At 73.9% G+C, this 56,202-nt stretch carries 58 protein-coding genes, 1 tRNA gene and 1 pseudogene (1 of these 60 only partly in view); 19 read left to right on the top strand and 41 right to left on the bottom strand.

Translation table 11 applies throughout. From position 1 onward, the window contains the following. Positions 1–85 precede the first annotated feature (85 nt). The 6 genes from purE to mca all read right to left on the bottom strand — a co-directional run bounded on the left by purE (position 86) and on the right by mca (position 7,877). Entirely contained in the window at positions 86–577 is a 492-nt protein-coding gene (gene purE / locus ACGFZ2_RS11690; protein ID WP_363708470.1) for a 5-(carboxyamino)imidazole ribonucleotide mutase, read from the bottom strand. A 29-nt stretch (positions 578–606) separates the two neighbouring features. Further along, complete coding sequence (locus ACGFZ2_RS11695; protein WP_393452605.1) at positions 607–1,788, bottom strand: 5-(carboxyamino)imidazole ribonucleotide synthase; 1,182 nt, start codon at positions 1,786–1,788, stop codon at positions 607–609. A gap of 77 nt (positions 1,789–1,865) precedes the next feature. After that, positions 1,866–3,860 (bottom strand): thioredoxin domain-containing protein, encoded by a 1,995-nt coding sequence (locus ACGFZ2_RS11700; protein ID WP_393452608.1) that lies wholly within the window; start codon positions 3,858–3,860, stop codon positions 1,866–1,868. Between the two features lie 83 nt (positions 3,861–3,943). Beyond that, complete coding sequence (locus ACGFZ2_RS11705; RefSeq protein WP_393453637.1) at positions 3,944–6,463, bottom strand: putative bifunctional diguanylate cyclase/phosphodiesterase; 2,520 nt, start codon at positions 6,461–6,463, stop codon at positions 3,944–3,946. A 190-nt stretch (positions 6,464–6,653) separates the two neighbouring features. Next, entirely contained in the window at positions 6,654–6,947 is a 294-nt protein-coding gene (locus ACGFZ2_RS11710) for a hypothetical protein (RefSeq protein WP_393258686.1), read from the bottom strand. A gap of 48 nt (positions 6,948–6,995) precedes the next feature. Beyond that, positions 6,996–7,877, bottom strand: a complete 882-nt coding sequence (mca, locus tag ACGFZ2_RS11715) for a mycothiol conjugate amidase Mca (RefSeq protein ID WP_393258684.1) — start codon at positions 7,875–7,877, stop codon at positions 6,996–6,998. A gap of 192 nt (positions 7,878–8,069) precedes the next feature. On the opposite strand from mca, the gene ACGFZ2_RS11720 reads away from it, so the two are divergent. After that, the gene (locus tag ACGFZ2_RS11720; protein WP_393258683.1) at positions 8,070–8,504 is read left to right on the top strand and encodes a DUF4307 domain-containing protein; all 435 of its coding nucleotides are present in this window, start codon (positions 8,070–8,072) and stop codon (positions 8,502–8,504) included. A 152-nt stretch (positions 8,505–8,656) separates the two neighbouring features. Next, a complete protein-coding gene (gene greA / locus ACGFZ2_RS11725; protein WP_357462509.1) occupies positions 8,657–9,154 on the top strand; it encodes a transcription elongation factor GreA in 498 nt (165 codons plus the stop codon). Positions 9,155–9,245: 91 nt separating this feature from the next. Here the strand turns inward: greA and ilvA are convergent, their stop codons facing one another. The 3 genes from ilvA to ACGFZ2_RS11740 form a co-directional block, all read right to left on the bottom strand. Beyond that, positions 9,246–10,466: a threonine ammonia-lyase gene (gene ilvA / locus ACGFZ2_RS11730; RefSeq protein WP_363708548.1), complete on the bottom strand. Its 1,221-nt coding sequence runs from the start codon at positions 10,464–10,466 to the stop codon at positions 9,246–9,248. A gap of 166 nt (positions 10,467–10,632) precedes the next feature. Then, positions 10,633–12,030: an amidase gene (locus tag ACGFZ2_RS11735; protein WP_393258680.1), complete on the bottom strand. Its 1,398-nt coding sequence runs from the start codon at positions 12,028–12,030 to the stop codon at positions 10,633–10,635. A 15-nt stretch (positions 12,031–12,045) separates the two neighbouring features. Further along, positions 12,046–13,188 (bottom strand): cystathionine gamma-synthase, encoded by a 1,143-nt coding sequence (locus ACGFZ2_RS11740; RefSeq protein ID WP_363708544.1) that lies wholly within the window; start codon positions 13,186–13,188, stop codon positions 12,046–12,048. 112 nt (positions 13,189–13,300) lie between these two features. On the opposite strand from ACGFZ2_RS11740, the gene ACGFZ2_RS11745 reads away from it, so the two are divergent. The 8 genes from ACGFZ2_RS11745 (at position 13,301) to ACGFZ2_RS11780 (ending at position 22,366) form a co-directional block, all read left to right on the top strand. Further along, complete coding sequence (locus ACGFZ2_RS11745; protein ID WP_393258678.1) at positions 13,301–13,711, top strand: HIT family protein; 411 nt, start codon at positions 13,301–13,303, stop codon at positions 13,709–13,711. Between the two features lie 208 nt (positions 13,712–13,919). Then, the gene (locus tag ACGFZ2_RS11750; RefSeq protein WP_393258676.1) at positions 13,920–14,873 is read left to right on the top strand and encodes a Fic family protein; all 954 of its coding nucleotides are present in this window, start codon (positions 13,920–13,922) and stop codon (positions 14,871–14,873) included. Positions 14,874–14,947: 74 nt separating this feature from the next. Next, complete coding sequence (gene msrA, locus ACGFZ2_RS11755; RefSeq protein WP_393258674.1) at positions 14,948–15,610, top strand: peptide-methionine (S)-S-oxide reductase MsrA; 663 nt, start codon at positions 14,948–14,950, stop codon at positions 15,608–15,610. Positions 15,611–15,813: 203 nt separating this feature from the next. Then, on the top strand, positions 15,814–17,598 hold the full coding sequence (locus tag ACGFZ2_RS11760) for an N-acetylglutaminylglutamine amidotransferase (RefSeq protein ID WP_393452612.1): 1,785 nt from the start codon (positions 15,814–15,816) through the stop codon (positions 17,596–17,598). 2 nt (positions 17,599–17,600) lie between these two features. Next, positions 17,601–19,412, top strand: a complete 1,812-nt coding sequence (gene ngg / locus ACGFZ2_RS11765; protein WP_393258671.1) for an N-acetylglutaminylglutamine synthetase — start codon at positions 17,601–17,603, stop codon at positions 19,410–19,412. After that, entirely contained in the window at positions 19,409–20,593 is a 1,185-nt protein-coding gene (locus ACGFZ2_RS11770; RefSeq protein WP_393258669.1) for an osmoprotectant NAGGN system M42 family peptidase, read from the top strand. The genes ngg and ACGFZ2_RS11770 overlap by 4 nt, the downstream gene beginning before the upstream one ends. Positions 20,594–20,930: 337 nt before the next feature. Beyond that, entirely contained in the window at positions 20,931–21,860 is a 930-nt protein-coding gene (locus ACGFZ2_RS11775; protein ID WP_393452615.1) for a ribonuclease Z, read from the top strand. Continuing rightward, the gene (locus ACGFZ2_RS11780; protein WP_393452618.1) at positions 21,857–22,366 is read left to right on the top strand and encodes a GNAT family N-acetyltransferase; all 510 of its coding nucleotides are present in this window, start codon (positions 21,857–21,859) and stop codon (positions 22,364–22,366) included. The genes ACGFZ2_RS11775 and ACGFZ2_RS11780 overlap by 4 nt, the downstream gene beginning before the upstream one ends. 91 nt (positions 22,367–22,457) lie before the next feature. On the opposite strand, the gene ACGFZ2_RS11785 is transcribed toward ACGFZ2_RS11780, so the two are convergent. Then, positions 22,458–23,828, bottom strand: a complete 1,371-nt coding sequence (locus tag ACGFZ2_RS11785; protein ID WP_350703322.1) for a cystathionine beta-synthase — start codon at positions 23,826–23,828, stop codon at positions 22,458–22,460. A 78-nt stretch (positions 23,829–23,906) separates the two neighbouring features. Then, entirely contained in the window at positions 23,907–24,263 is a 357-nt protein-coding gene (locus ACGFZ2_RS11790) for a YkvA family protein (RefSeq protein ID WP_357692304.1), read from the bottom strand. 148 nt (positions 24,264–24,411) lie between these two features. Here ACGFZ2_RS11790 and ACGFZ2_RS11795 point away from each other — a divergent pair. From ACGFZ2_RS11795 to ACGFZ2_RS11805, 3 genes and pseudogenes are all read left to right on the top strand, one after another. After that, positions 24,412–25,472, top strand: a pseudogene (locus ACGFZ2_RS11795) (SGNH/GDSL hydrolase family protein); the annotation flags it as partial. Further along, positions 25,461–26,264 carry an SGNH/GDSL hydrolase family protein gene (locus ACGFZ2_RS11800; protein ID WP_393453640.1) on the top strand — a complete coding sequence of 268 codons (804 nt, stop codon included), beginning with the start codon at positions 25,461–25,463 and terminating at the stop codon, positions 26,262–26,264. The pseudogene ACGFZ2_RS11795 and the gene ACGFZ2_RS11800, both read left to right, overlap by 12 nt. Before the next feature lie 125 nt (positions 26,265–26,389). Beyond that, on the top strand, positions 26,390–27,652 hold the full coding sequence (locus ACGFZ2_RS11805; RefSeq protein ID WP_393452622.1) for an acetyl-CoA C-acetyltransferase: 1,263 nt from the start codon (positions 26,390–26,392) through the stop codon (positions 27,650–27,652). Positions 27,653–27,700: 48 nt separating this feature from the next. Here ACGFZ2_RS11805 and ACGFZ2_RS11810 read toward each other — a convergent pair whose 3' ends face one another. The 4 genes from ACGFZ2_RS11810 to ACGFZ2_RS11825 form a co-directional block, all read right to left on the bottom strand. Then, positions 27,701–28,021, bottom strand: coding sequence for a hypothetical protein (locus ACGFZ2_RS11810; protein WP_393452625.1), 321 nt, complete (start codon positions 28,019–28,021; stop codon positions 27,701–27,703). 55 nt (positions 28,022–28,076) lie between these two features. Continuing rightward, entirely contained in the window at positions 28,077–28,835 is a 759-nt protein-coding gene (locus ACGFZ2_RS11815; RefSeq protein WP_393452628.1) for a Bax inhibitor-1/YccA family protein, read from the bottom strand. Between the two features lie 151 nt (positions 28,836–28,986). After that, positions 28,987–29,802, bottom strand: coding sequence for a Bax inhibitor-1/YccA family protein (locus ACGFZ2_RS11820; protein ID WP_393258660.1), 816 nt, complete (start codon positions 29,800–29,802; stop codon positions 28,987–28,989). 111 nt (positions 29,803–29,913) lie between these two features. After that, a tRNA-Leu gene (locus ACGFZ2_RS11825) sits at positions 29,914–29,994 on the bottom strand. 102 nt (positions 29,995–30,096) lie between these two features. Here ACGFZ2_RS11825 and ACGFZ2_RS11830 point away from each other — a divergent pair. Further along, positions 30,097–31,935: a hypothetical protein gene (locus tag ACGFZ2_RS11830; RefSeq protein WP_393452631.1), complete on the top strand. Its 1,839-nt coding sequence runs from the start codon at positions 30,097–30,099 to the stop codon at positions 31,933–31,935. A gap of 95 nt (positions 31,936–32,030) precedes the next feature. Here ACGFZ2_RS11830 and ACGFZ2_RS11835 read toward each other — a convergent pair whose 3' ends face one another. The 12 genes from ACGFZ2_RS11835 to ACGFZ2_RS11890 form a co-directional block, all read right to left on the bottom strand. Continuing rightward, positions 32,031–33,362, bottom strand: a complete 1,332-nt coding sequence (locus ACGFZ2_RS11835) for an NAD(P)/FAD-dependent oxidoreductase (protein ID WP_393452634.1) — start codon at positions 33,360–33,362, stop codon at positions 32,031–32,033. 102 nt (positions 33,363–33,464) lie between these two features. Next, positions 33,465–34,022, bottom strand: coding sequence for a hypothetical protein (locus ACGFZ2_RS11840; protein WP_393452637.1), 558 nt, complete (start codon positions 34,020–34,022; stop codon positions 33,465–33,467). Beyond that, positions 34,019–35,434, bottom strand: a complete 1,416-nt coding sequence (locus ACGFZ2_RS11845; protein ID WP_393258655.1) for a DUF58 domain-containing protein — start codon at positions 35,432–35,434, stop codon at positions 34,019–34,021. The genes ACGFZ2_RS11840 and ACGFZ2_RS11845 overlap by 4 nt, the downstream gene beginning before the upstream one ends. Further along, the gene (locus ACGFZ2_RS11850; protein ID WP_393258654.1) at positions 35,434–36,441 is read right to left on the bottom strand and encodes an AAA family ATPase; all 1,008 of its coding nucleotides are present in this window, start codon (positions 36,439–36,441) and stop codon (positions 35,434–35,436) included. Before ACGFZ2_RS11850 ends, ACGFZ2_RS11845 begins: the two co-directional genes overlap by 1 nt. Continuing rightward, positions 36,438–37,022, bottom strand: coding sequence for a hypothetical protein (locus tag ACGFZ2_RS11855; protein ID WP_393452640.1), 585 nt, complete (start codon positions 37,020–37,022; stop codon positions 36,438–36,440). The genes ACGFZ2_RS11850 and ACGFZ2_RS11855 overlap by 4 nt, the downstream gene beginning before the upstream one ends. A gap of 43 nt (positions 37,023–37,065) precedes the next feature. Next, positions 37,066–37,809: a DUF4129 domain-containing protein gene (locus ACGFZ2_RS11860; protein WP_393452643.1), complete on the bottom strand. Its 744-nt coding sequence runs from the start codon at positions 37,807–37,809 to the stop codon at positions 37,066–37,068. A gap of 80 nt (positions 37,810–37,889) precedes the next feature. Continuing rightward, entirely contained in the window at positions 37,890–38,603 is a 714-nt protein-coding gene (locus ACGFZ2_RS11865) for a uracil-DNA glycosylase (RefSeq protein ID WP_393259211.1), read from the bottom strand. Between the two features lie 19 nt (positions 38,604–38,622). Next, positions 38,623–39,309 carry a dienelactone hydrolase family protein gene (locus tag ACGFZ2_RS11870; protein WP_350703346.1) on the bottom strand — a complete coding sequence of 229 codons (687 nt, stop codon included), beginning with the start codon at positions 39,307–39,309 and terminating at the stop codon, positions 38,623–38,625. Between the two features lie 199 nt (positions 39,310–39,508). Then, complete coding sequence (locus ACGFZ2_RS11875) at positions 39,509–39,991, bottom strand: hypothetical protein (RefSeq protein WP_393258648.1); 483 nt, start codon at positions 39,989–39,991, stop codon at positions 39,509–39,511. Between the two features lie 119 nt (positions 39,992–40,110). Further along, a complete protein-coding gene (locus ACGFZ2_RS11880; protein ID WP_393258647.1) occupies positions 40,111–41,151 on the bottom strand; it encodes an HAAS signaling domain-containing protein in 1,041 nt (346 codons plus the stop codon). Then, complete coding sequence (locus tag ACGFZ2_RS11885; RefSeq protein ID WP_350686966.1) at positions 41,148–41,480, bottom strand: PadR family transcriptional regulator; 333 nt, start codon at positions 41,478–41,480, stop codon at positions 41,148–41,150. Before ACGFZ2_RS11885 ends, ACGFZ2_RS11880 begins: the two co-directional genes overlap by 4 nt. Positions 41,481–41,538: 58 nt before the next feature. Next, positions 41,539–41,838: a hypothetical protein gene (locus tag ACGFZ2_RS11890; RefSeq protein WP_393258646.1), complete on the bottom strand. Its 300-nt coding sequence runs from the start codon at positions 41,836–41,838 to the stop codon at positions 41,539–41,541. Between the two features lie 152 nt (positions 41,839–41,990). Here ACGFZ2_RS11890 and ACGFZ2_RS11895 point away from each other — a divergent pair, with 152 nt between their 5' ends. Both ACGFZ2_RS11895 and ACGFZ2_RS11900 read left to right on the top strand, forming a co-directional pair. Continuing rightward, on the top strand, positions 41,991–42,800 hold the full coding sequence (locus tag ACGFZ2_RS11895) for a Scr1 family TA system antitoxin-like transcriptional regulator (RefSeq protein WP_393452646.1): 810 nt from the start codon (positions 41,991–41,993) through the stop codon (positions 42,798–42,800). Next, positions 42,791–42,988, top strand: a complete 198-nt coding sequence (locus tag ACGFZ2_RS11900; RefSeq protein ID WP_393452649.1) for a DUF397 domain-containing protein — start codon at positions 42,791–42,793, stop codon at positions 42,986–42,988. Before ACGFZ2_RS11895 ends, ACGFZ2_RS11900 begins: the two co-directional genes overlap by 10 nt. An 18-nt stretch (positions 42,989–43,006) precedes the next feature. On the opposite strand, the gene ACGFZ2_RS11905 is transcribed toward ACGFZ2_RS11900, so the two are convergent. The 6 genes from ACGFZ2_RS11905 to ACGFZ2_RS11930 form a co-directional block, all read right to left on the bottom strand. Continuing rightward, entirely contained in the window at positions 43,007–43,810 is an 804-nt protein-coding gene (locus ACGFZ2_RS11905; RefSeq protein WP_393452652.1) for a MerR family transcriptional regulator, read from the bottom strand. Continuing rightward, complete coding sequence (locus ACGFZ2_RS11910) at positions 43,803–44,339, bottom strand: VOC family protein (RefSeq protein ID WP_393452655.1); 537 nt, start codon at positions 44,337–44,339, stop codon at positions 43,803–43,805. Before ACGFZ2_RS11910 ends, ACGFZ2_RS11905 begins: the two co-directional genes overlap by 8 nt. Before the next feature lie 71 nt (positions 44,340–44,410). Further along, positions 44,411–44,788, bottom strand: coding sequence for a type II toxin-antitoxin system death-on-curing family toxin (locus ACGFZ2_RS11915; RefSeq protein WP_393452658.1), 378 nt, complete (start codon positions 44,786–44,788; stop codon positions 44,411–44,413). Further along, positions 44,785–44,988, bottom strand: a complete 204-nt coding sequence (locus tag ACGFZ2_RS11920; protein ID WP_350703367.1) for an Arc family DNA-binding protein — start codon at positions 44,986–44,988, stop codon at positions 44,785–44,787. The genes ACGFZ2_RS11915 and ACGFZ2_RS11920 overlap by 4 nt, the downstream gene beginning before the upstream one ends. A gap of 47 nt (positions 44,989–45,035) precedes the next feature. Further along, a complete protein-coding gene (locus ACGFZ2_RS11925; protein WP_393259210.1) occupies positions 45,036–45,965 on the bottom strand; it encodes an exopolyphosphatase in 930 nt (309 codons plus the stop codon). A 166-nt stretch (positions 45,966–46,131) separates the two neighbouring features. After that, positions 46,132–46,521, bottom strand: coding sequence for a DoxX family protein (locus ACGFZ2_RS11930; protein ID WP_393258637.1), 390 nt, complete (start codon positions 46,519–46,521; stop codon positions 46,132–46,134). 95 nt (positions 46,522–46,616) lie between these two features. Here ACGFZ2_RS11930 and ACGFZ2_RS11935 point away from each other — a divergent pair, with 95 nt between their 5' ends. Continuing rightward, positions 46,617–47,261 (top strand): TetR/AcrR family transcriptional regulator, encoded by a 645-nt coding sequence (locus ACGFZ2_RS11935; protein WP_393258635.1) that lies wholly within the window; start codon positions 46,617–46,619, stop codon positions 47,259–47,261. Between the two features lie 15 nt (positions 47,262–47,276). On the opposite strand, the gene ACGFZ2_RS11940 is transcribed toward ACGFZ2_RS11935, so the two are convergent. From ACGFZ2_RS11940 to eno, 4 genes are read right to left on the bottom strand one after another with little or no spacing between them, the layout of a single operon-like run. Further along, positions 47,277–47,792 (bottom strand): amino-acid N-acetyltransferase, encoded by a 516-nt coding sequence (locus ACGFZ2_RS11940; RefSeq protein ID WP_393452662.1) that lies wholly within the window; start codon positions 47,790–47,792, stop codon positions 47,277–47,279. 17 nt (positions 47,793–47,809) lie between these two features. Next, positions 47,810–48,367 (bottom strand): DUF501 domain-containing protein, encoded by a 558-nt coding sequence (locus ACGFZ2_RS11945; RefSeq protein ID WP_393452665.1) that lies wholly within the window; start codon positions 48,365–48,367, stop codon positions 47,810–47,812. Positions 48,368–48,401: 34 nt separating this feature from the next. Beyond that, the gene (locus ACGFZ2_RS11950) at positions 48,402–49,046 is read right to left on the bottom strand and encodes a septum formation initiator family protein (RefSeq protein WP_393453643.1); all 645 of its coding nucleotides are present in this window, start codon (positions 49,044–49,046) and stop codon (positions 48,402–48,404) included. Positions 49,047–49,077: 31 nt separating this feature from the next. Then, positions 49,078–50,361 carry a phosphopyruvate hydratase gene (gene eno / locus ACGFZ2_RS11955; RefSeq protein ID WP_350703373.1) on the bottom strand — a complete coding sequence of 428 codons (1,284 nt, stop codon included), beginning with the start codon at positions 50,359–50,361 and terminating at the stop codon, positions 49,078–49,080. A 234-nt stretch (positions 50,362–50,595) separates the two neighbouring features. Between eno and ACGFZ2_RS11960 the strand changes: the two genes are divergently transcribed. Beyond that, positions 50,596–51,288: a hypothetical protein gene (locus ACGFZ2_RS11960; protein WP_393452668.1), complete on the top strand. Its 693-nt coding sequence runs from the start codon at positions 50,596–50,598 to the stop codon at positions 51,286–51,288. Continuing rightward, positions 51,285–52,223, top strand: coding sequence for an NAD(+) diphosphatase (locus ACGFZ2_RS11965; RefSeq protein ID WP_393452671.1), 939 nt, complete (start codon positions 51,285–51,287; stop codon positions 52,221–52,223). The genes ACGFZ2_RS11960 and ACGFZ2_RS11965 overlap by 4 nt, the downstream gene beginning before the upstream one ends. 122 nt (positions 52,224–52,345) lie before the next feature. Here the strand turns inward: ACGFZ2_RS11965 and ACGFZ2_RS11970 are convergent, their stop codons facing one another. The 4 genes in view from ACGFZ2_RS11970 to mfd are tightly spaced (at most 59 nt apart) and all read right to left on the bottom strand, a layout consistent with a single transcriptional unit that may run on beyond the window. After that, entirely contained in the window at positions 52,346–53,965 is a 1,620-nt protein-coding gene (locus tag ACGFZ2_RS11970) for a DUF885 domain-containing protein (protein WP_393258625.1), read from the bottom strand. A gap of 9 nt (positions 53,966–53,974) precedes the next feature. Beyond that, positions 53,975–54,946: a nucleoside triphosphate pyrophosphohydrolase gene (locus ACGFZ2_RS11975; RefSeq protein WP_393452674.1), complete on the bottom strand. Its 972-nt coding sequence runs from the start codon at positions 54,944–54,946 to the stop codon at positions 53,975–53,977. Between the two features lie 2 nt (positions 54,947–54,948). Then, positions 54,949–55,719 carry a hypothetical protein gene (locus ACGFZ2_RS11980; RefSeq protein WP_393258621.1) on the bottom strand — a complete coding sequence of 257 codons (771 nt, stop codon included), beginning with the start codon at positions 55,717–55,719 and terminating at the stop codon, positions 54,949–54,951. 59 nt (positions 55,720–55,778) lie between these two features. Next, positions 55,779–56,202: the end of a transcription-repair coupling factor gene (mfd, locus tag ACGFZ2_RS11985; RefSeq protein ID WP_393258618.1), read on the bottom strand. The gene runs 3,266 nt beyond the window's last position; only the last 424 of its 3,690 coding nucleotides appear in the window; its start codon lies off the right edge, out of view; its stop codon occupies positions 55,779–55,781.

The following is a 56,202-nucleotide window of genomic DNA, read 5'->3' on the forward strand; positions in this document are numbered from 1 at the left end:
ACAAAGGCCAGTCAGGCGAAGGGTCACGCCCGCCACTGCCAGCTATCAGCTCACCACTGCTGAGCCGACCCCGCCATGCTCACAGTCAGGCGAGGGAGGCGCGCAGCGCGGCGTCCTTCTCGGCGACCAACTGCTCCAGGTCCGCCTGGTAGGCCGCCATCCGGTCGAGCAGGGCGGGGTCGCCGGCCGCCAGGATCCGTACGGCCAACAGCCCGGCGTTGCGGGCGTTGCCGATCGACACGGTGGCGACCGGGATGCCGGCCGGCATCTGCACGATGGAGAGCAGCGAGTCCATGCCGTCGAGGTGCTTGAGCGGCACCGGCACGCCGATCACCGGCAACGGCGTCACCGAGGCGACCATGCCGGGCAGGTGCGCGGCGCCACCGGCCCCGGCGATGATGACCTTGAGGCCCCGGTCGACGGCGGCGCGGCCGTACTCGATCATCTTGGTCGGCGTGCGGTGCGCGGAGACCACGCCGACCTCGTACGACACCTCGAACTCGGCCAGCACCTCGGCCGCGGCCTTCATGGTCGGCCAGTCCGAGTCGCTGCCCATGATCAGCCCGACGGTGCCCACAGCGGCGTCCGCACGTTCCCCGGTCACGCTCACTGGTGTCCCTCCCGCAGCCAGCGGGCGGCCCGCGCGGCCCGCGTCCGTACGTCGTCCAGGTCGTCGCCGAGCACCGTGACGTGCCCGATCTTGCGGCCGGGTCGCACCTGCTTGCCGTAGAGGTGCACCTTGGCGCCCGGCTCCGCCGCGAAGAGGTGGTGCAGCCGCTCGTCGATCGACATCCCGCCCGGCTCGCCGCCGAGCACGTTCGCCATCACCACGACGGGCGCGGTCAGCGAGGTGTCCCCCATCGGGTAGTCGAGCACCGCCCGCAGGTGCTGCTCGAACTGCGACGTGCGCGCGCCCTCGATGGTCCAGTGCCCGGAGTTGTGCGGTCGCATCGCCAGCTCGTTCACCACGATCCGGCTGCCGGTGGGCGCGGTCGGGTCGGCGACCTCGAACAGCTCCACCGCGAGCAGGCCGACCACACCGAGCGCGGTGGCCAGGTCGATGGCGAGCTGCTGGGCGGCGACCGCCAGCTCCTCCGGCAGACCCGGCGCGGGGGCGAGCACCTCGACGCAGATGCCGTCCCGCTGCACCGTCTCGACCACCGGGTACGCGGCGACCTGCCCGAACGGCGAGCGGGCCACCTGCACGGCGAGTTCCCGGCGCAGCGGCACCCGCTCCTCGACGATCAGCCGGGTGCCGCCGGCGAGCAGCGTCGCGGCCAGCTCGGCGGCCTGCGCCGCGTCGCCGACCAGCCAGACGCCCCGGCCGTCGTAGCCGCCGCGGGCCGCCTTGAGCACGACCGGCCAGCCGGTCTCGTCGCCGAAGGCCACCAGGTCGGCCGGTTCGGCGACCGGTCGCCACGCCGGGTTCGGCGCGCCCAGCTCGCCGAGCCGCTCCCGCATCACCCGCTTGTCCTGCGCGTGCAGCAGCGCGTCGGCCGGCGGGAAGAGCTTCACGCCCTCGGCGGCCAGCGCCCGAATGTGCTCGGTGGGGACGTGCTCGTGGTCGAAGGTGACCACGTCACAGCCCTTGGCGAAGGTGCGCAGCGCGGCGAGGTCGGTGTGGTCGCCGTACTGGACGTCGGCGGCGACCAGCGCGGCGCCGTCGTCGGGGGCCAGCGCGAGCACACGCAGCGACTGGCCGAGGGCGATCGCGGCCTGGTGGGTCATCCGGGCCAGCTGGCCACCACCCACCATGCCGACAACGGGCAGACCGGTACGGGAATCCATAGCGGCGCCAGCCTATCCGGGCGACCCGTCCGCCGCCCCGCCGGATGGCCGATCGCACACCGCCGCGGCCGTGGGCCTCAGCGCCGGCCGAGCTGGCCGACCAGGTCCTCCACCGTCGTCACCGGGCGCTCGCAGACGAAACCCCGACAGGCGTACGCGGTGGGCCGCCCGTCGACCATCGGCCGGTCGGCGAGCAGCGGCACCCCGGCCTGTCCCGGGCGGCCCGCCACGATCACCGCGCCGGGCGGGGCGTGCCGGTGCGCCGCCGCCACCAGCGGGTCGCCGGTCGGCTCGTCGGTGACCACCGCGATCTCGTACGGCCCGGAGAGCAGCGCCTCGCCGACGGTGGCCGCGTAGCCGGTGAACCGGGCGTGCCGGCCGACGATCGGCGCCACGGTCGACAGCGCGGCCTCGGCGGCCTCCCGGTAGCGGGTCTCACCGGTCAGGGCCGCGTACGCGACCAGCGCCGCGACGATCGCCGAACGCCCGGACGGGGTGGCGTTGTCGGTGGGGTCGGCGGGGCGGGCGACCAGCCGCTCGGCGTCGTCGGCGGTGTCGTAGAACCCGCCGCCGGGGGCGGCGAACCGCTCCAGCGCGACGTCGAGCAGCCGGCCGGCCAGCGTCAGCCAGCGCCCCTCCCCGGTGAGCTGGTGCAGCGCGCAGAACGCCTCGGCCACGCAGCCGTGGTCCTCCAGCACGCCGGCCGGCTCGCCGACCACGCCGGCCCGGGAGACCCGGCGCAGCCGCCCGTCCACGATGTGCCGCTCGGCGAGCACCTCGCCGATCCGGACCGCGGCGGCGGCGGTGACCGGATCGCCGGTGAGCGCGGTGTGCTCGACCAGCGCGGTGACCGCGAGCCCGTTCCAGGAGGCGACCACCTTGTCGTCCCGGGCCGGCTGGGGACGGGTGTCGCGGACCTCGCGCAGCCGGGCCCGGATCCGCTCCCACCGGGCGGCCACGTCCGGGGCTGCGTCGTCCACGTCCCGGGCCAGCCGCAGCACGCTCGTGCCGTGCTCGAACGATCCTTCCTCGGTGACCGCGAACAGGTCGGCGGCGAAGCGGCCGTCGTCCTCCCCCAGCGCCTCCACGAGCTGGGCCGGGGTCCAGGAGTAGGTGAGCCCCTCGACGCCCTCGGTGTCCGCGTCCAGCGCGGAGGCCAGGCCACCCTCGGGCGTGCCCAGGTCGTCGATCATGAAGGCGGCGGTCTCGGCCGCCACCCGGGCGGCGAGCGGGTCGCCGGTCAGCCGCCAGAGCTGGGTGTACGTCCGCAGCAGCAGCGCGTTGTCGTAGAGCATCTTCTCGAAGTGCGGCACGATCCAGTGCGCGTCGACCGAGTAGCGGGCGAAGCCCCCGGCGAGCTGGTCGTAGATGCCGCCGCGGGCCATCGCCTCGCAGGTGTGCCGGGCTACCTCCAGGCTCCGCGCCGAGCCGGTGCGCTGGTGGTGCCGGAGCAGGAAGAGCAGGTTCATGTGCGGCGGGAACTTCGGCGCGCCGCCGAAGCCGCCGTTCACCTCGTCGTACTCGCCGCCGAGCTGGTCGGCCGCGGCGTCGAGCAGCGCGGCGTCCAGGGGCGCGGTGGGGCCGCCGACGGCCTGGGCTCCGCCGATGGCCTCGACCACGGCGGCGCCCTGCGTGATCACGGCGTCCCGCTGGTCCCGCCAGGCGGCGGCGACCGACTGGAGCAGCCGGACGAAGTTCGGCCGGGGGAAGTAGGTGCCGCAGAAGAACGGGGTGCCGTCCGGAGTGGCGAAGACGGTCATCGGCCAGCCGCCCTGCCCGGTCATCGCCTGGGTGGCGGTCATGTAGACGGCGTCGACGTCGGGTCGCTCCTCGCGGTCCACCTTGATCGAGACGAAGTCGTCGTTCATCAGGGCGCCGACCTGCTCGTTCTCGAACGACTCGTGGGCCATCACGTGGCACCAGTGGCAGGCGGCGTAGCCGACCGAGATGATCACCGGCACGTCCCGGCGCTTCGCCTCGGCGAACGCCTCGTCGCACCACGGCCACCAGTCGACCGGGTTGTCGGCGTGCTGGAGGAGGTACGGGCTCGTGGCGTCAGCGAGTCGGTTCACCCGACGACCATAACCAGCCGGTGCCCCGCCCGCCCGCGCTCCGCGTGGGCGCCCGCCCGAGCGGTGCGGTGCGCCGGGCCGGGTCAGGAGGCGCCGTCGGCGCGCAGCGGGAAGACGTTCGGCCGGGCCTCGTCGAGCAGGGTGCCCAGCACGGCGCCGATCTTGTCGGCCGGCATCGGCTTGAAGAAGTGGTAACCCTGCGCGGCCGTGCAGCCCAGCTCGGCCAGGGCGGACCGCTGCTCGGCCGTCTCCACGCCCTCGGCGACCACCCGCAGCCCCAGCTCGTGGGCCAGGCCGACGGTCGTCCGCACGATCGCCGCCGCCTCCGGCGAGTCGGCCATCCGGATCACGAAGGAACGGTCCACCTTGAGCTCGTCCACGGCGATCCGGGTGAGGAACGTCAGCGAGGAGAAGCCGGTGCCGAAGTCGTCCACCGCGAGCTGCACGCCCATCGACCGCAGCGTGGTGAGCACCTCGTCGATCACCTCCAGCTCGCTCATCACCACCGTCTCGGTGATCTCCAGGACCAGCCGGTCCGGCGGCACCTCGTGCCGCCGCAGCGCCTCGGCGATCTCGGCGGGCAGGTGGGGGTCGAGCAGGCTGCGCGCCGACAGGTTGACCGAGATCGGCACGTCGACCCCGTCCCGGGCCCAGCCGGCGGCGACGGTGAGCGCCTTGTCCAGCACGTAGCGGGTGAAGCTGCCGAGCTGCTCGCTGTTCTCCACCGGCCGGATGAAGTCGTGCGGGGCGAGCCAGCCCCGGCGCGGGTGCCGCCAGCGGATCAGCGCCTCCACTCCGGTCGGCGCGCCGGTGGCCAGGTCGACCGCGGGCTGCAACGCCAGCACCAGCTGGTCGTCGGCCTTCAGCGCCTCGCGCAGCTCGGCCAGCAGGGCCAGCTGGTCGGTGCTGGCGGCGTCCCTGGTGGAGTCGTACGCGGCGACGCTGCCGCCGCCCTCCTTGGCCTGGTACATCGCGATGTCGGCCCGGCGCAGCAGCTCGGTCAGGTCGGCGGTGCCGGCGTCGGCGACCACCACCCCGACGGAGACCTCGACGGACATCCGGACCCCCGCCACCTCGGTCGGCGCGGCGAGCCGCTCGGCGATCTCGCGGGCCTGCCGCAGCGCGTACGCCATCGCGGCGGCCCGGTCGCCGACCACCGGGACCGACGTCAGCAGCAGGGCGAACTCGTCGCCGCCGAGCCGCGCGAGCAGGTCCCCGGGGCGGGCGAGGGTGCCCAGCCGGTTGGCGGTCAAGCGCAGCAACTGGTCGCCGGCGGCGTGCCCGAGGGTGTCGTTGACCTCCTTGAACTGGTTGATGTCGAGCAGCAGCAGCGCCACCGGATGGTCGTGGGCGAGCTGCCGCAGCGCCTGGTCGCCCTTGCTGAGCATGGCCGACCGGTTCACCAGCCCGGTGAGCTGGTCGTGCACCGCCTCGTACGACGAGCGGGCGGTCACCAGCCGCAGCTCCCGGTGGGTGGCGGCGTCGTGCAGGGCGGCGGCGAGGGCGTCGCCGAACGCGGCCACGGCGTCGCGCTCCCGGGCACTGGGCGGGGCCGAGCGCGGGAAGCGGACCCGCAGCTCGCCCACCTGGGCGGCGCCCACGGTGAGGGTGCGGACCAGCTCGTGCTCCGCCGGGTCGGTCCCGCCCGGCGGCGCGACCTCCCGGTCGACCAGGTGACCACCCGGGTCGCCCCGGTAGCGCCGCCACCGGCCGTCGCCCCGGGCGACGTCGACGTCGACGAGTTCGGCGTTGAACAGCGCCAGCGCCCCGGTCACCGCGGCGGTGGCGACCCCCCGCTCGTCGAGCTGGTTGAGCGCGGCGGTGGCCTCGGCGAAGGCGCGCCAGGTGCGGCGCTCCTGGTCGGCGCGGAGCCGGTGCCGGTAGGTCTGCTGGAGCAGCCAGAGCGGCGGCGGGAGCAGCAGCAGCCAGCGCGCGTCGAGTTCCAGCAGCGCCACCACGACCAGCCCGACGGCGACGTTGCCGACGAACATCAGCAGCTTGCCGCGGAGCGCGGCGAGCAGCGGCGGGGCGACGGGGATGCCGTGCCGGAGCGCCAGGGTGGCCCCGCCCAGCCAGGCGGTCGCGAGCAGGTAGGTGACCGACCCGGCGACCACGGCCAGGGCGAGCCCCGGCGTCGGCGCGGCCAGCAGCGGCCGGCCGAGCGCGGTGGTGACCGAGACGGCCAGCGCGGTGGCGGCGGTCAGCGAGGCCGTGATCCGGACGACCTCAAGCACCGGCCGGCGGTCGCCGAGCAGCGACATCGCCGACCAGGCGAGCCCGGCGCCGAGGAGCGTGGCGGAGGGCAGCCAGCCGGCGGGCGCGAGGTAGAGGCAGATGATCAGCGCGGCCTCGCCCCAGGTGATGCTGACCATTCCGGCGGCGGTGCGGAACCGCAGCCGGGCCAGTTGGGCGACGGCGAACACGGCGACGGCGATGCCGAACCGGGCCGGCCCGCCGAGCGCGGCGTCGGCGGGGATGCGCGTCGGCAGGGTCCACCCCACCGCGGCGGCGACCAGGGCGGTCAGCGCGACGGCGGCGGTGAGCAGGAGCAGCCGCGGCGGGGTGCCGCGGTCTTCGAGCCGGTTGGGCGGCTCGCCGGCCATGCCGGAGGTCACCGATCCCCTCCGCCCACGGGCCGATCGCCGGTACGCCGGGCGGCCGCTGCTGTGGTGGTCATCGGCGCCCCCTTCCGCGCACGGCTCGGGAACTCTTGGTCCCCCGGCGGAAGGCTAAGGCAAACCCGGTGGCCGCAACAGGGGGCGACGACCCGGTTCGACGTGAATCATGCGTGGATTACCCGTTGCGGCGCTGCTGACGCCCCTTGGGGGCGTCCGAGGATGAATCCTGCGCCGGCGTCCCGTCTGTCGGATCGACGACCGCCGCGTCCGCCCGGTGCGCGTCGACGGATGGCCCCTGCTGGGGGAACCGGTCGGGCAGCCGGCGCAGCCGGGCGTTCATGTTGCGGATCAGCAGGATGGTCGCCGTCGCCAGGACCAGGATGAGGAAGAGGCCCATCGGCCCCGCCAGGCCACCCGAACGGGTGTCCCCGAAGTTGTTCTGGGCGAGCACCTGTGCAGCGGTCAGCATGGCGTTCCTCCGGTGTGCGGTTGGTGACCAGCGTAGCCGCCCACCGGATCAGCGGGCATGGACCGTCTCGCGCACCCCGGCGAAGAGGTCGGACTCGGGCAGCGGGCTGTCGACCAGCGAGCGGACCAGCTCGAAGTCCTCCGTCGGCCAGGCGCGCCGCTGCACCTCCATCGGCACGTGGAACCAGAAGCCGTCCGGGTCGATCTGGGTGGCGTGGGCCCGCAGCGCGTCGTCGCGGACCGGGAAGTAGTCGGCGCACTCCACGCGGGTGGTGATCCGGGGGCCCTTGTCGGGCCGGTCCTCCCAGCGGGTGAGCCACTCCTCGTAGGGCGACTCCCGGCCGGTGGCGAGGATCGCCTCGTGCAGGGCCATGATCTTGCCCTTCGAGAAGCCGATGTCGTAGTAGAGCTTGAGCGGCTGCCACGGCTCGCCCAGCTCCGGGTAGCGCTCCGGATCACCGGCGGCGTCGAAGGCCGCCACGCTGATCTTGTGCGTCATGATGTGGTCGGGGTGCGGGTAGCCGCCCTCCTCGTCGTACGTGGTGACGACGTGTGGGCGGAACTGGCGCATCAGCCGCACCAGCGGGCCGGCCGCCACCTCGACGTCCTGGAGGGCGAAGCAGCCCTCCGGCAGCGGCGGCAGCGGGTCGCCCTCGGGCAGACCGGAGTCGACGAAGCCGAGCCACGCCTGCTCGACGCCGAGGATGGCCCGCGCGGCGTCCATCTCGCTCCGGCGGATCTCGGCGATGTTGGCCCAGACGTCGGGCCGGTCCATCTTCGGGTTGAGCACGCTGCCGCGCTCCCCGCCGGTGCACGTGACAACCAGGACGTCGACCCCCTCGGCCACGTACTTCGCGGTGGTCGCGGCGCCCTTGCTCGACTCGTCGTCAGGGTGTGCGTGGACGGCCATCAGTCGCAGTCGCTCTGCCAACGTCGGCGCTCCTCGTCTCTGGCGGCCGGCGGACCCCCCGCGGGACCGCCCGGCTGATCTGCCGGCATCCTCCCCCCGCACCGGGACCTGACGGTGCCGACGTGTCATTCTTGACGACGGGACGGGCTGGGAAGATGGAACTCTGCCATTCTTGCCGATGCCGCCGACAACAACGCCAGGAGATACCCGCCGGTGACCGAGACGCACGCCACACTTCCGCCGGGCGCGCCGGCCTTCCCGCCCGGCCGGTACGGCCGCCGCCGGGAACCCGGCCGCCGCCGGCCGCTGTTGGCGGCGCTGCTCGTGATCGCCCTCGTCGCGGTCCTGAGCCTGGTCACGGTCCGGCTCTACCGGCAGTACGGCGACCCGAACTACGACGCCCAGGTGATCACCTACACCGGCATCACCGACAGCCAGGTGCTGGTCGACTTCCGGGTCACCGTGCCCGAGGGCGGATCGGCGGTGTGCCTGCTGCGCGCCCGGGACCGTGCCGGCGCCGAGGTGGCCAAGGAAAAGGTCACGGTGACCGCCCGGCCGGGCCAGCGGCAGGTGACGACGCAGCACCGGCTGGTCACCAGTGCCCGCCCCTTCATCGGCGAGGTGGTGCGCTGCCGGCCCCCGGCCTGAGCAGCCACGACGCGGGCCGGACGCGCCGGCACAGGCGACACGGCGGCGCCGGACGGGGTGCCGCCGGTGATCGTCGACACCCCCGTGTCGTACCGCACTGGTAACTTGGAGGTTCACCTGTCAGCCAGCACGCACATCTGAGGAGACCGCCTGTGTCCACTGGCAACGAGGCGCCCGCCACCTGGCTGTCCCAGGACGCATACGACCGGCTCCAGGCCGAGCTCGACGAGCTGATCGCCAACCGGCCGGTCATCGCCGCCGAGATCAACGCCCGGCGCGAGGAGGGCGACCTGCGGGAGAACGGCGGCTACCACGCGGCCCGCGAGGAGCAGGGCAAGGCCGAGGGGCGCATCCTCTACCTGAAGGAGCTGCTCCGCACCGCGCAGGTCGGCGAGGCGCCGACCGCCGACGTGGTTTCCCCCGGCATGGTCGTCACGATCTACTTCGACGACGACAAGGACGACACCGAGACGTTCCTGCTCGGCTCCCGGGAGATCGCGTCGACCACCGACCTGACGGTCTACAGCCCGGAGTCGGCGCTGGGCAAGGCGATCCTCGGCGGCCGGGCCGGTCAGACCTGCACCTACACGGCCCCCAGCGGCGCCGACATCAAGGTGACCGTGGTCGGTTTCGAGCCGTTCTCCGGCTGATCCGCACCGCCCGGCACTCGCCCGCCGCCACCCGGCGGTGAGCGCCGGGCGACGCTCCGCACACCCCGCTGAGGCGTGGCACCGACCGGTGTCACGCCTCAGCCGCGAAGACCACCTGGTAGCCGCTGGCCCGCAACGCGCTGATCAGCGTGTCGGAGTGCTCGACGCCCCGGGTCTCCACCGACAGCGCCACCTCCACCTCGCCCAGACGCAGGCGCGGGTTGGCCCGCTGGTGCTCCACGTCCACCACGTTCGCCCGGTGCTCGGCGATCTCGCTGAGCAGCGAGGCGAGCTGCCCCGGGCGGTCCGTGCAGCGCACGGTCACCCGCAGGTAGCGGCCGGCCGCGGCGAGGCCGTGCTCGATCACCCGGAGCATCAGCAGCGGGTCGATGTTGCCGCCGGAGAGCACCGCCACGACCGGCGGCTCCACCTCGACCGCGCCCGCCAGCAGGGCCGCCACGCCCACCGCGCCGGCCGGCTCCACCACCTGCTTGCCGCGCTCCAGCAGCATCAGCAGCGCCCGGGAGATGTCCTCCTCGGAGACCGTGACGATCTCGTCGACCAGCTTGCGCACGTGGGTGAAGGTGATCTCTCCCGGCCGGCCGACGGCGATGCCGTCCGCGATCGTGCTGAACGACGGGAGGCGTACCGGCTCGCCGGCCACCAGGGAGGGCGGGAAGGCTGCCGCGCTGGCCGCCTGCACGCCGATGACGCGCACGTCGGGCCGCAGCGCCTTGGCGGCCACCGCCATGCCGGAGACCAGCCCACCGCCGCCCACCCCGGTGACGATCGTCCTGACCTCGGGGCACTGTTCGAGGATCTCCAGGGCCACCGTGCCCTGGCCGGCGATCACGTCCCGGTGGTCGAACGGGTGGATGAGCGTCGCCCCGGTCCGCTCGGCGAAGGTCTGCGCCGCGACCAGGGACTCGTCGACCGTGTTGCCGACGAGTTCGACCTGGGCGCCGTAACCCTTGGTGGCGGCGACCTTCGGCAGCGGCGCGTTCACCGGCATGAAGACCGTGGCGTGGGTGCCGACGAGGCCGGCGGCGAGCGCCACCCCCTGGGCGTGGTTGCCGGCACTCGCCGCGACCACGCCGTTGGCCCGCTCCGCCTCGGACAGTCGGGAGATCCGCACGTACGCGCCGCGCACCTTGTACGAGCCGGCGCGCTGCAGGTTCTCGCACTTGAGCCACGTCGGCCCGCCCAGCGCCGCGCTGAGCGGCCGGGAGGGCTCCAGCGGGGTCGTCCGGGTGACGCCCGCGAGCAGTTCCCGCGCGGCGCGTACGTCGGCGAGACCGACCAGTTCCGTCATGCCCTGATCGTGCCACCCGCCGCCCCCGCCGCCTGCACCGACGCCCGCACCGGAACCATCCGCGATCTTGCACCTTGGGCCCGCGAAGCGCGCCGTTCATCCCCATTTGCCGGGGCGGAAACCGCAAGATCGCGGAGACCGGGCGGGGGTGGGGGTGGGGGTGGGGTTAGACGGTGGCGGGGGTGCGGGGGTAGGTGGGGGCGTGGCGGGACCAGGGGGCCTGCATCTCGAACTGGCCGGCGACGCCGAGCAGCAGCAACTCGGAGCCGGGCGGGCCGATCAGCTGCACGCCGACCGGCAGCCCGTCGGGACGGCGGCCGACCGGCACCACGAGGGCGGGCAGGCCGGCGATGTTCCACGGCGCGGCGAACGGGGCGTACCGGATGTTGGCCAGCATGTTGGCCCGCCAGGAGCGGCCGGACCAGCCGGCGGCCTCCGGCGGCACGGTGGCCAGGGCCGGGGTGAGCAGCAGGTCGATCGAGTGGTCGGCGAAGAAGCCGATCGAGCGCTCGCGCCAGGCGGCCCGGTCGGCCTCCCGGACGTACCCCCGCCGCTGCGCCCACTCGCCGAGGGCGACGTGCCGGCGGCTGCGCCGCTGGAGGCCGCGCCGGTCCAGCCCGGCGGCGCGCACGTCGGCGGCCGCCGCGGCGAACCAGGTCGCGATCCCCTGCAGGCCCAGCGCGGTCGGGTAGACCGGATCGGCCGGCACCGTGTCGTGACCGGCGGCGGCGAGCAGCCGGCCGGCGGCGGCGACCGCGTCCCGGTTGGGCTGGTCGGGGTGCACGCCCCGCACCGGCGAACGGAGCGAGACGCCCACCCGCAGCCGCTGCGGCGGGACCAGCGTCTCCGGGCGGCGGCCGGCCAGCACGGAGAAGCCGACGGCCGCGTCGGCGACCGTGCTGGTGAGCATGCCGTGCTCCGTGAGGCCGAACCAGTCCTCCGCGCCGAGCTGGCACGGGACCACGCCCCGCCCCGGCTTGAGCCCGACCAGGCCGCAGCAGGCCGCCGGGATGCGGATCGAGCCGAGGCCGTCGTTGCCGTGGGCGATCGGCACCAGCCCGGCGGCGACCGCGGCGGCCGCGCCGCCCGAGGAGCCGCCGGGGGTACGCCCGGCGTCCCAGGGGTTGCGGGTGACCGCGGTCTCGTCGTCGGTGATCCCCCAGAGGCCCAACTCCGGCATCCGGGTCACCCCGAGGATCACCGCGCCGGCGCCGCGCAGCCGACGGACCACCTCGTGGTCGGCCTCGGCGACGGGCGTACGGACCGCGGCCGACCCGTTCCAGGTGGGCAGGCCGGCGACCGGGGTGTTCTCCTTGACCGCCACCGGCACCCCGGCCAGCGGCAGGTTGGCCAGGTCCTCCTGCTCGTCGACCTTCTCCGCCTCGGTGATCGCCTCCCCGCCGCGTACCGTGCGGAACGCGGCGAGGTCGGCGTCGACCCGGGCGATGTGGTCGAGGTGGTCCGCGACGACCTGGGTGGCCGTGACGTCGCCCCGGCGTACGCCCCGGGCGATCTGCTTGGCGGTCGCCCCCACCCAGGTCGGCATGATGTCCTGCACGGCCACCCTCCCAGCCAGCGGTCAGCCCAGCGCCTGCTCCAGATCGGCGAGCAGGTCGTCGACCGTCTCGATGCCGACAGACAGTCGCACGAGATCGCCGGGAACTTCAAGCGGCGAGCCGGCAGCACTTGCGTGTGTCATCCGGCCCGGGTGCTCGATCAGGGATTCCACGCCGCCCAGCGACTCGGCGAGGACGAACAGCTTCGCCCGGTTGCAGATCTCCACGGCGTGCTCCTCGCCGCCGGCGGCCCGGAACGAGATCATGCCGCCGAACCGGCGCATCTGCTTGGCGGCGACCTCGTGGCCGGGGTGCGAGGGCAGTCCCGGGTAGATGACCTGACCGACCTTGGCGTGCCCGTCCAGGTAGGCCGCGATCCGCTCGGCGTTGTCACAGTGCCGGTCCATGCGTACGCCGAGCGTCTTGATGCCGCGCAGGGTGAGCCACGCGTCGAAGGGGCCGTTGATCGCGCCCATCGCGTTCTGGTGGTAGCGCAGTTCCTCGCCGAGCCCGGCGTCGGCCGCGACCAGCGCGCCACCGACCACGTCGGAGTGACCGCCGACGTACTTGGTGGTGGAGTGCACCACCACGTCCGCGCCGTGCGCGATCGGCTGCTGGAGGTACGGCGAGGCGAAGGTGTTGTCGACCACCAGCAGGGCGCCCGCGTCGTGCGCGACCCCGGCCAGCGCGGCGATGTCGGCGATGCCGAGCAGCGGGTTGGTGGGCGTCTCCACCCAGACGATCCTCGTCCGGCCCGGCTCGACGGCGGCCCGGATCGCGTCCGGGTCGGAGACCCGCGCCGGGGTGTAGTCCAGCCCCCAGCGCTCGGCGACCCGGGCGAAGAGCCGGTACGTGCCGCCGTACGCGTCGTCGGGGATCACCACGTGGTCGCCCGGCTTGCAGACGGTGCGCAGCAGGGTGTCCTCGGCGGCCAGTCCGCTGGCGAAGGCGAGGCCGACCGACCCGCCCTCCAGCGCGGCGAGGCACTCCTGGAGCGCGTCGCGGGTCGGGTTGCCGGAGCGGCTGTACTCGTAGCCCAGCCGGGGCGCGCCGACGGCGTCCTGGGCGTACGTGCTGGTCTGGTAGATCGGAGGGATCACCGCGCCGGTGCGGGCTTCCGGGTCCTGACCGGCGTGGATGGCGAGCGTCTCGAAGCCGTGACTCATTCCCGTGAGGCTAGTCGCCGGGGCCGCGGGAGGCGTCACAACCCGCACCCGATGGATCACCCGGCTCTGCCACCGCACGGCCGCCCTTCCCGGCGGCGGTTACCCTGCCCGGGTGAGCGGGTGCGTGTTCTGCGGGATCGTGGCGGGCGAGGTGCCGGCGTTCCGGGTCGCCGACGAGCCGGACGGGGTGGCGTTCCTGGACACCCGGCCGGTCTTCAAGGGGCACGTGCTGGTGGTGCCGCGCACCCACCTGGTCACCCTGGCCGACCTGCCCGCCGAGGGGCTGGCCGGCTACTTCGGCCTGGTCCGGCGGCTCGCGTTGGCGGTGGAGACCGGCCTGGGGGCCGGCGGCACGTTCGTGGCGATGAACAACAAGGTGTCCCAGTCGGTCCCGCACCTGCACACCCACGTGGTGCCCCGGACGAAGGGCGACGGGCTGCGCGGCTTCTTCTGGCCCCGCACCCGCTACGCCGACGACGCCGAGGCCCAGGCGTACGCCACCCGGATCTCCGCCGCCCGCTGAGGCTGGCGACTGAGGACAACGTGGGCAGGGCCCACCGCCCCTACTGAGGGACCCGGGGCGCCTTTTGTTCGTTCGGATTTCTCCGGCCACGGCGAACAAAGTCAGGCCAATCTGTTCGGTAGAATAATTTTTCCTCAGCCGAACAACCGTGGGAGCGGCGAGCATGGCGGGACCCGGTCGACCATCTCGGGCAACGGTGCACCGGCGTTTGGAAGAGGCGGTCCTCGAGTTGCGGGAGCGCCTGGGTGGCCTGCCGTCGCCGGACGAGGCGGAAGACATCTGGTCGGACATCTGGCATCAGGAAGCCCACAACAGCACGGCCATCGAAGGCAACACGCTCGTGCTGCAGGAGGTCGAGAAGCTCCTCGACGAGGGCCGCGCGGTCGGCGCCAAGCCACTTCGGGACTACATGGAGGTCCGGGGCTACGCCGACGCCGCGAGGTGGGTCTACGGTCAGGCACTGGCACCGGGCGATTGGCAGGACGGCCAACTCCTGTCCGTACAGGAGGTCCGGCACGTCCATTACCTTGCGATGACACCGGTCTGGACGGTAGCGCCACACCCGCATGCGCTCGACTCAGAGGCTCCGGGCAACTTCCGGCGGCACGAGATCGCTCGCTTCCCCGGCGGCATGAAGCCCCCGCCGTGGCCGGAGGTGGATTCGCGGATGCGCACGTGGACCGACGATGTCAACAGGTTGCGCGAGGACAGCGACACGCCCCTCGCGGAACGCCTCGCCGTCCTCCACAACACCTTCGAGGTGGTTCACCCCTTCCTGGACGGGAATGGGCGTGCGGGACGGCTCCTGCTCAGCCTCCTGCTGGGCAGGCTCGGCTATCCGCCGGCGATCATCTACAAACGCGACCGGGACAGCTATCTCAGGGCAATGCGCAAGGCCGACGCCGGGGAACCGGGGCCTCTCGGCGAACTCATCGCGCGCAGCGTCACGACCAATCTGTACCGCTTCGTCATGCCCGCCGTCGCCGGCCCCGTGAAGCTGCTGCCGCTGCCAGCGCTCGCCACCGCGGACCTCACGCAGGACGCCCTGCGGGTCGCCGCCGCCCGCGGGCGCCTCAGGGCGGTGAAGGGAGACGACGGCGTCTGGCGGAGCAGCCGGAAGTGGGTCACCGAATACGCCAGGACGAGGTACCGCCGGGCCTGAGTGGCGGCGGGGCGGGTAAGGAAGGCGGGTCCGGCGGTGTTGCACGCTGGGAGAGGTACGAGAGGAGTCCCACCGTGTTCCTGCGCCGTATGAAGGCCGAGCTGCCCACCCCCGACCAGGCCCTGCCGGGTCGTCTGATCGCGATGCCCGTCGCGGACCGGCACGAGGTGCTGGGCACCCCCCTCAAGGGTCCGTTCCCGGAGGGCTCGCAGGTGGCCGTGTTCGGCATGGGCTGTTTCTGGGGCGCCGAGCGGCTGTTCTGGACCCTGCCCGGCGTGCTCACCACGTCGGCCGGCTACGCGGGCGGCATCACGCCGAACCCGACGTACGAGGAGGTGTGCTCGGGCATGACAGGGCACGCCGAGGTGGTCCAGGTGGTCTACGACCCCAGCACGATCAGCTACGAGGACCTGCTCAAGGTCTTCTGGGAGAACCACGACCCGACCCAGGGCATGCGCCAGGGCAACGACGTGGGCACCCAGTACCGGTCGACGATCTACGCCACCACCGACGAGCAGCTCGCCACCGCGCAGGCGTCGCGGGACGCGTTCGCGCCGATCGTGGCGCGCGCCGGCAAGGGCGAGATCACCACGGAGATCGACCGGCTCGGCGCCTACTACCTCGCCGAGGATCATCACCAGCAGTACCTCGCGCCCACGAAGAACCCGAACGGGTACTGCAACCACGGCCCGAACGGGCTGAGCTGCCCGGTGGGCATCGCCCGCACCGCCGGCTGAGCCCGCGCGACGCCCGCGAACGGGTCTGCGGTGTTTGTCACACCGCAGGCCCGTTTCCAATCAGGCACCGGGCGATGCCGGGCGGGAAAACTCCGGCCGGCCCGGGGGCTTGACACGCGAAGGCGCGCATCCTAGCAACCGCCCACTCCCCCGACATCAGCTCAACGGGCGAACCGCACCGGCCTCTGGCAGCATTGCCTCGCATGTGCGGACTTGCGGGAGAGTTCCGCCGTGACGGCTCGCGCGCCGACGTGTCGGCGGTGGAGCGCATGGCGGCCACGATGAGCGACCGGGGGCCCGACGACAGCGGCGTCTGGGCCCAGGGCCCGACGGCCCTCGGACACCGACGACTGAAGATCATCGACCTCTCCGCCGCGAGCGGGCAGCCGCTGGTCGACCCGGACGCGGGGCTGACCGGAGTCTTCAACGGGTGCGTCTACAACTACCGCGAGCTGCGCGAGGAGCTCCAGGCCAAGGGCCACCGCTTCTTCTCCTTCGGCGACAGCGAGGTCGTGCTCAAGGCGTACGCGGAGTGGGGGCTCGACTTCGTCGACCACCTGGTCGGCATGTTCGCCGTGGCGATCAGCGAGCGGGACACCGGCCGGCTGGTGCTGGCCCGGGACCGGCTCGGCATCAAGCCGCTCTACGTGGCCGAGACACCGGGCGTGGTGCGCTTCGCCAGCACCCTGCCCGCGCTGCTGGCCGGCGGCGGGATCGACACGACCATCGACCCGGTCGCGCTCGCGCATTACCTGAGCTTCCACAGCATCGTGCCGCCGCCGCGCACCATCCTGCGCGGCGTCGCCAAGCTGCCCCCGGCGACCGTACGGGTCTACGAGGCCGACGGCAGCACCTCCGAGCGGGTCTACTGGGACCCGGCCTTCACCCGCGCCGCCGAGCGGGCCGGCTGGTCCGAGAAGGACTGGCAGGACGCCCTGCTCGAGTCGCTGACCACCGCCGTGCGCCGGCGGATGGTCGCCGACGTGCCGGTCGGCGTGCTGCTCTCCGGTGGCCTGGACTCCAGCCTGGTGGTCGCCCTGCTCGCCGGCGAGGGCCAGCGCGGGCTCTCCACCTTCTCCATCGGCTTCGACTCCGTCGGCGGCCGGGAGGGCGACGAGTTCCGCTACTCGGACCTCGTCGCGAAGACGTTCGACACCGACCACCACCAGATCCGGGTGGCCGCCGCCGACCTGGTGCCGCCGCTGGAAGCGGCCGTCGCCGCGATGTCCGAGCCGATGGTCAGCCACGACTGCGTGGCGTTCTACCTGCTCAGCGAGGTGGTGTCGCAGCACGTCAAGGTGGTCCAGTCCGGCCAGGGCGCGGACGAGATCCTCGGCGGCTACCACTGGTATCCGCCGCTCGCCCGCGTCGGCCGGGACCAGGCGCTCGACACGTACGCCCGGGCGTTCTTCGACCGGGACGCGGCCGGGCTGGCCCAGGTGCTGAACCCGGCCTGGCTGGCCGACGGCGACCCGGCCCGGGAGTTCGTGGCCGCGCACCTCGGCCGGGCCGGCGCCCAGACCGCGGTCGACGCCGGGCTGCGGATCGACACCCAGGTCATGCTGACCGACGACCCGGTCAAGCGGGTGGACAACATGACCATGGCACACGGGCTGGAGGCCCGGGTGCCGTTCCTCGACCACGAGTTCGTCGAACTGGCCGCGAGCTGCCCGCCGGAACTCAAGCTGGCGCAGGGCGGCAAGGGGGTGCTCAAGGAGATCGGCCGCCGGGTGCTGCCGCACGAGGTCATCGACCGGCCGAAGGGCTACTTCCCGGTCCCCGGCCTCACCCACCTGGAGGGCAAGCTCCTCGACCGGGTACGCGACGCGCTCTCCGCGCCCGAGGCCCGCCGCCGCGACCTGTTCCGCGCCGACTACGTCGACGCGCTGCTCGCCGACCCGAACGCCGAACTGACCCCGCTGAACGGAAACAAGCTGTGGCAACTCGGACTCCTGGAAATGTGGCTCCAGAGCCACGGAATCGACTGACCGTGACCGACACCCTGGCGACCGGCACGGCCCGGTCCGACCGGTTCCGTGGCGGCCGGCGACGGGAGCGGGTCGGGCCCGGCGGCGACCCGATGGCCCCGGGCACACCGGAGACGCCCGCCCGCGAGGGCGACACCGACGTGGTGCTGGACTGCGGCTGGGGCCGGCTCGTCTTCGGGCAGACCTTCGCCGACCAGGCCGCCGTCGCCGCCGTGCTGCGTTCCGAGGCCGCCGGCTCCCGGGACATCTGCATCTACCTGCGCGACCCGCACGTGCTGGTGTCCCGGCTGCCCGACGAGCTGTTCATCGACCCGTCGCTGACCTACCGGCTGCCGCTGGACGGCGACCGGCCGGCCGACGACGACGTCCCGGGGCTGGCGATCCGCCCGCTGGCCGACGCCGCCGACGCGGACGCGGTGAACCGGATCTACGCCCGCAACGGCATGGTCACCGCCCCGGTCGACGTGCTCGTCGCCAACGCCCGCACCGACCGCTTCCTGCACCTGGTCGCCGAGGACGCCACCGGCGAGGTCGTCGGCACCATCACCGGCGTCGACCACGTCGCGGTCTTCGACGACCCGGACAACGGGGCCAGCCTGTGGTGCCTCACCGTCGACTTCAACACGGCGCCGCCCGGCACCGGCCAGGCCCTGATCACCGCGCTGGCCGCCCGGCTGGTCGCGCGCGGCCGGGCGTACGTGGACCTCTCCGTGCTCGCGGAGAACGCCGGGGCGATCCGGCTCTACGAGCGACTCGGCTTCTACCGGACGTCGACGCTCTGCGTGAAGCGGAAGAACCCGATCAACGAGCGGCTCTTCCTGCCCGCCACGCCCGAGGGGTACGACCAGCTCAACCCGTACGCGACGATCGTCGCCGACGAGGCGATGCGCCGCGGCATCCGGGTGGAGGTGACCGACCCGGCCTGGGGCGAGCTGCGGCTGACCAGCGGCGGGCGCACCGTCCGGACCCGCGAGTCGCTGTCGGAGCTGACCTCGGCGGTGGCGATGAGCCGCTGCGACGACAAGCGGGTGACCCGCCGGATCCTCGCCGAGGCGGGCCTGTCGGTGCCGCGCGGGCGGACCGCCACGGGCGACGACGGCGACGCGGCCTTCCTCGCCGAGGCCGGCCGGGTGGTGGTCAAGCCGGCGCGGGGCGAGCAGGGCAACGGCATCACGGTGGGCGTACGCACCCCCGAGGCGCTGGCCGCCGCCGTCGAACTGGCCGCCCGGTTCTGCCCGGACGTGCTGATCGAGGAGATGCGTGCCGGCGAGGACCTGCGGGTGGTCGTCATCGACCACGAGGTGGTGGCCGCCGCGGTCCGTCGGCCCGCCTCGATCACCGGTGACGGGGTGCACGACATCGCCGAGCTGATCGAGCGACAGAGCCGCCGCCGGGCCGCCGCCACGGGCGGCGAGTCCACGATCCCGATCGACGACATGACCCGGGACGTGCTGGCCGAGGCCGGCCACGAGCTGCACGACGTGCTGCCCGAGGGGCAGGTGCTGGCCGTACGCAAGACCGCCAACCTGCACACCGGCGGCACCATCCACGACGTCACCGCCGAGCTGCACCCGGCGATCGCCGAGGCGTGCGTGACGGCCAGCCGCGCGCTGGACATCCCGGTCACCGGGCTGGACCTGCTGGTCCCCGCGCCGGACGGGCCCGAGCACGTCTTCATCGAGGCCAACGAGCGGCCCGGCCTGGCCAACCACGAGCCGCAGCCGACCGCCGAGCGCTTCGTCGACCTGCTCTTCCCGGGCACCCGCGCGCCGCAGCGGCTCTGGTCCCCGGTCGGCCCGGGAGGCGCCGCGTGAGCCCGAGACCTCTGGAGATCGACCTGGACTACCTGCGCCAGGTGCTGGTGGAGCTGCTGGAGATCCCGAGCCCGTCCGGGCGTACGGACCACGTGCAGCAGTACGTGGGCGAGCGGCTCTCCGCGCTCGGCATCGGCTCCACGCTGACCCGGCGCGGCGCGCTGAGCGCCTTCCTGCCCGGCCCCCGCTCCACCGGCGCCGACCGGGCGATCGTGGTGCACACCGACACCATCGGCGGCATGGTCAAGCGGCTGAAGGAGAACGGCCGGCTGGAGCTGAAGCCGATCGGCACGCACAGCGCCCGGTTCGCCGAGGGCGCGCACGTGCGGATCTTCACCGACGACCTGGACCGGGTGATCACCGGGCAGGTGCTCCCCCTGAAGGCCAGCGGGCACCGCTACAACGAGGCCGTCGACTCCCAGGGCATCGGCTGGGAGCAGGTCGAGGTGCGGGTCGACGAGCCGGTCGCCGACATCGCCGGCCTGCGCGCGCTGGGCATCGACGCCGGGGACTTCGTCGCGTTCCTGCCGAACCCGACGGTCACCCCCTCCGGGTACGTCAAGTCCCGACACCTGGACGACAAGGCGGGCGTGGCGGCGGTACTGACCGCGTTCAAGGCGATGGTCGACGCCGGCGTACGCCCGGCGGTCACCGCGCACCTGCTGGTCACCGTGACGGAGGAGATCGGGCACGGGGCCAGCCACGGGCTGGACCCGGACGTCGCGGAGATCGTCTCCGTGGACGCGGCGGTGGTCGCCCCCGGCCAGCAGTCCCGGGAGGACGCGGCCACCCTGGCGATGGGCGACGGCGTCGGGCCGTTCGACTACCACCTGACCCGCAACCTGGCCTCGATCGCCGCCGAGCACGGGGTGCGCCTGGTCCGGGACGTCTTCGACTACTACCGCTCGGACGTGGCGGCGGCGGTGGAGGCCGGGGCGCACGCCCGGGTGGCCCTGCTCGGCTTCGGCGTGGACGCCACCCACGGGCACGAGCGCACCCACCTCGACGGGCTGCGCCAGCTCACCCAGCTGCTCTGCCTCTACCTCCAGAGCGACCTGGTCTTCCCCGAGTGGGACGCCGAGCCGGAGGGCGACCTGGCCGACTTCCCGTCGCTGGCCGTGCAGCCGGCCAGCGAGGAGGGCCCCCGCGAGGGACCCATCGGCATCACGGAAACCCCCTGAACGTATTCCCCGGGGGCCTGTGATCGAAATCCGTTGCCGCCGGCCCGGCCGCTGGATAGCGTGGCCGTACACGGGAAAGGAGGTGGTCCAGACTTGTATAGCAATCGGACTCGTGAGGTGGCTGTCCGCTAGCCGCTGTCCTCGACAGTAAACTCGTCCGCCGCGAGGCGGGCACAGGCACCATCGTCGAGACCGTGTGGCAGCGGTGCGGCGAATCCACGACAGCCACCCGACCCCCGGGGTGCCGGCCCAGTCCAGCCGGCCCGCGCGCGAGCGCGGAAGCCCCGGGGGTCGACCCTTTTCCGGGCCGGGTGGTCGACGCAGCCGGAGGTCAACCGTGTCGATGCGCGAGCTGGTGGTGCTCGGAACGGCCAGCCAGGCCCCGACCCGGCAGCGCAACCACAACGGGTACGTGCTGCGCTGGGACGACGAGGTGATCCTCTTCGACCCGGGCGAGGGCAGCCAGCGGCAGCTCCTGCACTCCACGGTCACCGCCACCGACCTGACCCGGATCTGCGTCACCCACTTCCACGGCGACCACTGCCTCGGCCTGCCCGGCACCATCCAGCGGCTCTCGCTGGACCGGGTGCCGCACCCGGTGGCGGTGCACTTCCCGGCCGGCGGCGCGGAATACTTCGCCCGGCTGCGGCACGCCAGCTCCTTCCACGAGACCGCCGAGCTGCGCGTCGAGCCGATCGAGGCCGACGGGCAGCGGATCACCCTGGGCGTCGGCACGCTGGAGGCCCGCCGGCTGCGGCACCCGATCGAGACGTACGGCTACCGGCTCGTCGAGCCGGACGGCTGCCGGATGCTGCCGGAGAAGCTGGCCGCGTACGGCATCGCCGGGCCGGCCGTCGGGGAGCTGAACCGGGTCGGCCACCTCGACCTCGACGGGCGCCGCGTCACCCGGGAGGAGGTGAGCGTGCCCCGGCCCGGGCAGCGGTTCGCGTTCGTGATGGACACCGGGCTCTGCGACGAGGTCTACGCCCTCGCCGAGCACGCCGACCTGCTGGTCATCGAGTCGACCTTCCTCGACTCGGAGGCCGCGCTCGCCGCCGAGGTCGGCCACCTCACGGCGGGCCAGGCCGCGCGGGTGGCGGCCGAGTCGGGCGTACGCCGACTCGTGCTCACCCACTTCTCGCAGCGGTACGCGGACGCGACCCGCTTCGCCGACGAGGCCCGCGCGCACTTCGACGGCGACCTGGTGATCGCCGAGGACCTGACCACCGTGCAGGTCCCGCCCCGGCGGGTAGCCTCGGCCGGGTGACGGTCACCCTCCGCCCCGCCACCGCCGCCGACCTGATGCCGGTCGGCGCCCTGCACCAGCGGTCCCGGGTCGCGGCGTACGCGTCGTTCGTCCCGCCCGAGGCGCTGGCCGAGCCGGGGCCGGAGGCGATGGGGCGGTACTGGGCCGAGCGGTGGGGGTGGGAGCGCGACGACCACCGGATGACCGTCGCCGAACGCGACGGCCGGCTGGTCGGCTTCAGCTACCTCGGCCCCGACGACGAGGGCGACCCGGCGACGGGCCTGCTCAACGCCCTCCACCTCAACCCGGCCGAGCGCGGCCGGGGCACCGGGCGGGCCCTCATGGTCGACGCGCTGGACGCCATGCGCTCGCGTGGCTGGTCGCGGGCGGTGCTGTGGGTGCTGGCGTCGAACGCGCACGCCCGGCGCTTCTACGAGCGCGGCGGCTGGGTCCGCACCGGCACCGCACGGAACGAGCACCTCGGCCCGGTGGTCGTGCCCCAGCTCCGGTACGACCGACCGCTCTGACCGGCGGCCGGCGTCACCGCCCGTCCCGCGCGGCAGACCCCGCGAGGGCCCTCCCCCCTGCCGGGGAAGGGCCCTCGCGGGGTCGTCCGGGTCAGCGGGCGCCGAGGTGGGCGAGCAGGTCCTGCCGGGTGAGGACGCCCTTCGGCTTGCCGTCGACCAGCACCAGGGCGGCGTCGGACTTCTCCAGCAGGCCGACCGCCTCACTCACCGGCTGCCCGCCGCCGATCATCGGCAGCGGCTCGGCCATGTGCCGCTCGATCGTGTCGTGCAGGTGCGCCTGACCGGTGAACAGCGCGTCGAGCAGGTCCTTCTCGGCGATCGAGCCGGCCACCTCGCCGGTCACCACCGGGGGCTCGGCCTTGAGCACCGGCAGCTGCGAGACGCCGTACTCGCGCATGTAGTCGATCGCGTCGCGGACCGTCTCGGTCGGGTGCACGTGCACCAGCTCGGGCAGGCCGCCCGGCTTGTTGGCCAGCGCGTCGGCGACCGTCGGCTCCGTGCCGGAGTTGTCCAGGAAGCCGTACCGGGCCATCCAGGTGTCGTTGAAGATCTTCGACAGGTAGCCCTTGCCGCTGTCCGGCAGCAGCACCACGACCACGTCGTCCGGGCCGGCCTTGCGGGCCACCTCCAGGGCGGCCACCACGGCCATGCCGCAGGAGCCGCCGACCAGCAGGCCCTCCTCGCGGGCCAGCCGCCGGGTCATCTCGAACGACGCCTTGTCGGAGACCTCGATGATCTCGTCGGCGAGGCCCCGGTCGTACGTCTCCGGCCAGAAGTCCTCGCCGACGCCCTCGACCAGGTACGGCCGGCCGGTGCCGCCCGAGTAGACCGAGCCCTCCGGGTCGGCGCCGATGACCTTGACCCGGCCCTCCGACGCCTCCTTCAGGTAGCGGCCGATGCCGGAGATGGTGCCGCCGGTGCCGACGCCCGCCACGAAGTGGGTGAGCCCGCCCCCGGTCTGCTCCCACAGCTCCGGGCCGGTGGTCTCGTAGTGCGAGCGCGGGTTGGCCGGGTTGCTGTACTGGTTGGGCTTCCAGGCGCCGGGGATCTCCCGGGCCAGCCGGTCGGAGACGTTGTAGTAGGAACGGGGGTCCTCCGGCGCCACGGCGGTCGGGCAGACCACCACCTCCGCGCCGTACGCCCGCAGCACGTCCTGCTTGTCCTGGCTGACCTTGTCGGGGCAGACGAAGACGCACTTGTAGCCCTTGAGCTGGGCCACCAGGGCCAGGCCGACGCCCGTGTTGCCGCTGGTCGGCTCGACGATCGTGCCGCCGGGCTGGAGGATGCCCGCCTTCTCCGCGTCCTCCACCATCCGCAGCGCGATCCGGTCCTTCACCGACCCGCCCGGGTTGAGGTACTCCACCTTCGCCAGCACGGTGGCCTGGATGCCGGCCGTGACGTTGCGCAGCCGTACCAGCGGGGTGTTGCCGATCAGCTCGACGACGTTGTCGTAGTACCGCACCTCGTTGTTGCCCTTCTCCTCCGGCGCCGCCGGCGGCGGCCGGGCAGACGTTTTCTCGACGCCCCAGGGTACGTCGGTTCAGGACACCACGTGCCCGGGGATCACGGACCTGCGGCGGGCCTCCCACTCCAGGAACCGCTCGGTCTCGGCGAGCACGCTGCCGGCCAGCCAGGTCACCATGACCGCGTCGTCGGCCAGCCCGAAGATCGCCAGCGGGATCTCCGGCAGCAGGTCGATCGGCGAGACGATGTACGCCGTCGCTGCGGTCATCAGGGCCAGCCGCAGGCCGCCGTCGTACTCCCCCCGGGTGGTCGCCCGGATCATCCGGGGCAGCGCCGCGAGCCGTGCCCCGAGCGACGGCCCGCCCCGCGACCCCGCCGCGAGCGCCCTCGCCAGCGCGCTGAACGCGGCGCTCCGCTTCAATGTCTTCCCCATGTTCGGCCCCTCTCCGCGTGCCAGGGTGACGTGCCGGCGCAACTGTCGCCCGGTCACCGGAACAGGTACCCAGGACGGTCGTCTTCCAGCCACCCGCGAGCCGACACGACGACGGCGGCGTGTCGTTCCGGCGCGATAATGTCGCTGCATGGGGGTCGTTGGTTCCGCCGTCCCGGTTGGTTCGCGCTGGCAGCGCGCTCGGCAGATCGCCCGCCTGGCGGCGATCGGCACGGGCGCCACGGCGGCCGCCGCGGTGGCGACCGGCGGCGTGCTGCTCGGGCAGGCCCGGCAGGCCCGCCGCACGATCCCGATGGCCGAGGCGCCGCCGCCCCGCTGCGACGGGGTCTACGGCGCGAAGCTGCCCGGCCCGCCGGTCACCATGGTCGTGCTGGGCGACTCGTCGGCTGCCGGCTACGGCGTGCACCGCCGCCGGGAGACGCCGGGCGCCCTGCTCGCCACCGGCCTGTCCCGCCGCCTGCAGCGGCCCGTCCGGCTGCACCGGTTCGCGGTGGTCGGCGCCATCTCGGCCGTGCTGAAGCACCAGGTGGAGGCGGCGCTGGAGTGCCGGCCCGACGTCGCCGTGATCCTGATCGGCGGCAACGACGTGACCAACCGCACGCCGCCCGGCCTGGCGGTGCGCTACCTGGTCGAGGCGGTCCGCACGTTGCGCGCCGCCGGCTGCGAGGTGGTCGTCGGCACCTGCCCCGACCTGGGCGCGATCCGCCCGATCCAGCCGCCGCTGCGCTGGCTGGCCCGGCGCTGGAGCCGGCAGCTCGCCGCCGCCCAGACGGTGGCCGTGGTCGAGGCCGGCGGCTGGACGGTCTCCCTCGGTGACCTGCTCGGCCCCCGGTTCACCGCCGAGCCGACCCGGATGTTCGCCTGGGACCGGTTCCACCCCTCGGCGGAGGGCTACGCCGTGGCCGCCGCCGCGCTGCTGCCGACCGTGCTGTCCGCGCTGGGTGCCGGGCAGGAGCGGCGCACTACCCCGGCCCGGGGCGAGGGCGTACGCTCGCTCCCCGCGGCCGCCCAGGAGGCCGCTCGGCACGCGGGCACCGAGGTCAGCGGCACCCAGGTGCGGGGGCGCGACCGTGGCCCCGCCGGTCGGTGGGCGCAGCTGCGCCGACGGGCCTTCTTCGGTGTCGGCGCGGTGCCGCAACCCGGCCCCGCCGCCGACTCACCCACACTGGAGGGACTGGCATGAGCGAGCGCTTCATCCCCTCGGGGCTCGCCGGTCGACTGGGGCGGGCCGCGACGCTCTCCCTGATCGCCGGCACGGTCGGCGGCGCCGCCGTCCTCGCCGGCCAGGCCTTCGTCGCCCGGCACCGCCACTACGCCCAGCCGGAGCTCGGGCTGGCGCTGCGCGCCACGGTCGGGCGGGCCAGCGCCCCGCCGGTGCGGCTGGTGCTGCTCGGCGACTCGTCCGCCCTCGGCGTCGGGGTCGAACGCCTCGACGACACCATCGGCGGCCAGCTGGCCAACCTGCTCGCCGAGGGCCCGAACGGCCGGCAGGTGCACCTGTCCAGCGTCGGCGTCTCCGGCTCCCGCTCGACCGACCTCGCCACCCAGGTGGCCCGAGCGCTGCTCGGCGAGCGCCCCGACGTGGCGGTGATCCTGATCGGTGCCAACGACGCCACCACCCTGCGTCGGCCGGCGGAGGCCGCCGCCTACCTCGCGGCGGCCGTGCACCGGCTCCGCGAGGCCCGGGTGGAGGTGGTCGTCGGCACCTGCCCCGACCTCGGCGCCGTACGCGCGATCGCGCCGCCGCTGCGGCACCTGGTCGGCTGGTCCGGGCGGCGGGTCGCCCGCGCGCAGACGGCGGCGGTGCTCGACGCCGGGGGCACGGTGGTCGACCTGGCCACCGAGACGGGTCCGGTGTTCCGCGCCGACGCGGGCACCCTGTGCCACGACGGCTACCACCCCTCCGCCGACGGCTACCGGGTCTGGGCGCACGCCCTGCTGCCCGCCGTCGCGGCGGCCGCCGCGGTCGCGTCCCGCCGCTGACCCGCCGGCCGCCGCGGTCGCGTCCCGCCGCTGGCCCGCCGGGCGTCGCGCCCCCGCCGGACGTGACATTTCCCGGTCGGCCGCCAGCTTCCGCGCGAAGTTACCGACGGGTTAACGTTGGCTCCATGCCGACTGAGTCGTCCCGCGACGCCGTCATCGTCGCCACCGCCCGCTCCCCCATCGGCCGGGCGCACAAGGGGTCCCTGCGCGACGTCCGCCCGGACGACCTCGCCGCGACCATCGTGCGGGCCGCCCTGGACAAGGTCCCCCAGCTCGACCCGACCGAGATCGACGACCTCTACCTGGGCTGCGGCCTGCCCGGCGGCGAGCAGGGCTTCAACATGGCCCGGGTCGTCGCCACCCTGATGGGCCTGGACACCCTGCCCGGCGCGACCCTCACCCGCTACTGCGCGTCCTCGCTGCAGACCACCCGGATGGCGATGCACGCGATCCGGGCCGGCGAGGGCGACGTCTTCATCTCCGCCGGCGTGGAGACCGTCTCCCGGTACGCCCGCGGCAACTCCGACGGCCTCCCGCCCGAGGCGCAGGCGCTGGTCGGCGGCGGCTGGGAGAACCCGCGCTTCGCGGCGGCGGCCGAGCGCTCGAAGGCCCGCGCCCAGGGCGGCGCGCCGGTCTGGACCGACCCGCGCGAGGCGGGCGAGCTGCCGGACATCTACCTGACCATGGGGCAGACCGCCGAGAACCTGGCCCAGGTCCACGACGTGACCCGCGCCGACATGGACGAGTTCGGCGTACGCAGCCAGAACCTCGCCGAGAAGGCCATCGCCGACGGCTTCTGGGCCCGGGAGATCACCCCGGTCACCACGCCGGACGGCACGGTGGTCGGCACCGACGACGGCCCCCGGCCCGGGGTCACCCTGGAGGCGGTCTCCGGCCTGAAGCCGGTGTTCCGCTCGGACGGCCGGATCACCGCCGGCAACTGCTGCCCGCTCAACGACGGCGCGGCCGCCGTGGTGGTCATGAGCGCCCAGAAGGCGAAGGACCTCGGGATCACCCCGCTGGCCCGGATCGTCTCCACCGGCGTGACCGCCCTGTCGCCGGAGATCATGGGCCTCGGCCCGGTCGAGGCCACCCGGCAGGCACTCGAGCGGGCCGGCATGACCATCGACGACGTCGACCTGGTGGAGATCAACGAGGCGTTCGCCGCCCAGGTGATCCCCTCGTACCGCCAGCTCGACATCCCGCTGGAGAAGCTGAACGTGATGGGCGGCGCCATCGCCGTCGGGCACCCGTTCGGCATGACCGGCGCGCGGATCACCGGCACCCTGCTCAACGCCCTCGACTGGCACGACAGGACCATCGGCCTGGAGACCATGTGCGTCGGCGGCGGCCAGGGCATGGCCATGGTGATCGAGCGCCTGAGCTGACCCCGGAGCCCGGCCCGCCCCGGCGGGCCGGGACCGGGAGGAGAACGCCTAGAGCGCTTCGCGGGTCGCCGTCACCTCGGCGGCGGCCCGCGCCAGCGCCCGGGGCGGCGGGGCCGCGGCGACCAGGTCGGCGGCCACCACCCGGAGCTGGTCGGGCAGCGCGAGGTCGTTGTCGAGCCGGGGCACCACCCGCCGGGGCTCGCCCGCGGCGTCGGCGGCCAGGTTGGCGACCTCCTGCACCAGCCGGTGCACCAGGTCGGCACGCGACACGTTGCCGCCGGCGGCCGTGGCCGACCAGCGCGGCTGCTGCCAGTGCCCGACCTGACGGACCAGCAGGTCCACCGCCCGGCTCAGCTCCCCTGCGCTCACCGCCCGAGTCTACGGACCCACCCTGCCGGGCGCGGGCGGGCGGGTGGAGGCCGGGTCAGCGGCGCAGGTAGCCGAGCAGGCGCAGGAACTGCCAGTAGAGGAAGACCAGGCCGGTCAGCAGGCCGAACGCGCAGAGCCAGGCGTAGCGGCGGGGCAGGCCGTCGCGTACCGAGCGCTCGACCAGGTCGAAGTCGAGGACGAAGCTGAACGCGCCGGCGACGATCGCCACCACCGAGAAGGCGTACGGCAACCAGCCGACCTCGCCGGTCAGTCCGTAGACCGCCAGCCCCTGCCGGCCGGAGACCAGGTACGCCAGCAGGTTGACCACGCTGAGCACGACGATCCCGAACAGCGTGCCGACGACCAGCCGGGCCAGCCGAGGCGTGGCCCGGACGAGGCGGGCCCGGTAGAGCAGCGCCATGCCGAGGAGGACCCCGAAGGTGCCCGTGACCGCCTGGACGACGACGCCCGGGTGGACCAACTCGAAGGCCCGGCTGGCCACCCCGAGCAGCAGCCCCTGGAGCAGGGCGTAGCCGACCATCGGCACCGGGTTGGTGATGCCGCGCCAGGAGATGACCACGACCAGCGCGATCCCGGCCAGCGCGGTGCCGGCCAGCGCGGCGGGGAGCCACGCCGCCGGCGGCACGAGCACCCAGGCCGCGGCGCCGGTGGCCCCGGTGAGCAGCAGCAGCCCGACCGTACGGGCCACGACGTCGTCGACGGTCATCGCCTCCGGGTCGCCGGCGCCCAGCACCCGGCTCTGCACCCGGACGGTCTCGTCGAACCGGGTGAGCACCGGGTTGCTGCTGCGCACGTCGCCTCCCTGCTCGGCGTACCCCCACGCAGTCACTCTGCCCCCGGCGGCCGGGCGGCGGCGCGAAACGCCGGGACCGGCGCGGATGCGGAAACGACGGCGCCCGCCCCCGCGGCAGCGGGGACGGGCTCCGGTCGGTCGCGGACGACGGTCAGTCGTCGCCCTGGAAGTAGCTCAGCAGGCGCAGGATCTCGATGTAGAGCCAGACCAGGCTCACCAGGATGCCGAAGGCGGCGACCCAGGAGTAGCGCTGCGGCAGGCCCATCCGGACGCCGTCCTCGATCTCCTTGAAGCTGAGCACGAAGCTCAGCGAGGCGACCACGATGCAGACCAGGCTGAAGCCGATCGCCAGCGGGCTGCCGTCACGCAGGCCGGTGTTGATGTCGAAGAGCGCGAGCACGAGGTTGATCATCATGACGGCGAAGAGGCCCGCCATCACGGCGATCATGCCCTTGACGAACTTCGGGGTCGCCCGGATGACCTTCGCCTTGTAGAGCATCGCCATCACGAAGAAGACGCCGAAGGTGGCGGTCACCGCCTGGAGCACGATGCCGTCGTAGAGCGAGTCGAAGAACTTGCTCACCATGCCGACGAAGACGCCCTCGACGACGGCGTACGCGACCACCAGCGCCGGGTTCGCCATCCGGGAGAACGAGATGATCAGGCCGAGCACCAGGCCGACCACCGCCGCGCCGATCCAGGCGGCACCGAGCAGGGCGTCCGGCACCAGCACCCAGGCGGCCGCGGCGGAGACGCCGAGGATGCCGAGGAGGGTGACGGTCTTGACCACCACGTCGTCGACCGACATGGTGTTGACGGCCGGCGGAGCCGCCGGGTAGCCGGCCTCCGTCGGGTACTGCTGGGGGTAGCCGGGCTGTCCATAGGGCCCGGTCGGGGCGTACCCGGCGGAACGCTCCCGCTCGGCCGCCTGGCCGAGCCGGGCGAGCACCGGGTTCGAAGTCTTCACTGTCAGGCCTCCCTCAGGGGGTCGTTGCACGTGAACGTGCCCCTCAAGAGTAAACGCCCAGGGCAGCCGCGTGGTGATCGCCAAGCTGAGCGGATGCTGAGAGTGGTGGGGTGCCCGGGGCGGGGGTCGAACCCGCACGCCTTGCGGCAGCCGCTTTTAAGGCGGCCGTGTCTGCCGTTCCACCACCCGGGCGGGTGACACCGGGCGCGTCGACACGCCTGGTGCAGTGTCACGGTAGCCGGTCGGCGGCGACCCGGCGTACCCCGACGCCCGGGTCGCACTAGGGTCGAGGCCGTGAGCAGCGCAGCCCCCACGGCCCCCGACGCCGCCCCTGACCAGGCCGTCCTCGCCGCCGACCGGCTGCCGCGCCGGCTCTCGCCGGCCCGCCTGCTGACGACGGTCTCCCGGCACCGGGCGGGCGTCACGGTCGGGCTCCTCTTCGTCGCGCTGGCCGGCTGGCTCACCCACGGGCTCTGGCCCGACCCGACGACCCGGGTCCTCGCGCTGAACCCGGCGGACCAGGCCCTCTACGAGTGGTTCCTCGCCGTCGACGCGCGGGCGCTGCTCGGCGACTTCGACCTGCTCACCGACCGGCTCAACGCGCCGGACGGGGTGAACTTGATGACCAACACCACGGTCATCGCGCTGGGGATCCTCCTCGCCCCGGTCACCCTGCTGCTCGGGGCACCGGTCACCTTCGCGCTGCTGGCGCTGGCGAACCTGGCCGGCACCGCCGTCGCCTGGTATCTGCTCTTCACCCGGACGCTGGGCGCCCACCGGGTCGCCGCCGCGCTGGGCGCCGCCCTCTGCGGCTTCGGCCCGGGCATGGTCTCGCAGACCAACAGCCACCTGCACATGACCGCCCAGTGGCTGGTCCCGGTGATCGTCTGGCTGGTGGTCCGGCTGCTGCGCGCCGCCGACCCCGCCGGCCGGGTCACCACCGACGGGCCGGACCGCCGGCGGGTCGTCAGCTCGGCCGTCGGCCTGGCGGCGGCGGTCACGGCGCAGGTCTTCATCGGCGAGGAGGTGCTCTTCCTCTGCGCGCTGACGCTGCTGGTGATGGCGGTCACGTACGCCGTGACGGACCGTGGCCTGGCCCGCCGCGCCCTGCCCGGCTTCGCCGGCGGGATGGTGCTCGCCGCCGGGCTGGCCCTGCTCGTGCTGGCCTGGCCGCTGTGGTTCCAGTTCGCCGGGCCGCAGGGCGTCGCGGACGGCATGTTCAGCCCGCACTACTTCTCGGCTGACCTGCGCAGCTGGTGGACGGTGTCGCCGCTGTCGGTGGTCGGCAGCGACGGAGCCGCCCGGCTGACCACCGGCCCGGCCGAGTACAACACCTTCCTCGGGTGGCCCCTGCTGCTGGTCACCACCGCCTGCGCGGTCTGGCTGGGTCGCCGCCCGCTGGCCGTCGCGTGCGTGGTCGGGGCGCTGGCGATGGGGGCGCTGTCGCTCGGCCCCCGGGTGGTGCTCGACGGTGAGCGCACCGCCGTGCCGGGGCCGTACACACTGCTCTCCGGGCTGCCCGTGGTGGACGGCGCGCTGCCGATGCGGTTCGCCCTCGCGACGCTCCCGCTGATCGCCACGCTGCTGGTGCTCGCGGCCGACCGGGCGCTGCGCGGCGCGGGCCGGGCCCGGCGGCTGGTCCCGGCGGCGGTCGGCGTGGCGCTGCTGCCGCTGCTGCCCGCCCCGCTGCCCACCGCCGAGCGCCCGCCGGTGCCGGAGTTCGTCACGGCCGGCCACTGGCGGCAGTGCGTCGAGCCGGGCGGGGTGCTGGTGCCGGTGCCGCTCGCCACGCCGCAGGAGCCGTGGCCGATGCGCTGGGCCACCGCCGCCGACGCCGCGTTCGGCATGCCGGAGGGCTTCTTCATCGGCCCGTACGGCCGGGGCGGCACGGCGGCTATGGGCACCTACAAGCTGCCCACGTCCGCCCTGCTGACGGAGGTCGCCAGACGCGGCGGGCAGCCGGTGATCGGGGACCAACAGCGGCGGCAGGCCGCGAAGGACGCCGACTTCTGGGGTGCCTCCTGCGTCGCGCTGGCGGTCGACACCCCGCACGCCGACAGCCTGCGCGGCACGCTGGAGCAGCTCTACGGGCCGTCGACCCGGATCGCCGACGCCTGGATCTGGCGGGTCTGACCGGCGCCCGCCCGCCCGCCGCGGCGCGGCGTGAACCCGCCCACACAGGCCGCAGGCCCCTCCGCTCGAGCGGAGGGGCCTGCGGTGGTGCTCGGTCAGGACCGGCTGGCACCGGCGGGCTGGGACGCCTCGGCGAACTCCTCGCGCGGGTCGTGCAGCTGGCCCAAGGCGACCACCTCGCGCTTGAGGAAGAACGCCAGGGACCAGTCGACCACCACCCGGACCTTCCGGTTGAACGACGGGATCCGGCTCATGTGGTACGTCCGGTGCATGAACCAGGCCGGCCAGCCGGTCATCTTGATCCCGTACACCTGGGCGACGCCCTTGTGCAGGCCGAGGCTGGCCACGCTGCCGGCGTGCTTGTGCTTGTACTCCACCGGCTCCCGGCCGCGCACCACGTTGGCGATGTTGTCGGCCATCCGGGCGGCCTGGCGGACCGCGTGCTGGGCGCTCGGCGAGCAGTAGTTGCCCGGCTCCTTGGTCAGGTCCGGCACCGCCGCGCAGTCACCGGCGCTCCAGGCGCCCTCGACCGCCCGGTCGCCGTCGACGATCTGGAGGGTCGGCAGGCAGGTGACCCGGCGCCGCTCGTCGCGGGGGAAGTCCGTCGCGTCCAGCATCGGCGACGGCTTGACGCCGGCCGTCCAGACGATGGTGTCGGAGCGGAAGCTGTCGCCGTCGGAGAGCTTCACCACCCCGTCGACGCAGGACTCCAGGCGGGTGTCCAGCCGGATGTCCATGTTCCGCTTGAGCAGCTGCTGGACCGTGTAGGCGCCCATGTCCCGGTCGACCTCCGGCAGCACCCGCTGGGTCGCCTCGACCAGCACCCAGCGCATGTCCTCCGGCTTGAGCTCCGGGTAGTACCTCAGCGCGTCCCGGGCCATGTCCTCCATCTCGGCGAGCGCCTCGATGCCGGCATAGCCGCCGCCGACGAAGGTGAAGGTCAGCGCGGACCGGCGGACCTCCGGGTCCGGCGTGACGGCGGCCACGTCGAGCCGGTCCAGCACGTGGTTGCGCAGGTAGATGGCCTCACCGATGGTCTTGAAGCCGATGCCGTGCTCGTGCAGGCCGGGGATCGGCAGCGTCCGCGAGACCGAGCCGGGGGCGACGACGACGTGGTCGTACGGGATCTCCCGGGTCGGGCCGCTGATCGGCTGCACGACGGCGGTCTTGCGGTCGTGGTCGATCCGCGTCACGGCGCCCGCCACCACCTTGCACCGCCGCAACTCGCGTCGCAGCGGCACCACGGAGTGCCGGGGCGAGATGTTGCCGGCCGCGGCCTCGGGCAGGAAGGGCTGGTAGGTCATGTGGGGCTGAGGGTCCACCACGATGACCTCAGCCTCACGGGAGCTGAGCTTCTTCGACAGGCGCAGGGCCGCGTAGAGACCGACGTGCCCGGCACCCACCACAAGGATCCGCTTCGGATTCACGTCATCTATCTTTCCCGGCGCGGCCCGGCTAATCCCGATCGCGCCCCTCTTCTGTGACGGAGCACAACCCCTGTGACCTGCGCAACTGCTGTTACCGGCAGGTTAACGGCGGCGCAGCAGCCACCCCAGCAACGCTGTCAACGCTATCGCCGCCAGTAGTCCGGCCGCGGTCGCGAGTTGGGATCCGGCGCCGTCGCCGAGGCCGCCGATCTCCACGAGAAGCACGCCGAGCACGAAGGTGCCCAGCAGCACCGCGCCGGCCCGCGCGAGCCAACGCACGATCACGTCCGGGTCGACCACCGCGTCGTACGGCAGGACGGCGGCCAGCGCGCAGAGGGTGTGCGTGAGGTAGAGCACGGCCGCCACGGCGAGCAGCCGCCAGAGCGCGATGGGCCGGCCGTACCCGTCGGTGGCGACCAGCCAGCCGCCGACCGTGACCAGCGCGGCGAAGGTCGGCCAGACCCGGCGCGGCCCGAGCGCCGGCAGCAGCGCCACCACGACCAGGGCGAGCAGCGGCTGGCCGAGGAGCACCTGCGACGGGTAGGCCACCACCAGCCCGACCAGCGTGGTGAGGAAGATGCCGGCGCGGACCAGCAGCGGCGTCAGGCTGACCCGGGCGGCGGCGTACCGCACCGCCCGGACCCGCTCGACCGGATTCATCGGGCCCCCACCCTCGGGGCGGTGGCCAGCCGCGCCACGTCCCGCAGCACCTGGTCGAGGCTGCCCGCGCCGGCCCAGCGCACCACCGGCACGCCGTGCTCCCGCAACTGCCCGATCATGGTGTCCCGGTCCAGCCGCCACAGCCGGTACGCCACCTCGGCCCAGCCCCGGTCCTTGGGCGGGGCGAGATCCGCCGGCAGGGTGTCCACCGCGACGACGAACCGCCCCGAGCGGGCCAGCCGGGCCAGCATCTGCGCCGACCGCTCGTCCAGCAGCGGGGTGAGGACCACCACCAGCGCGTCCGCGGAGAGCAACTGCGGCCCGAAGACCTGGTCGTACGGCTCGTGCGGGGAGGACTCGGCGCGCACGTCGAGCAGCCACTCCAGGACGGTCAGGTACTGCCGGCGGCCGGTGGCCGGGCGCAGCCGGCGGGCGGCCGGGCCGTACTCCAGCATCGACACCCGGTCGCCGCGGTGCAGGTAGTGCTCGGCGATCGCGGCGGCGGCCCGGACCGTGGTGTCCAGCACGGAGGCGGCGCCGGACACGCCACCGGAGCGGCCCGCCTCGGCGAGCACGTCGAGCAGCACCACCACCTCGGCGTCCCGGTCGGAGAGGGTGGCCGCGACGTGCAGTTGCCGGGCGCGCAGCGACACGCGCCAGTCGATCCGGCGCAGCCGGTCGCCCGGGGCGAAGACCCGCACGCCGGCCAGTTCCCCGCCCTCGCCGGGCCGGCGCGAGTGGTGCGCCCCGACCAGGCCGGCGGCCCGGGGCATCGCCTCGACCGCGTCGAACGGCTCGGTCCTCGGGTAGACCCGGACCCGGGCCGGCTCGGTGACCACCGCGCGGGAGACCAGCAGGCCCTGCGCGGCGGCGACCCGGGCGCCGGCCGGGCCGACCGGGTGCCTGCCCCAGCGCAGCGCCGTGCCGGCCAGTTCCAGGTCGACGGCCGCGTCGGTCGGGACGGCGGTCACGAAGGGCCGGTCGGCGACGGACGGGACGACGGCCGAGGGGGCGCCGGGCGCGGCCACCGCCCCGGCGATCGTGGCCCGCTCCACCCGCAGCCACGGCGAGACCCGGCTGCGGACCACCGCCACGTCGTAGTCGAGCACGTCCGGGTTGCCGACGCTGACCGTGCCGGTCAGCTCGCCGCCCTCGACCAGGTGCCCCTCGTCGGCGGAGATCCAGACCTGCGGCAGGGCGGCCGGGCGGCGGCGCAGCGCGTACGCGGTGCCGATCGCGAACGGGGCGGCCAGCACGATCAGGTCGACCCGGCCGAGCAGCACCCCCGCGATCAGCAGCAGGCCGGTGAGCAGCACCGCCCGGCCGAGCGCCCAGGTGGGCACCCAGCCGGTCGCGGGCTGCGGCCCCTGCTCCGGCGACTCGGTGCGGGGCGGCACGGCGGGCGCGACCATCAGTGCCCGGGCCGGCCGGCGGCGTAGCTGGGCAGCGCCCCGCTGGCCGGCGCCGGGGTCGCCTCCAGCACCTCGCCGACCACGAAGGACGGGTCGACGCGGCGCAGCCACATCTCCGGCCGCAGCGTGATCCGGTGCGCCAGCGCGGGCGCCGCGACCTCCTTGACGTCCTCCGGCACCACGTAGTCGCGGCCGGCCATCACGGCCCGCACCCGGGCCAGCAGCAGCAGCGCCAGCGAGCCGCGCGGCGAGGCGCCCACCAGCACCGACGGGTGCTCCCGGGTGGCGGCGGTCAGCGCGACGATGTAGCGACCGACGGAGTCCTCGACCACCACGTCCTCCAGCGCGGCCTGCATGGCGCGCAGGGTGGCCGCGTCGACCACGGGCTTGATGTCCGCCTCCTCGCGGCGGCGGGCCATCCGCCGGCGCAGCACCTCCCACTCCTCCTCGTGCTCGGGGTAGCCGAAGGAGACCCGCAGGAGGAACCGGTCGAGCTGCGCCTCGGGCAGCGGGTAGGTGCCCTCGTACTCGATGGGGTTGGCGGTGGCCAGCACGTGGAACGGCTCGTCCAGCCGGTAGGTGACGCCCTCGACCGAGACCTGCTTCTCCTGCATCGCCTCCAGCAGGGCCGACTGGGTCTTCGGCGGGGTCCGGTTGATCTCGTCGGCGAGGAGCAGGTTGGTGAAGACCGGGCCGGCCCGGAACGCGAAGTCGCCGCTGCGCTGGTCGTAGAGGAACGAGCCGGTGACGTCGGCCGGCAGCAGGTCGGGGGTGAACTGGAGCCGGCGGAAGTCCAGCCCGAGCGCCTGCGCGAAGGAGCGCGCCGTCAGCGTCTTGCCCAGGCCCGGCAGGTCCTCCAGCAGCACGTGCCCGCCGGCCAGGATGCCAGCGAGGACCAGCTCCAGCGCGTCCCGCTTGCCGACCACGACCTGACCGACCGCATCCAGCACCGACCGGGCGAGGTGGCCGACCTCCGCGGCGGGCATGCTGCGGTCCACGTCGTTCATATCTTCTCCAGTTCGGCGACGATCGCCGCGAGGTCGCGCGGCGACGGGGGGCGGCGGGAGGGCGTGCTGAGAAAGGTCCAGAGCCGGTCGCCCAGCAGGGCGCGGGCGCGGGCCGGGTCCGACTCGCGGGTCAGGCCGTGACGCTGGCGCAGCCGCTCGTCGGCCAGTTCGCCGAGCCGCGGCAGGACCCGCTCGGCGAACCGCTCCCGGCTGCTCCCGCACCAGTCCAGCGGGCGCTCCCAGCCGTTGATCGCGGTGCGCAGCGCGTCCCGGGCACCCCAGTTCCACGTGCCGTCGTCGTCGCCGGCCGGGCCCCGGGCACCGGCCCGGGACGGGGGCGGGGGCGCGAGGGCGGCGACGACCCGGCGCACCGCGAACAGCGCGACCACCCCGGCGACCAGGACCAGCAGGGAGACCCGGAGCCCCACCACGCGCAGGCCGGCGACCAGCACGACCACGACCGCCGCGATGCCGGCCAGGGCGCGGAACACCCGGCCGACCCGCCCGCCCCGGGACCGGCCGGCAGGCCCCGGCCGCTCCTCCTCGAAGCTCAGCAGGTCGTCGATGCTGGTGCTGCTCACCGCGCCACCTCATCACGCCGGGCGCACGCCCGCCACGACCCGGTCACGTCGGCACCCCGGCGTCGCCGGCGACCACGGCGGTCAGCTCGGCGCGGAGCCGGCGCAGCGCCGCACGGGCCTGGTCGCGGGTGCGCTCGTCGACGGGCCGGGTGGCGTACCGGGCCTCGCGGTAGACGTGCGCGAACTCGGCCAGCACGTCGGCGCTGACGATCGCCGGCACCCCCGCCGACGGGTCGCCCCGCAGCAGGCGGGTGACCAGGTCGGTGGGGGTGTCCCCGGCCAGCCGGGGCACACCGGCGCCGGCCGCGGCCTCTTCGAGGCGTACCCAGCAGGCGATGACCGCGGCGCGCGGGTCGGCGTCCGCGTCGTCCAGCTCCACCAGGCCGGCGTCGAGGGCGGCGGCCACCTCGAGGGCGGTGCCCTCGGCCGTACGCCGGTTCCGCTGCCGCGGCAGCGCCCGGGTGGTGTGGCGCATCGCGCCCCGGACCAGCGTCCAGGCGAGGTAGCCGAACGCGGCGAGCAGGGCCGACCCCAGCAGCACGAGGGCGACCGTGCCGAGCCACGGCGGGATGCTCGCCTGGGTGTCCTCGCCGGCACCCCGGGGATCGACGGGGATCGACGCGGCCGGCTCGGCGGTCGGGTATTCCGGCACGTAGGGGAGGTTGTCGGCGGCGGGCGGAATCCGGCTGGCGCCGATCGACGAGTGGGCGGACGCCAACGCGGCGACGGCGAGCAGGACGCCGACCGCGGCGACCGGCCACCACCTGCGTAGCACGCTCAGATCCATCCGGGGTTACCTCCGGGCCGCCGGGGGGTGCGTCGCGGGCCGACGCGTTCCGTCCGTCATCGCCACCGCCCCCGCGTGCCTCAGTCCACCCCGGCCAACTGCTTCGCCCGGGCGAACACGTCGTCCAGCATCCCTGGTGTCAGCCGTCCGGTGAAGGTGTTCTGCTGGCTGACGTGGTAGCAGCCCAGCAGCTCCGGTGCGGCCGTGCCGGACCAGTGTGCCCCATGACCGAACGCCGGTCGCGGGGCGGGCGGGCGCTGGCCGTACACCTGACGCAGCACCGGCCACCACGCGGACCAGGCGAAGGCGCCCAGCGCGACCACGACGCGCAGGGTGGGCCGGATCAGCGCGACCTCGCGGTGCAGCCACGGTGCGCAGGTGTCCCGCTCGCCCGGGGTGGGCTTGTTGTCCGGCGGCGCGCAGCGCACGGCGGCGAAGATGCGGGTGTCCCGCAGGGACAAACCGTCGTCGGCGGCGACGCTCGTCGGCTGGTTGGCCAGCCCGGCGCGGTGCAGCGCGGCGAAGAGGACGTCGCCGGAGCGGTCGCCGGTGAAGATCCGGCCGGTGCGGTTCCCGCCGTGCGCGGCGGGCGCCAGGCCGAGGATGGCGATGCGCGCGTCGGGGGCGCCGAAGCCGGGCACCGGCCGGCCCCAGTACTCCTGGTCGCGGAAGGCCGCCCGCCGCGTGCGGGCCACCTCCTCGCGCCACTCGACCAGGCGGGGGCAGGCGAAGCAGTCGCTGACGGCGGCGTCGAGGTCGGCGAGGTCGGTCGCCCGCGCGGCGCGGGCGACCACCTCGTCGGGCGTACGCGGCTCAGCCAAGCTTGGCCCGGAAGAGTTCGAGGGTGCGCGCCCAGGCGGTGGCGGCGGCGCGCTGGTCGAAGTTCTCCGGCCGGTCCTCGTTGAAGAAGGCGTGCGCGGTGCCGGGGTAGTCGTAGGTCTGGCAGGTGCCGCCGGCGGTCTCGACGGCGCGGCGGACGGTCTGCACGCCGTCGGCGGCGGAGGTGCCGTCGGCTTCGGAGCAGTGGATGAGGGCGGCCTTGCCCGCGTAGTCGGCCCACTCGGAGCGCATCCCGTCCCAGGGCAGCCGGGGGTAGAAGGCGGCGGTGGCGACGATCCGCTCGGTGCGGCTGGCCGCCCACAGGGCCAGGCTCGCGCCGGCGCAGAAGCCCGCGCAGCCGACCTTGCCGGTGACCTCGGAACGCCCGGCGAGGTAGTCCGCCGCGGCGGCGATGTCCGCCGCCGCCTCGTCCATCTGCGGGCTGTTCAGCATCTGGCGCGGCTCGTCGGGCTTGCTGGCCGGGCCGCCGTGGCGGAAGTCCGGGGCGAGGGCGACGAACCCGGCCTCGGCGAACCGGTCCGCGACGGAGGTGATGTGGGGCACGAGCCCCCACCAGTCCTGGATGACGATGACCGCTGGGCTGGCCGCACCGCCGGACGGTATCGCGAGATACCCCTCGCGCGTACCCCCGTTGCTGGTGAAGCTCACCATTTCGCCCATCGGCCCGTCCTCCTAGCGGTCAGTCATCGTTGGCTGGTCGCCCAGTGGTCCTACGTGCCGGTAGCCTGCCACGCCGTGCGCGCCCCGGGGAAGACGCCGGGACAGTGGCATTCACCTCCCGTTCGCCGGCCGTACGCGGAGACGCCGACGGCGGCGCGGACCGTCGTCCGCGCCGCCGTCGGCGGTGCCGTGGGGCCGGTCAGGCCTTCTTGGTCAGGCAGAGCAGGTAGCCCGTCTTGCCCGGCTCGATGCTGTAGAAGACGTAACCGTCCTGGTCTTCCTTGATGTACTGCTCGCACGCCTCGCCGGAGCGGGCCTGCGCCTCGGTCTGCCCGTCGACCCGACCGACCACGTTGTACACGGCGTCGGTGGAGGTGCACTCGACGACCTTCGCGCCGTCGACCTCCTCCTCCTTGGTGCCGGTCACCTCGGGCAGCTCGGCGATGCAGTCGCCGACCTTGGCGTCGGCGGTCTCGTCCTTGTTGAGGAAGTTGCCGATCGCCGAGCCGACGCCGAACTTGAGCCCCGCGACGACCAGGAACGCGACGATCGCGCCCACGATGCCGAGCACCTTCTTGGAGCCGGACTTCTTCGTCTCCGGCCCTGCCGGTGGCGGCGCCTGGACGGCCGACGGGGGCTGCGCGGCGTCCGGCGCGGGGGGCGGTGCGACCTGCTCTGACACGGGTTGTCCTTCCGAGGGGTGGATGAGCAGACGACACCGTAGCGATCGGGTACGACGGCCGCCGCCCCGTCGACCTCATCCGTTCAGCTATTTCCCAGCTTTCCCGGACGCGATCCTGTTCACGTCCGGCTCGGCGCCGGGGTGGCCGGGGCCGCCTCCGTCGCGGGCGGGGCCTCCGTCGCGGTCGGGACCGCGGTAGGTCCGGCCGTCGGGCTGCCCGTCGGGACCGGGCCGGACGGGTCGGCCGACGCGGTGGGCGCCAACGGGGGCAGGCCGGGCGCGGGCCGGGTGGCCGCCGGTGGGCGCGGCGCGAACGGCGCCTCGTCGGGGCAGTACGGGTACGGGCGCAGCAGCGGGTTGCCGACCCCGTTCGGGTCCCGCCCGTCCGGGCAGTGCGGGTAGCCGAGGCGGATCGGGTCGCCGTTCTGGTCGAAGAGCCGGGCGTTCTCCACCAGCCGGCCCTCGCTGTCGTAGACGTAGACGTCCCGGACGTGGGAGTACCGGTCGTCGACCGAGATGTGCTCGTAGCCGAAGTCCCCGGAGCCGACGCGGCCGTTCACGTCGGTCAGGCCGATCAGCCCGAAGACCACCAGCACCGCCGTGCCGGCGTGCAGCAGCCGCCGCTTGGGCCGGGTCAGGCTCGGCGTGTGGTGGCCGAGCCAGATCGAGGCGAGCACGCTGCCGGCGAGCAGCACCAGGCCGGCCAGCGCGCTGCCGTTCAGCTCGGGCAGCACGCCGAACGAGTCACCGGTGGTGGCCACCGTGACGAGCATGGCGGCCAGGTAGCCGCGCAGCACCCACCAGGCCGGCCGGAGCAGCCGGAGGAACTCGCTCGCCGAGGCGTACCCCAGGGGCGGTCCGAGTTGGACGTCCCAGCGCTGCGCCCGCGCGCGGAGCCGGTCCACGGCGGCACCCAGGCGGCGGTCGAGGCGACGGCCGCGGGCGACGGCGCCGACCCCGGCGGCGGCGCGCAGCTCGGCCGCGTACGCCTCGGGCGCGCCGAGCCGCTCGACCAGCGTGCCGTCGGCCTCGACGGCGACCTCGGCGAGGTGTTCCGGCAGGTCCTCGGTCAACTCGTCGCGGTGCGCCGGCGGCAGGTCGGCCAGTGCGGCCCGCACCCGTGCGACGTAGTCCGCGATCTCCTGCTCCGTGACGGTCATGCCGCCATCCCCCGATCGTCGAGCAGTGCGTCCATGGTGGTGGCGAACGAGCGCCAGAGCTTGCCGTAGCGGGTGAGCTGGTCCCGGCCGGCGGCGTTGAGGGAGTAGTACTTGCGGTGCGGGCCGGACTCGCTCGGCACGACGTAGGTGGTCAGCAGGCCGGCGGCGTAGAGCCGGCGCAGCGTGCCGTAGACCGAGGCGTCGCCGACCTCCTCCAGCCCGGCCTCGCGGAGCCTGCGCAGGATGTCGTAACCGTAGCCGTCCTCCTCGCGCAGGACGGCGAGAACCGCGAGGTCCAGCACGCCCTTCAGGAGCTGTGTGGTGTCCACGCTTTGCACACTACTGCGCATTGCGAAATAGTGTCAAAGGAACGCGCCGCGCGGCGGGTCAGGCCGCGCGGCGCGCCGCCTCGTCCGCGATCCGCAGCAGATCCCGGAGTACGTGCACCAGCGCGCGAGCCTGCGCCAGGTCGATCGGCCAGCGCTCCGGGTCGTCGCCGGCCGACAACTCCAGCAGGACGCCGGCCGGAGCCAGCCGCCCGACGTCCATCTGCCAGAGCGCGGCACGCACCTGGATCACCTCGTCGCCGCGCGGCGCGGCCGGCCGCAGGCGGGACAGGTGCAGCGCGCTGGTCCCGCAGCCGCTCTCGGGCACGCACCACGTCGGGTGGAGGCGTCGGATCGTCACGTCATCGCCCCTCGTCGGGTTGTGAGGGCACTGTGGGCCCCGGGTCGCCCCCATCATCGTGACCATCCGACTACGGTCGGAAGTCACGCGGCGGGCACCGGCCGGCGGTGGCCCGCCCGGCCCGACGTGTGAAGCCCGGTGAGCGAGGTGTGATGACCAGACCCCAACTGTCGACGCTGGATCTCCTGGCCGGCGAGCTGCGGCGGCTGCGCACCGAGCGCGGGCTGAGCCAGGAGGAACTGGCCCGGCGGATCAACTACTCCGGCTCGCTCGTCGGGATGGTGGAGATCGGCCGGCGTACGCCCTCGCTCGACTTCGTCCGGCGCGCGGACGAGGCGCTGGACAGCGGCGGCCTGCTCGGACGGATCCTGCCGCTGGTCAGCGTGGAGACCGCGCCGGCCTGGTTCCGGCCGTGGGTGGCCGTCGAGCAGGAGGCGGCCACGCTGTGGTGGTTCGAGATCTCCGTCCTGCCCGGCCTCCTCCAGACCGAGGGCTACGCCCGCGCGGTCCTCGCCGGCGGCGGGCTGCACTGCCCGGAGCAGATCGAGCAGCGGGTCACCGCCCGACTCCAGCGACAGCAGATCCTCGACCGCGCCCAGCCACCGCAACTGGTCGCGGTCATTGACGAGGGCATCCTGCGCCGGCCAGTGGTCGACCAGTTCGGGGTGATGCGCGAACAGCTTGAGCATCTGATCGCGTTGTCGGCGCGTCCGCACGTCCACCTGCATGTTGTTCCGACCGAGGTAGGCGTCTACCCCGGCCTTGCCGGGCCGTTCATCCTGGCCGGGTACGCCGACGGAGGCTGGGTGGCGCATCTCGACAGCCCGCTGCGCGCCCAGGTGCTGGACCGCGCCGAGGAGATTGCCAGCCTGCACCGCAGGTGGGAAAGTGTCCGCTCAGAGGCGCTGTCCCGGCGGCAGTCGCTGACCCTGATGCAGGAAGTGGCGAAGACATGGAGCTGACCGACGCCCGGTGGCGCAAGTCCACCCGCAGCGACAACGGCGGCGCCTCGTGCGTGGAGGTCGCCGACAACCTGCCCGGCGTGGTGCTGGTCCGCGACAGCAAGGACCGCTCGGGCCCCGTGCTCACCTTCGGCCCGACCGCCTGGTCCCACTTCGTCGCCGGCGTCGCAGGGCGTCACCCGCGCTAGCCGTACCGGATCCGCGCTCTACTGCCAGGTGGCGGTGTCGGGGTCGATGCCGTGGGCACGTGCACTGGCGTCGACGCTTTGCCGAAACCACGTGGCGAGGCCGGCGCGGATGCCGTCGTAGTGGGCAGCAAATGCCGGATCGGCCTCGAACATGCGGCCGAGACAGACCTGCATCTGCCTGGTGAGGGGAAAGTACGACGTGAAAACCTCACGGTGCCGCTCGACGAGTTGATTCGCTTCGGGTCTGCCAGGGGCGACACCGGCGTCCACCGCGTCGCCGAGGGCACGGTCGAGGTCAGCGACGGCGTCGGCGATGGCCTGCCATTCCTCCGGACTGCGAGAGGCTGAGCGTTCGGCGTACTGCTGCCATTGCGCCGTGTCTCCGTAGCGCTGACGGGCTTGGGCGGGCCAGTCCGTGTTCCACTTGGGGCCGAAGATCGCGGCCTGCTGCTCGACGGTCAGCAGCAGGCCGCGCTCGTGGGCGGCGATCATCCGATCCAGGCCGGCGCTGAGCTGCTGGAGGCGGTCGATCCGTTGGGCCACCTGGGTGCGCTGCGCGCGCAGTGCGCCGGGCACGTCCACGGTCGCGTCGTCCAAGATGGCCCGAATCCCGTCCAGATCGAGGCCGATCTCCCGGTAGACGACGATGCGGTACAGGCGTTGCAGATCGCCAGCGGTGTAGAGCCGGTATCCGGCAGTCGTGCGCAGCGACGGTCGCGCCAGACCGATGTCATCCCAGTGGTGCAGCGCGCGGACTGTCACGCCCAGACGCGTCGAGACCTGACCGACGGTCAGCCCATCGACGTCAGTGGCATCAGGCATGCTCCTCATTGTCGCCGCGACCGCCGCCCGGTGGGGTGATCCCCATGGCTTCAAGGTTCCGCGCCTCCCGACTGGCCGGATCAAAGGGCTTCGCCGCAGTGAAGACGATCCGCGCGTTCTCGGGGGTGACCACCTCCACATCGCGGGTGTTCCATGGAGTGTCCCGCGGGCCATCGACCGAGTTCGGGCTCAACGCACGACAGGCCTCGACAAGGGAATCGATCTGGTTGAGCACGCACGCGAAACTGACGCTCATCGCCGGCGCCTGCGCCGGAACGCTCGCCGCCGAGACGAGGAGCACGTCCTGGAACGCCCACCGGCGCAGGTGCACGAGCGTGCCGGGGATGCTGAACAGCTCGAAGAACCCGAGCCCACGAGTCCAGAAGTCCACCGACGCCGCCAGATCGCTCGTGGGGATCGACGCGAACGCGGGCATTCCGTAGATGCCCCGGAACGGCTCCGGCGCAACCGCATCCGGGCCGGGATCGGGCACGGGACTGATTTCAAAAGCGTCGTAGTGATCACTCATGCACCCCACCCTCCGGCCTCACGCGGCGTGAGGGTCAAGCCGGATCTGTGAACCGAGTCTCCACGCACGGATCAGACATAGAGCTTGCGGAGTTCCCGGGCGATGTCGGAGACCTCGGTCATCGCGCCGCTGGCCACCGACATCACGAAAGCTTCGGCCTGATCGACGTCGACATCGCGGATCGGGACCTCGTTGAGGGCCAGGAAGACACGCGCCGCCGCCCAGGCGAGACGCTTGTTCCCGTCGATCAGCGCGTGGTTCATGCAGATCGAGTGCAGCAGCGCGGCGGCCTTGCCCCACAGTTCGGGGTAAGCCTCCTGGCCGAACGCAACCGTGGCGGGCCGCACGACCGCGGAGGAGAGCAGGCCGGGATCACGCACCTGCGGTGCCTCGCCGAGGACGATCGAGGCGATCTCCATCAGGTCGTCGACGTCCAGGTAGTTGATCACTCGGCAAGTCGCCGCAGCAGCTCGGCGTCACGGTCCGCGACCTCGCGGGCAAGACCCTGTACGCGGGCGCGACGGCTGCGAGCAGCCACGTACTCCTCCACCGCCACGACGATGGTGGCGTTCATCGACCTGTGCTCCTGCTCGGCGAGAGCCTTCAGCCGCTCGTGCAGACCGTCGGGGAGATTGACCGTGGTGACCATATGGAAATCATACCGCTGGTGACCAGCGGATTCCGGGTCGCGCGACCTCAGGCCAGCGACCAGGCGATGCCGTCGAGGATGTCGTGCTCGGAGGCGACCACCGAGGCCATCCCGGCCCGCTCCATGATCACCCGGAGCACCAGGGCGCCGGCGCCGATCACGTCCGCCCGGCCCGGGTGCATCACCGGGATCGCGAGCCGCTGCTCCCGGCTCTTGCCGAGCAGGTCGGCCGTCACGTCGGCCACCGCCTCGTACGACACCCGGGCGTGGTGGATGCGGCCCGGGTCGTACTCCTGGAGGCCCTGGGCGATGGCGACCACGGTGGTGACCGACCCGGCGAGCCCGACCAGGGTGGCGGCCTGCCGGCCCGGCACGGCCGCCAGCGCCCGGTCGACCGCGACGGCGATGTCGGCCTGCGCGGCGGCGACCTCGGCCATGCCCGGCGGGTCGCCGTGCAGGTGCCGCTCGGTCATCCGGACGCAGCCGATGTCCATCGAGATGGCCGCCTCGACGCCGCCGGCGCGGCTGCCCACGACGAACTCGGTCGAGCCGCCGCCGATGTCGATGACCAGGAACGGTTCCTCGGTGCCGGCGGGCAGCCCGCGCACCGCGCCGGTGAAGGAGAGCCGCGCCTCCTCGTCGCCCGTCACCACCTCGGGCGCGACCCCGAGGGTCCGCTCGACCATCTCCCGGAAGTCGGCGGCGTTGGAGGCGTCCCGGGACGCCGACGTGGCGCACATCCGGACCCGCTCCGCGCCGAGTTTCTCGATCTCGGCCGCGTAGGAGGCCAGCGCGACGCGGGTGCGCTCGATGGCCTCCGGGGCCAGCCGGCCCGTCTTGTCGACGCCCTGGCCGAGGCGGACGATCTCCATCCGCCGGCTCAGGTCGACCAGCGGCGCGTCCGGGCCCGCCGAGGGATCGGGCAGGTCGGCGACCAGCAGTCGGATCGAGTTGGTCCCGCAGTCGATGGCGGCCACGCGCGTCGTCACGGCAGCAACCCTACGGCAGGATCCGGGGCTTGTTCGCCGCCCACCCGCACCGGGCTGGGGCCACGGGCGGATGCTCCCATGGAGGTCAAGGGGTGAGGGCGGCGAAGTCGGCGCGTAGGGTGTCGGCGGCCGGACCTCGCCTACCGGCCGGTGGCTACCCCCAGTTCCGGGCAGCGAGGGCGTAGGGGCCGAACCTGCCCCAGGCGACCAACACCGCCAACGCGAGCACCACCAGGTTGCCGATGCTGTGGGGGTATTCTCCCCGGCCGATGTGCACGATCCCGCCGCCGAGCATGACAACGGCGAGACCGGTGGCGGCGATCGGAGTGAGCACAGGCGCGATCAAGGTGAGGGCGGGAAGGACCAGCCCGGCCGCGCCGAGCACCTCCAGGACGCCGATCACCTTCACCATTCCGGAAGAGAAGTCGACCACCCACGGCATCAACGGGACGAGCGAGTCCTTGGCCATGACGACCTTCATGCCGCCCGCCCCGGCGAACAGGACGGCGAGGAGGCCCTGGGCGACCCAGAGAACGATCTTCAACGTAACTCTCCATAAAACGAAGGGAACCCTGCGGTTAAGCGGTGCGCCAACCGTACCAGAAACGCAGGGCACCCTTCACTTCGTAGGATTGGGTCATGAGATCTGGTAAGGGGCTGCGGAGGGACGCCGAACTCAACCGGGTACGCGTCGTGGCGGCAGCCCGTGCGGTGTTCGGCGAGCGCGGGCTGGAGGCACCACTCGAGGACGTGGCCCGGCGGGCCGAGGTCAACATCGCCACCCTCTACCGGCACTTCCCGAAGCGGGAGTCACTGATCGAGGCGGTACTGACCGATCGGCTGAACGAGCTGGCCGACCTCGCCGAGCAGGCCGTTCGGGCACCCGACCCCGGGGCCGCCTTCCGCGACTTCGTCGAGCGGGTGTGTGCGATGCAGGCCGCCGACCGAGCGGTGACCGAAGGCTTCACCGCCTGTTTCCCCAACTCGCCCGGCATGGAGGAACCCCGGTCCCGGGCGCTGGGCGCACTGGATGCCCTGATCCGGCGCGCCCAACAGGAGGGCCAGCTGCGCTCCGACGTGACGGGCGCCGACGTCATGCTGTTCCTGATGGCCAACGCCGGCGTGCTGCGCTCCACCCGGCAGGCGGCGCCGGGGGCGTGGCGGCGCCTGGTGGCGCTACTGCTCGACGCCTGCCATCCGGAGGGCTTCGCATCCGCACTGCCCCCCGTCCCCACTTCCGAGGAGCTGCACGACGCCATGGTCGCCACCCGCCCCGGCCGCTGACCAGCGAACGGTCGGTCAGAGGCGCAGCAGCATCCGGGTGTTGCCGAGGGTGTTCGGCTTGACCCGTTCCAGGTCCAGGAACTCGGCGACACCCTCGTCGTAGGAGCGCAGCAACTGCTCGTAGACGGGCTGCGGCACCGGCGCGCCGTCGATCTCGGTGAACCCGAACGACCCGAAGAACCGGGTCTCGAAGGTGAGCACGAAGATCCGGGCCACGCCCAGCTCGCGGGCGGCGTCGATCAGCTCCGCGACGATCCGGTGGCCGAGCTTCCGGCCCCGGCAGGACGGGTCGACCGCCACCGTCCGGATCTCGGCCAGGTCCTCCCACATCACGTGCAGCGCGCCGCAGCCGATCACCGCGCCGTCGTCCGCCCGGACCGCGACCCGGAACTCCTGCACGTCCTCGTAGAGGGTGACGGTGGCCTTGCTGAGCAGCCGCCGGTCGTCGGTGTAGGTGTCGACCAGCCGCCGGATGCCGCGCACGTCGGAGGTGCGCGCCCGCCGCACCACGATCTCGTCGGCCCCCGTCACGCCCGCGCCCGCCGTCGTCACTCGGCCGCCGGCGCGTCCACGCAGGGGCCGGCCGCCCACCACTTCTCCACCAGCGCCAGCGTCTCGTCGCCGAACGGGTTGACCCCCGGCCCGGCACCCAGCGCGTGCCCGAGGTGCACGTGCAGGCACTTCACCCGGCCGGGCATGCCGCCGGCGGAGATGCCGGCGATCTCCGGGACCTCGCCGATCGCCTCCCGGCGGGCCAGGTAGTCCTCGTGCGCGGCGCGGTAGCGCGCGGCCAGCTCCGGGTCGGTGGCCAGCCGGTCGGCCATCTCCTTCATCAGCCCGGCCGACTCCAGCCGGCTGCACGCCGCCGTGGCGCGGGGGCAGGTCAGGTAGAACAACGTCGGGAAGGGCGTGCCGTCGGCCAGGCGCGGCGTGGTCTCCACCACGTCGGGCAGGCCGCAGGGGCAGCGGTGGGCGACCGCCCGGGTGCCCCGGGGCGGGCGGCCGAGCTGCGCGGCCACCGCGGCCAGGTCGGCCTCCGTGGCCGGCTCGCGCTTCGGCGGGGGTACGGAGTCCGCCGCCGGCTCCTGCGGTGGTACGACTGTCACGGTGCCCATCTCTCGTTCGGTGCTCGGGTGCTGCTCACTTGTCGGGCTGGTCGCCGTTGGCGGCCCGCACGCTGGACCAGAGGGTGTCATACCAGGGGTCGGGCGTGGCCGGCTTCGCCGACTGGGCGGCCCCGCCGGCGGCGTCCCGCGCGGCGCCCTCGGGGTCGGAGAGCACGACCAGCAGCGTCTCGTCGGGGCGGACCATGAAGAACCGCTCCCGGGCCTTCGTCTCGATGTACGCCGGGTCCTGCCACTTGGCCGCCTCGGCGGAGAGGCCCTCGATCACCTCGCGCTGGGCCGCCTGGGCGGCCTCCATCCGCTCGATGTCGGCCTGCTGGTCGAGGTAGACCCGCACCGGGTAGGTGTAGGCCAGGGCGAGCGCGATCAGCACCGCGAACAGCACGGTGGCCCGCCCGGTGAGGCCCCGGGAGCGGGGTGCGGTGAGCCGCTTGACCGTGCCGCCGGCCGCCGTACGACGGGCCCCGGCGGGCCGGTTCGCGGAGCGTACGCCCTCGGCGCCCCGGGCCGTCCCCGGTGCGCGACCGGCGGTGGCACGCGGCTCGGCGCGGACGCCGCCGTCGCGGACCGAGGCCCGGGCGCCCCGGGCCCCGCCCGGCCGGCCGGAGTGACCCGGCCGGCGGGCGGGACGCTGACCACCCGGTGTGCGGCGCTGCTGCATCGTCACACCCCTCCCCCGAGGTTCGCGCGTCTCAGGCCGAACGGTAGCGCGGGAACGCGCCCGCCCCGGCGTACCGCGCCGCGTCGGCCAACTCCTCCTCGATCCGCAGGAGCTGGTTGTACTTCGCGACCCGGTCCGAGCGGGCCGGGGCACCAGTCTTGATCTGGCCGCAGCCGGTGGCCACCGCCAGGTCGGCGATGGTGGTGTCCTCGGTCTCGCCGGAGCGGTGGCTCATCATGCACTTGAAGCCGGCCCGGTGGGCGAGGTCCACCGCGTCCAGGGTCTCGGTCAGCGAACCGATCTGGTTGACCTTGACCAGGACCGCGTTGGCGGCGTTCTCGGCGATGCCGCGGGCGATCCGCTGCGGGTTGGTGACGAACAGGTCGTCGCCCACGATCTGGATGCGGTCGCCGACGGAGGCGGTGAGGGTCTGCCACCCGGTCCAGTCGTCCTCGGACAGCGGGTCCTCGATCGACACGATCGGGTAGTCGCCGATGAGCTTGGTGTAGTAGTTGCTCATCTCCTCGGCGGTCTTCGCGGCGCCCTCGAAGGTGTAGGTGCCGTTGTCGAAGAACTCGGTGGCGGCCACGTCGAGCGCGAAGACGATGTCGGTGCCGAGCCGGTAGCCGGCCTTCTCGACCGCCTCGGCGATCAGGTCCAGCGCGGCGGAGTTGGTGGGCAGGTTCGGCGCGAAGCCGCCCTCGTCGCCGAGGCCGGTGGAGAGGTCCTTCTTCTTCAGCACCGACTTCAGCGCGTGGTAGACCTCCGCGCCGGAGCGCAGCGCCTCGCGGAAGCTGGGCGCGCCGATCGGCGCGATCATGAACTCCTGGATGTCGACGTTGGAGTCCGCGTGCGCGCCGCCGTTGAGGATGTTCATCATCGGCACCGGCAGCAGGTGCGCGTTCGGGCCGCCCAGGTAGCGGAAGAGGCTCAGCTCCGCGCTGCCGGCCGCCGCCTTGGCCACGGCCAGGGAGACGCCGAGGATGGCGTTCGCGCCCAGCTCGGACTTGCTGTCGGTGCCGTCGATGTCGAGCATCTTCTGGTCGATCAGCCGCTGCTCGCTGGCCTCGTAGCCGATGAGCTCGTCGACGATCTTGTCCTCGATGTTCGAGACCGCCTTCTCGACACCCTTGCCCTGGTAGCGGTCGGCGTCACCGTCGCGCAGCTCGATCGCTTCGAAGGCGCCGGTGGAGGCGCCGGAGGGCACCGCCGCACGGGCGATCGTGCCGTCGTCGAGCCCGACCTCGACCTCGACGGTCGGGTTGCCCCGCGAGTCCAGAATCTCCCGCGCGACGATTCCCTCGATGGTTGCCACTGAGTCGCTCCTCGTTTGTGTGGTTCCGGTCCGGTTCGGGCCGCGACGGTGCGGCTGAGGCAGGTGTTGAACGCAGCGTATCGGGCGGCCGTCGGACGCGGGCGGTCCGGGCGCACGGGGACCGGATCCGGAACCCGCCCTCCGGCGGCGCTTTACACAGACATTCCCGAATTCTCGGGCCTCAACCGGCAACGGGTTTGCGCGCGGTTGACCCGATCGGCCACGCTGTTCGCCATGCCCGCCGCCTCGACCACCCTCCGCATGCTCGCCGTGTCGGTCATCGCGTCGCTCACGGTGACCGGCTGTCAGACCCTGGACGACGCCGGCCGGGCGATCGGGCGGGCCGACCTGGTCAACGACGTGGCCGCCCGGCTGGACGGGGCGCTGGAGCTGACGTACTCGGCCGACTACCAACTTCCCGGCGGGCAGACCGCCACCATCGTCCAGGCCCAGGAGCCGGCCCGCTCCGCCTACACCTGGCCGGGCGGCAAGCTCACCGTCACCCCGGAGGCGACCACCCGCTGCGAGACCGCCGCCGGCCGGGCGACCTGCACCCTGGAGGCCCCGCCCGCGCCCAACGCGAAGCCCTCGGTGGCCCTGTTCACCGAGGCCAAGCAGCAGGGCCTGGTCACGCCGCCGATCGTGGTGGGGCTGCTGACCGCCGCCGCGCTCGAACCGGACGCGGTGATCACGCAGAGCGACACCACCCTCGCCGGTCGCCATGCCACCTGCGTCGACGTGGAGCGGTCGAGCGGCGACTTCATCGCCTGCGTGACCACCGAGGGGGCGCTGGGCAGCTTCACCGGCCAGGTCGACGGCAAGCCGGTCGAGCTGGCCCTGCACCGCTACCGCGAGACGGTCGACGCCACCGCGTTCGCCCTGCCGTCCGGCGCCGGCGTGGTGGACCGCCGGACGACCACCTCGTGACCGGCCCGGCCGCCGCCCCGAACCCGGCCGGCACGGCCGCCACCCCGTCCGGTGCGGCTGGTGGGCACGCGGCGTCGGGTCGCGGACGACCGGGCGGGTTCGTCCCCGGGGCCGACCGCGCCGTCGCGCCCGCGCCGACCGACCTGGCCCTGCCGGTGGCCGGTCGCAAGCTGCTGACCGCCGCCGACGGCGCCGTCCTGCGGGTCGCCGACCTGCCGGCCGACACCGCGTGGGTGCCGCTGGGCACGCTGGACGGCGTCCCCGCGTGGGCGGCCGAGGCGACCGGGCAGGAGGAGCTATCCGGGGCGACGGGGCTGCCGGCCCGCTGGCGCGGCTGGGTGTCGCTGGCCGCCGAGGTACCCGAGCCACTCGCCACGCTGGCCGGCCGGGCGCTGACGGTGGTCGACTGGCGGCGTACGCACCGGTGGTGCGGGGCCTGCCGGGCCGAACTGGCCGACGTGCCCGGGGAGTCGGCCCGGCGCTGCCCCGACTGCGACCTGTACGTGCCGATGCGGCTCTCCGCCGCCGTGCTGGTGGCGATCACCCGTCCCGGGCCGGCCGGCCGCCCCGACGAGCTGCTGCTGGTGCGGCACGCGTACGGGCCGACCGCGCTGTGGGCGCTGGTCGCCGGGTTCGTCGAGGCCGGCGAGACGCTGGAGGCGGCCGCCCACCGCGAGGTCGGCGAGGAGGTCGGGCTGACGCTGGCCGGGCTGGCCTACTTCGGCAGCCAGCCGTGGGCGCTCTCCGGCCCGAACGTGCTGCTCACCGGCTTCACCGCCACCGCCGCCGACCCAGGCGCCGAGCCGGTCGTGGACGGGCGGGAGCTGACCGAGGCGCGCTGGTTCCCGCTCGACCGGCTGCCGGCGGAGCTGCCGCCCGCGTACTCCATCTCGCGCTGGCTGATCGACGCGACGGCGACCGCCGCGCGGCGGTGAGCGTGCCCTGCGCGTGCTCTACCGTGCGGGGCGCTACGCGTGCTCTACCGCGCGGGGCGCGGCGCGTGCGCTGTTAGGAGGGGGCCCTTCCTCTACCGAAAACGTTAACTAGTTGCCCTTCCTTACACGCCGAGCAGGGTGCGCAGGTGGCGCGGGGGCGGGCAGTCGTGGGCGAGCATCGCGTCGTGCCAGTCGCGCACCGACACGCCGGCCGGGCGGGCCGCAGCGATCTCGGCCACCTCGCTGTAGCCGACGAAGTACGTCGAGAGCTGCGTCGAGGTGAGCAGGGCGCGCCGCCACTTGCCGGCCGCCTCGCCCTCCTCCTGGAAGCCCCGCCCGGTCAGCAGGGCCATCGCCTCGGCCTCCGGCAGCCCCTCGCAGTGCACGAGCTGGTCCAGCAGCGCGTTGATGGTCATCCGGAGCTGCATCTTGAGCTGTTGCAACCGGACCGGCAGGCCGCCGAAGCCGAGGCCGACCATCAGCTCCTCCGCGTAGACCGCCCAGCCCTCGATGAACGGCCCCGACTCGGTCAGCGCCCGGACCCGGGTGGGGCCGACGTGCCGGCGGGCGTGGGCGAGCTGGAGGAAGTGCCCCGGCATCGCCTCGTGCACGGTCAGGTTGCGGATCATGTGGTCGTTGTATTCCCGGTAGAACGACTCGACCCGCTGCGCGGGCCAGTCCGCCGGGGTGGGCGCGATGCAGTAGAAGGTCGGCACGGCCGCCGTCTCCAGCGGGCCCGGCGAGTCGCAGTAGGCGACCGCGACGCCCCGGGCGAACTCGGGCATCTCCTGGATCACGCAGGGGTCGTCGACCAACGTGACCAGGTCGTGGGCGCGGACGAAGTCGGTCGCCTCGTCCAGGGTCACCGAGGCGAGCGCCACGATGGTGTGGTCGTCGGGGTGCTCGGCGGCCAGCAGGTCCAGCGCGCGGCGCACGGTCTCGTCGTCGGCCGGGCCGCCGACCAGCTCGACGGCCGCCGCGCGGATCTCCTCGGTGACCCGGTCCAGGTTGGCCCAGGCCCGGCGCTGGATCTCGGCGGCGCCCAGCTCGGTGTCGAGGGTGTGCCAGAGCCGCGCCTCCCAGCGGCGGCGACCCAGGCGCGGGTCACGCCCGGGGCCGGCGTCGGCCGCCAGGCCCACGCGCAGCCACGCGACGAACTCCTCCAGCGCGGCGATCGCCGCGATGGCGGCCGGCTCGACCCGGTCGTGCAGGGCGGGCGCCTGCGCGAGCAGGGCCGGCACCTCGTCGCGGATCAGCGCCGCCGTGCCGGTGAACTGCCCGACCGCCGTCTCGGCGTGGATGCGCGGCATGTCGCGCAGCGTGGCGCGGGCGGTCGCCAGCGCGTCCGGCACCGCCGCGAGCCGGCCGGCCAGGCTGGTCAGCCGCTCCTCGACCGGGGCGTACGGGCGGGCGGCCAGCGCGTGCAGCAGCGGCCCCGGATTGTGTACCAGCGGGTCCCACTCGTGCGCGCGGATCTCGGCCCACTCGAACAGCGCCTGGTCCACGAACGAGGTGAGCAGGGCGTGGTCGACCCGCTCCTCGACCTCCAGCGCGTCCGGGTCCAGCTCGGAAAGCGCGTCGGCGGCCTCCCTCAGCATCGCCTGATCGGCCGCGGCGGCGGTCGCGGAGAGATCCGGCAACCGGTCGTCGTACCGGTGGTCCCCGGTGGAGGTCGCGAGCCCCGGCCGGCTCTCCAGCAACGCGTCGACGATCCGCTCGGCGAGCGGCACAAAGGATTCCACCCACCGACCCTACCGGCGTTCGGCCGTCCTGACCGCGTCCGCGTAGGCGAGGGCGGCTCGGCGCAGGGCCGCCTCCGCGTCCAGGCCGGCCTCGCGGGCCGCTGCCACCGTGGCGAGCAGGCCCGCGCCGAGCCGCGCCTCCGGGTCCACCTGGGACTCCGCCAGCGGGGGCGGCACGGCGAGCCCGACCCGGCCGGCGCGGTCGAGGATCTTGGCGGCCAGGGCGAGCGCGGGCTGGCTCAGCGCGATGCCGTCCAGCACCGAGTCACGCGCCTTCTCGGCCCGCTTGATCCGCTCCCAACTCGCCTCGATCTCCTCCAGCGTGCCCGCCTCGCCCTCCGCGAAGACGTGCGGGTTGCGCCGGACCATCTTGTCGACCAGGCCCCCGGCCACGTCGTCGACGGTCCACCGCCGCCCCTCGGGCAGCTCCTCGGCGAGCCGGGCGTGCAGCACCACCTGGAGCAGCACGTCGCCCAACTCCTCGCGCAGCGCGTCGGTGTCCTCGGCGCTGATCGCGTCGTACGCCTCGTAGCACTCCTCCAGCAGGAAGCCCGCGAGGCTGCGGTGGGTCTGCGCCCGCTTCCACGGGTCGCCGCCCGGCGAGACCAGCCGGTCCATCACCGCCACCGCGTCGAGCAGCCGGGCGCCCGGCGGGTCCCACGAGCCGTACATCAGCTCCAGCTCGGCCAGCCCCGGCTCGCGGGCCAGCCGCAGGCCCAGCTCCCGGGCCAGCGACTCGTCGCCGGCCGGGCCGGCCAGCCACACCACGGTGCCGTGCGCCGCCGCCGCGTCCAGCAGCGCCTGCGTCGCCGGGCCGTCGACCACGGTCACCTCGGCGCCCGCCGCGCGGACCGCCGTGGTCAGCTCGCTCTCCGCCCCCACCAGCACCGGATGCCGGCGTACGACGTCCCAGGCGGCGGCGGTCAGCAGCCCGGCCGGCAGCCGGGGCGAGGTGACGAGCAGGACGATCCGCGCCGGCATGCTCAGCTGTCGGCCGGGCCGGCCGCCTCCGCCCCGGCGGGCGGCAGCGGATCCGGGGTGGAGACGTCGGTGACCGCGTCCGAGCCGGGCTCGCCCAGCGGCACGCTCACCGCCGGGGCGTTGCCGGCGAAGCTCAGCACCGGGAACTCCAGCGGGCGGTAGCGGGGGTTGACCGTCACGTCGTGCGCGGCGACCGCCTCGGCCAGCGCCTTCCGGGTGGCCAGCGCGGTGCGGAACTGCTCGCCGTCGAGCTGGCCGGCGGCCGCCTCGTCGGTCACGTCGGCCGGGATGGCGCCCGCCTCGCGGCCCGCCGCCACCACGTCCCGCAGCTCCTGCTCGGTCGGCGCGGCCGGCGCCCCGGTCGGCACGCCGGACAGGCAGGTGTAGAGGTCGGCCACCCGCCGCACGTAGTCGGTGTCGGGCGACAGGCCGAACTGCTGGGCGAGCTGCGCCGCCGGCACCGCCCCCCGGGGCTGGTAGTTCTTCTCCGCCGAGACCTGTGCGCAGACCTCGCTCAGCACCAGCACACTGACGACCTCGCCGCGCCCGGGCAGCTGCGGCGCGGGCGCCGAGGGCCGGGCGTCGGGGGCGGCGGACTCCCCGCCCGGGGTCGGGTTCTTCGTCCGCAGGTCAGTCATGACCCCGGCGACGGCATCCTCGGTGATGCGCTGGTCGCCCACGTAGGCGGCGACACCGGGCTCGGCACGGCAACCGGAAAGGGCGACGAGGCCGATCGCCACGCTGGCGACGGCGACAAGACGGCGAGCACGCATGACGGCCACTCTCTCATGCCGCCCGCGGCCCGTGTGACGCCGCCCACCCGTCGCCCCGCTCACCGGGCCGGCACCCCGACCGCCGCCGGCTCGCCCAGCACGTCGGAGAGGAGCTGGGCGCACCACTCCAGGAGGGCCTGGTCGCGCAGCGGCTCGCCGCCGATCCGCCGGGTGCTCGGCCGGGGCACGCTGACCTGGTCGAGCGCCGACTTGTAGACCGAGTCGGGGTGGTAGCGCTTGAGCCGCAGCTGCTTCGAGTCGGGCAGCGGCAACGGGCCGAACCGGATGTGCTTGCCCTGCATGGAGACGTCGGTGAGGCCGTAGCGGCGGGCCAGCAGCCGGAACCGCGCCACCGCGACCAGGTTCTGCACCGGGGCGGGCGGCTCGCCGTACCGGTCGGTCATCTCGGCGACCACCTCGCGCAGCCGCTCCTCGTCGCGCGCCTCGGCGAGCTTGCGGTACATCTCCAGGCGCAGCCGCTCC

The organism is Micromonospora sp. NPDC048063, assembly GCF_043202855.1.
Classification (GTDB): domain Bacteria; phylum Actinomycetota; class Actinomycetes; order Mycobacteriales; family Micromonosporaceae; genus Micromonospora.

Bases quoted from the DNA above. Each gene is read 5' to 3' on its own strand.
- ACGFZ2_RS11980 (WP_393258621.1), bottom strand. From the start codon at position 55,719: ATGCGTGCTCGCCGTCTTGTCGCCGTCGCCAGCGTGGCGATCGGCCTC.
- ACGFZ2_RS11800 (WP_393453640.1), top strand. From the start codon at position 25,461: ATGAGCGAGCGCTTCATCCCCTCGGGGCTCGCCGGTCGACTGGGGCGG.
- ilvA (WP_363708548.1), bottom strand. From the start codon at position 10,466: ATGACGGAACTGGTCGGTCTCGCCGACGTACGCGCCGCGCGGGAACTG.
- ACGFZ2_RS11975 (WP_393452674.1), bottom strand. From the start codon at position 54,946: ATGCCGGCGCGGATCGTCCTGCTCGTCACCTCGCCCCGGCTGCCGGCC.
- ACGFZ2_RS11880 (WP_393258647.1), bottom strand. From the start codon at position 41,151: ATGACCGTCACGGAGCAGGAGATCGCGGACTACGTCGCACGGGTGCGG.
- ACGFZ2_RS11805 (WP_393452622.1), top strand. From the start codon at position 26,390: ATGCCGACTGAGTCGTCCCGCGACGCCGTCATCGTCGCCACCGCCCGC.
- ACGFZ2_RS11760 (WP_393452612.1), top strand. From the start codon at position 15,814: ATGTGCGGACTTGCGGGAGAGTTCCGCCGTGACGGCTCGCGCGCCGAC.
- ACGFZ2_RS11740 (WP_363708544.1), bottom strand. From the start codon at position 13,188: ATGAGTCACGGCTTCGAGACGCTCGCCATCCACGCCGGTCAGGACCCG.
- ACGFZ2_RS11950 (WP_393453643.1), bottom strand. From the start codon at position 49,046: ATGCAGCAGCGCCGCACACCGGGTGGTCAGCGTCCCGCCCGCCGGCCG.
- ACGFZ2_RS11695 (WP_393452605.1), bottom strand. From the start codon at position 1,788: ATGGATTCCCGTACCGGTCTGCCCGTTGTCGGCATGGTGGGTGGTGGC.
- ACGFZ2_RS11870 (WP_350703346.1), bottom strand. From the start codon at position 39,309: ATGGGCGAAATGGTGAGCTTCACCAGCAACGGGGGTACGCGCGAGGGG.
- ACGFZ2_RS11845 (WP_393258655.1), bottom strand. From the start codon at position 35,434: ATGGTCGCGCCCGCCGTGCCGCCCCGCACCGAGTCGCCGGAGCAGGGG.
- ACGFZ2_RS11960 (WP_393452668.1), top strand. From the start codon at position 50,596: ATGCCCGCCGCCTCGACCACCCTCCGCATGCTCGCCGTGTCGGTCATC.
- ACGFZ2_RS11910 (WP_393452655.1), bottom strand. From the start codon at position 44,339: ATGAGTGATCACTACGACGCTTTTGAAATCAGTCCCGTGCCCGATCCC.
- ACGFZ2_RS11920 (WP_350703367.1), bottom strand. From the start codon at position 44,988: ATGGTCACCACGGTCAATCTCCCCGACGGTCTGCACGAGCGGCTGAAG.
- ACGFZ2_RS11850 (WP_393258654.1), bottom strand. From the start codon at position 36,441: ATGAACGACGTGGACCGCAGCATGCCCGCCGCGGAGGTCGGCCACCTC.
- ACGFZ2_RS11935 (WP_393258635.1), top strand. From the start codon at position 46,617: ATGAGATCTGGTAAGGGGCTGCGGAGGGACGCCGAACTCAACCGGGTA.
- ACGFZ2_RS11840 (WP_393452637.1), bottom strand. From the start codon at position 34,022: ATGAATCCGGTCGAGCGGGTCCGGGCGGTGCGGTACGCCGCCGCCCGG.
- ACGFZ2_RS11705 (WP_393453637.1), bottom strand. From the start codon at position 6,463: ATGGCCGGCGAGCCGCCCAACCGGCTCGAAGACCGCGGCACCCCGCCG.
- ACGFZ2_RS11900 (WP_393452649.1), top strand. From the start codon at position 42,791: ATGGAGCTGACCGACGCCCGGTGGCGCAAGTCCACCCGCAGCGACAAC.
- ACGFZ2_RS11895 (WP_393452646.1), top strand. From the start codon at position 41,991: ATGACCAGACCCCAACTGTCGACGCTGGATCTCCTGGCCGGCGAGCTG.
- ACGFZ2_RS11710 (WP_393258686.1), bottom strand. From the start codon at position 6,947: ATGCTGACCGCTGCACAGGTGCTCGCCCAGAACAACTTCGGGGACACC.
- ACGFZ2_RS11905 (WP_393452652.1), bottom strand. From the start codon at position 43,810: ATGCCTGATGCCACTGACGTCGATGGGCTGACCGTCGGTCAGGTCTCG.
- ACGFZ2_RS11790 (WP_357692304.1), bottom strand. From the start codon at position 24,263: ATGGGGAAGACATTGAAGCGGAGCGCCGCGTTCAGCGCGCTGGCGAGG.
- ACGFZ2_RS11860 (WP_393452643.1), bottom strand. From the start codon at position 37,809: ATGGATCTGAGCGTGCTACGCAGGTGGTGGCCGGTCGCCGCGGTCGGC.